Source organism: Ruegeria sp. CH11, from assembly GCF_056537105.1.
Genome location: NZ_JBQFQX010000002.1, coordinates 338,379 through 395,855 on the forward strand (window position 1 = coordinate 338,379; position 57,477 = coordinate 395,855).

The 57,477-nt window shown below is 56.2% G+C and carries 52 protein-coding genes and 1 pseudogene (2 of these 53 running past the window's edge); 27 read left to right on the plus strand and 26 right to left on the minus strand.

Features of this window, described 5'->3' with window-relative positions:
- From ACR0LX_RS05500 to ACR0LX_RS05515, 4 genes are all read right to left on the minus strand, one after another.
- A protein-coding gene (locus tag ACR0LX_RS05500; RefSeq protein ID WP_480782848.1) for an ABC transporter substrate-binding protein crosses the window boundary here: on the minus strand, positions 1–321 show its 5' end (the start). Its footprint begins 1,239 nt before the window's first position; the window shows 321 of its 1,560 coding nt (coding positions 1–321); its start codon is at positions 319–321; its stop codon lies beyond the left edge, outside the window.
- A 91-nt stretch (positions 322–412) separates the two neighbouring features.
- Positions 413–1,105, minus strand: a complete 693-nt coding sequence (locus ACR0LX_RS05505) for a helix-turn-helix domain-containing protein (protein ID WP_480782849.1) — start codon at positions 1,103–1,105, stop codon at positions 413–415.
- Positions 1,106–1,233: 128 nt separating this feature from the next.
- A complete protein-coding gene (locus tag ACR0LX_RS05510; protein WP_480782850.1) occupies positions 1,234–3,273 on the minus strand; it encodes an oxidoreductase in 2,040 nt (679 codons plus the stop codon).
- Positions 3,270–3,932, minus strand: a complete 663-nt coding sequence (locus ACR0LX_RS05515; RefSeq protein ID WP_480782851.1) for a helix-turn-helix domain-containing protein — start codon at positions 3,930–3,932, stop codon at positions 3,270–3,272. The genes ACR0LX_RS05510 and ACR0LX_RS05515 overlap by 4 nt, the downstream gene beginning before the upstream one ends.
- 164 nt (positions 3,933–4,096) lie before the next feature.
- Here ACR0LX_RS05515 and ACR0LX_RS05520 point away from each other — a divergent pair, with 164 nt between their 5' ends.
- Entirely contained in the window at positions 4,097–6,061 is a 1,965-nt protein-coding gene (locus ACR0LX_RS05520) for a CocE/NonD family hydrolase (RefSeq protein WP_480782852.1), read from the plus strand.
- A 57-nt stretch (positions 6,062–6,118) separates the two neighbouring features.
- On the opposite strand, the gene ACR0LX_RS05525 is transcribed toward ACR0LX_RS05520, so the two are convergent.
- The 4 genes from ACR0LX_RS05525 to ACR0LX_RS05540 all read right to left on the minus strand — a co-directional run bounded on the left by ACR0LX_RS05525 (position 6,119) and on the right by ACR0LX_RS05540 (position 10,463).
- A complete protein-coding gene (locus ACR0LX_RS05525; RefSeq protein ID WP_480782853.1) occupies positions 6,119–6,841 on the minus strand; it encodes an alpha/beta fold hydrolase in 723 nt (240 codons plus the stop codon).
- Positions 6,838–8,379, minus strand: a complete 1,542-nt coding sequence (locus ACR0LX_RS05530) for an ABC transporter permease (protein WP_480782854.1) — start codon at positions 8,377–8,379, stop codon at positions 6,838–6,840. Before ACR0LX_RS05530 ends, ACR0LX_RS05525 begins: the two co-directional genes overlap by 4 nt.
- Positions 8,376–9,431 carry a quaternary amine ABC transporter ATP-binding protein gene (locus ACR0LX_RS05535; RefSeq protein ID WP_480577756.1) on the minus strand — a complete coding sequence of 352 codons (1,056 nt, stop codon included), beginning with the start codon at positions 9,429–9,431 and terminating at the stop codon, positions 8,376–8,378. The genes ACR0LX_RS05530 and ACR0LX_RS05535 overlap by 4 nt, the downstream gene beginning before the upstream one ends.
- Positions 9,432–9,497: 66 nt before the next feature.
- Positions 9,498–10,463 (minus strand): ABC transporter substrate-binding protein, encoded by a 966-nt coding sequence (locus ACR0LX_RS05540; protein WP_480782855.1) that lies wholly within the window; start codon positions 10,461–10,463, stop codon positions 9,498–9,500.
- A 269-nt stretch (positions 10,464–10,732) separates the two neighbouring features.
- Between ACR0LX_RS05540 and ACR0LX_RS05545 the strand changes: the two genes are divergently transcribed.
- On the plus strand, positions 10,733–11,617 hold the full coding sequence (locus tag ACR0LX_RS05545; RefSeq protein ID WP_480782856.1) for a LysR family transcriptional regulator: 885 nt from the start codon (positions 10,733–10,735) through the stop codon (positions 11,615–11,617).
- Positions 11,618–11,668: 51 nt separating this feature from the next.
- Here the strand turns inward: ACR0LX_RS05545 and cuyB are convergent, their stop codons facing one another.
- Positions 11,669–12,364: a cysteate racemase gene (gene cuyB / locus ACR0LX_RS05550; protein ID WP_480782857.1), complete on the minus strand. Its 696-nt coding sequence runs from the start codon at positions 12,362–12,364 to the stop codon at positions 11,669–11,671.
- A gap of 3 nt (positions 12,365–12,367) precedes the next feature.
- Positions 12,368–13,381, minus strand: coding sequence for a D-cysteate sulfo-lyase (cuyA, locus tag ACR0LX_RS05555; protein WP_480782858.1), 1,014 nt, complete (start codon positions 13,379–13,381; stop codon positions 12,368–12,370).
- A 122-nt stretch (positions 13,382–13,503) separates the two neighbouring features.
- On the opposite strand from cuyA, the gene ACR0LX_RS05560 reads away from it, so the two are divergent.
- The gene (locus ACR0LX_RS05560) at positions 13,504–14,379 is read left to right on the plus strand and encodes a LysR family transcriptional regulator (protein ID WP_480782859.1); all 876 of its coding nucleotides are present in this window, start codon (positions 13,504–13,506) and stop codon (positions 14,377–14,379) included.
- A gap of 169 nt (positions 14,380–14,548) precedes the next feature.
- Here the strand turns inward: ACR0LX_RS05560 and ACR0LX_RS05565 are convergent, their stop codons facing one another.
- Entirely contained in the window at positions 14,549–16,087 is a 1,539-nt protein-coding gene (locus ACR0LX_RS05565) for a sulfatase-like hydrolase/transferase (RefSeq protein WP_480782860.1), read from the minus strand.
- A gap of 304 nt (positions 16,088–16,391) precedes the next feature.
- On the opposite strand from ACR0LX_RS05565, the gene ACR0LX_RS05570 reads away from it, so the two are divergent.
- The 11 genes from ACR0LX_RS05570 to ACR0LX_RS05620 all read left to right on the plus strand — a co-directional run bounded on the left by ACR0LX_RS05570 (position 16,392) and on the right by ACR0LX_RS05620 (position 29,997).
- On the plus strand, positions 16,392–17,189 hold the full coding sequence (locus tag ACR0LX_RS05570; protein ID WP_480782861.1) for an inositol monophosphatase family protein: 798 nt from the start codon (positions 16,392–16,394) through the stop codon (positions 17,187–17,189).
- Between the two features lie 4 nt (positions 17,190–17,193).
- Positions 17,194–18,894, plus strand: a complete 1,701-nt coding sequence (locus ACR0LX_RS05575; RefSeq protein ID WP_480782862.1) for a Na/Pi cotransporter family protein — start codon at positions 17,194–17,196, stop codon at positions 18,892–18,894.
- A gap of 94 nt (positions 18,895–18,988) precedes the next feature.
- The gene (locus ACR0LX_RS05580) at positions 18,989–20,350 is read left to right on the plus strand and encodes a glutamine synthetase family protein (RefSeq protein WP_480782863.1); all 1,362 of its coding nucleotides are present in this window, start codon (positions 18,989–18,991) and stop codon (positions 20,348–20,350) included.
- Between the two features lie 340 nt (positions 20,351–20,690).
- Complete coding sequence (locus tag ACR0LX_RS05585) at positions 20,691–21,836, plus strand: iron-containing alcohol dehydrogenase (protein WP_480782864.1); 1,146 nt, start codon at positions 20,691–20,693, stop codon at positions 21,834–21,836.
- Positions 21,837–21,838: 2 nt separating this feature from the next.
- A complete protein-coding gene (locus ACR0LX_RS05590; RefSeq protein WP_480782865.1) occupies positions 21,839–22,678 on the plus strand; it encodes an EamA family transporter in 840 nt (279 codons plus the stop codon).
- Positions 22,679–22,854: 176 nt separating this feature from the next.
- The gene (locus ACR0LX_RS05595) at positions 22,855–23,682 is read left to right on the plus strand and encodes a DeoR/GlpR family DNA-binding transcription regulator (protein WP_480577722.1); all 828 of its coding nucleotides are present in this window, start codon (positions 22,855–22,857) and stop codon (positions 23,680–23,682) included.
- A 54-nt stretch (positions 23,683–23,736) separates the two neighbouring features.
- Entirely contained in the window at positions 23,737–25,776 is a 2,040-nt protein-coding gene (locus tag ACR0LX_RS05600) for an ABC transporter substrate-binding protein (protein WP_480782866.1), read from the plus strand.
- A gap of 72 nt (positions 25,777–25,848) precedes the next feature.
- On the plus strand, positions 25,849–26,853 hold the full coding sequence (locus ACR0LX_RS05605) for an ABC transporter permease (RefSeq protein WP_480577716.1): 1,005 nt from the start codon (positions 25,849–25,851) through the stop codon (positions 26,851–26,853).
- Positions 26,854–26,858: 5 nt separating this feature from the next.
- On the plus strand, positions 26,859–28,001 hold the full coding sequence (locus ACR0LX_RS05610; protein ID WP_480782867.1) for an ABC transporter permease: 1,143 nt from the start codon (positions 26,859–26,861) through the stop codon (positions 27,999–28,001).
- Complete coding sequence (locus ACR0LX_RS05615) at positions 27,998–28,993, plus strand: ABC transporter ATP-binding protein (RefSeq protein WP_480782868.1); 996 nt, start codon at positions 27,998–28,000, stop codon at positions 28,991–28,993. Before ACR0LX_RS05610 ends, ACR0LX_RS05615 begins: the two co-directional genes overlap by 4 nt.
- Positions 28,990–29,997, plus strand: a complete 1,008-nt coding sequence (locus tag ACR0LX_RS05620) for an ABC transporter ATP-binding protein (protein WP_480782869.1) — start codon at positions 28,990–28,992, stop codon at positions 29,995–29,997. Before ACR0LX_RS05615 ends, ACR0LX_RS05620 begins: the two co-directional genes overlap by 4 nt.
- 673 nt (positions 29,998–30,670) lie before the next feature.
- Here the strand turns inward: ACR0LX_RS05620 and ACR0LX_RS05625 are convergent.
- Positions 30,671–31,867, minus strand: a complete 1,197-nt coding sequence (locus tag ACR0LX_RS05625) for an adenylate/guanylate cyclase domain-containing protein (protein ID WP_480782870.1) — start codon at positions 31,865–31,867, stop codon at positions 30,671–30,673.
- Positions 31,868–32,277: 410 nt separating this feature from the next.
- Between ACR0LX_RS05625 and ACR0LX_RS05630 the strand changes: the two genes are divergently transcribed.
- Positions 32,278–33,594: a phospholipase D family protein gene (locus ACR0LX_RS05630; protein WP_480782871.1), complete on the plus strand. Its 1,317-nt coding sequence runs from the start codon at positions 32,278–32,280 to the stop codon at positions 33,592–33,594.
- A 614-nt stretch (positions 33,595–34,208) separates the two neighbouring features.
- Positions 34,209–34,577, plus strand: a complete 369-nt coding sequence (locus ACR0LX_RS05635; RefSeq protein WP_480782872.1) for a VOC family protein — start codon at positions 34,209–34,211, stop codon at positions 34,575–34,577.
- 24 nt (positions 34,578–34,601) lie between these two features.
- Here the strand turns inward: ACR0LX_RS05635 and ACR0LX_RS05640 are convergent, their stop codons facing one another.
- The 8 genes and pseudogenes from ACR0LX_RS05640 to ACR0LX_RS05675 all read right to left on the minus strand — a co-directional run bounded on the left by ACR0LX_RS05640 (position 34,602) and on the right by ACR0LX_RS05675 (position 40,502).
- Entirely contained in the window at positions 34,602–34,817 is a 216-nt protein-coding gene (locus ACR0LX_RS05640; protein ID WP_480782873.1) for a hypothetical protein, read from the minus strand.
- Between the two features lie 573 nt (positions 34,818–35,390).
- Positions 35,391–35,603, minus strand: coding sequence for a hypothetical protein (locus ACR0LX_RS05645; protein ID WP_480782874.1), 213 nt, complete (start codon positions 35,601–35,603; stop codon positions 35,391–35,393).
- Positions 35,590–35,856 (minus strand): hypothetical protein, encoded by a 267-nt coding sequence (locus ACR0LX_RS05650; RefSeq protein ID WP_480782875.1) that lies wholly within the window; start codon positions 35,854–35,856, stop codon positions 35,590–35,592. Before ACR0LX_RS05650 ends, ACR0LX_RS05645 begins: the two co-directional genes overlap by 14 nt.
- A 348-nt stretch (positions 35,857–36,204) precedes the next feature.
- On the minus strand, positions 36,205–36,735 hold the full coding sequence (locus ACR0LX_RS05655) for a hypothetical protein (RefSeq protein ID WP_480782876.1): 531 nt from the start codon (positions 36,733–36,735) through the stop codon (positions 36,205–36,207).
- Positions 36,720–37,187, minus strand: a complete 468-nt coding sequence (locus tag ACR0LX_RS05660) for a type VI secretion system amidase effector protein Tae4 (protein ID WP_480577293.1) — start codon at positions 37,185–37,187, stop codon at positions 36,720–36,722. The genes ACR0LX_RS05655 and ACR0LX_RS05660 overlap by 16 nt, the downstream gene beginning before the upstream one ends.
- A 937-nt stretch (positions 37,188–38,124) precedes the next feature.
- A pseudogene (locus ACR0LX_RS05665) lies at positions 38,125–38,271 on the minus strand (IS6 family transposase); the annotation flags it as partial.
- 72 nt (positions 38,272–38,343) lie between these two features.
- Positions 38,344–39,657, minus strand: a complete 1,314-nt coding sequence (locus ACR0LX_RS05670; RefSeq protein WP_480782877.1) for a type I glutamate--ammonia ligase — start codon at positions 39,655–39,657, stop codon at positions 38,344–38,346.
- Positions 39,651–40,502, minus strand: a complete 852-nt coding sequence (locus tag ACR0LX_RS05675) for a MurR/RpiR family transcriptional regulator (protein ID WP_480782878.1) — start codon at positions 40,500–40,502, stop codon at positions 39,651–39,653. The genes ACR0LX_RS05670 and ACR0LX_RS05675 overlap by 7 nt, the downstream gene beginning before the upstream one ends.
- Before the next feature lie 98 nt (positions 40,503–40,600).
- Here ACR0LX_RS05675 and ACR0LX_RS05680 point away from each other — a divergent pair, with 98 nt between their 5' ends.
- Genes ACR0LX_RS05680 through ACR0LX_RS05715 form a run of 8 tightly spaced genes read left to right on the plus strand, consistent with a single transcriptional unit; the run spans position 40,601 to position 47,510 of the window.
- A complete protein-coding gene (locus ACR0LX_RS05680; RefSeq protein ID WP_480782879.1) occupies positions 40,601–41,374 on the plus strand; it encodes an N-formylglutamate amidohydrolase in 774 nt (257 codons plus the stop codon).
- Entirely contained in the window at positions 41,371–42,012 is a 642-nt protein-coding gene (locus tag ACR0LX_RS05685) for a cysteine hydrolase family protein (RefSeq protein WP_480782880.1), read from the plus strand. The genes ACR0LX_RS05680 and ACR0LX_RS05685 overlap by 4 nt, the downstream gene beginning before the upstream one ends.
- Positions 42,005–42,715 carry an ABC transporter ATP-binding protein gene (locus tag ACR0LX_RS05690; RefSeq protein WP_480782881.1) on the plus strand — a complete coding sequence of 237 codons (711 nt, stop codon included), beginning with the start codon at positions 42,005–42,007 and terminating at the stop codon, positions 42,713–42,715. The genes ACR0LX_RS05685 and ACR0LX_RS05690 overlap by 8 nt, the downstream gene beginning before the upstream one ends.
- Positions 42,716–42,744: 29 nt before the next feature.
- On the plus strand, positions 42,745–43,899 hold the full coding sequence (locus ACR0LX_RS05695; protein WP_480782882.1) for an ABC transporter substrate-binding protein: 1,155 nt from the start codon (positions 42,745–42,747) through the stop codon (positions 43,897–43,899).
- Positions 43,900–43,940: 41 nt separating this feature from the next.
- On the plus strand, positions 43,941–44,645 hold the full coding sequence (locus ACR0LX_RS05700) for an ABC transporter ATP-binding protein (RefSeq protein ID WP_480782906.1): 705 nt from the start codon (positions 43,941–43,943) through the stop codon (positions 44,643–44,645).
- Position 44,646: 1 nt separating this feature from the next.
- Positions 44,647–45,543: a branched-chain amino acid ABC transporter permease gene (locus ACR0LX_RS05705; protein ID WP_480782883.1), complete on the plus strand. Its 897-nt coding sequence runs from the start codon at positions 44,647–44,649 to the stop codon at positions 45,541–45,543.
- Complete coding sequence (locus tag ACR0LX_RS05710; RefSeq protein ID WP_480782884.1) at positions 45,540–46,568, plus strand: branched-chain amino acid ABC transporter permease; 1,029 nt, start codon at positions 45,540–45,542, stop codon at positions 46,566–46,568. The genes ACR0LX_RS05705 and ACR0LX_RS05710 overlap by 4 nt, the downstream gene beginning before the upstream one ends.
- 3 nt (positions 46,569–46,571) lie before the next feature.
- Entirely contained in the window at positions 46,572–47,510 is a 939-nt protein-coding gene (locus tag ACR0LX_RS05715; protein WP_480782885.1) for an acetamidase/formamidase family protein, read from the plus strand.
- 475 nt (positions 47,511–47,985) lie between these two features.
- Here ACR0LX_RS05715 and ACR0LX_RS05720 read toward each other — a convergent pair whose 3' ends face one another.
- Both ACR0LX_RS05720 and ACR0LX_RS05725 read right to left on the minus strand, forming a co-directional pair.
- Entirely contained in the window at positions 47,986–48,819 is an 834-nt protein-coding gene (locus ACR0LX_RS05720) for an arginase family protein (protein WP_480782886.1), read from the minus strand.
- Between the two features lie 149 nt (positions 48,820–48,968).
- Complete coding sequence (locus ACR0LX_RS05725; protein WP_480782887.1) at positions 48,969–49,661, minus strand: helix-turn-helix transcriptional regulator; 693 nt, start codon at positions 49,659–49,661, stop codon at positions 48,969–48,971.
- 108 nt (positions 49,662–49,769) lie between these two features.
- On the opposite strand from ACR0LX_RS05725, the gene ACR0LX_RS05730 reads away from it, so the two are divergent.
- Positions 49,770–50,207: a VOC family protein gene (locus ACR0LX_RS05730; RefSeq protein WP_480782888.1), complete on the plus strand. Its 438-nt coding sequence runs from the start codon at positions 49,770–49,772 to the stop codon at positions 50,205–50,207.
- Positions 50,208–50,879: 672 nt separating this feature from the next.
- Entirely contained in the window at positions 50,880–51,287 is a 408-nt protein-coding gene (locus ACR0LX_RS05735; protein WP_480782889.1) for an NAD(P)H-binding protein, read from the plus strand.
- Positions 51,288–51,404: 117 nt separating this feature from the next.
- Here ACR0LX_RS05735 and ACR0LX_RS05740 read toward each other — a convergent pair whose 3' ends face one another.
- Genes ACR0LX_RS05740 through ACR0LX_RS05755 form a run of 4 tightly spaced genes read right to left on the minus strand, consistent with a single transcriptional unit; the run spans position 51,405 to position 56,469 of the window.
- Positions 51,405–53,207, minus strand: a complete 1,803-nt coding sequence (locus tag ACR0LX_RS05740) for a metallophosphoesterase family protein (protein WP_480782890.1) — start codon at positions 53,205–53,207, stop codon at positions 51,405–51,407.
- A gap of 22 nt (positions 53,208–53,229) precedes the next feature.
- Complete coding sequence (locus ACR0LX_RS05745) at positions 53,230–54,738, minus strand: tripartite tricarboxylate transporter permease (RefSeq protein WP_480577544.1); 1,509 nt, start codon at positions 54,736–54,738, stop codon at positions 53,230–53,232.
- A gap of 13 nt (positions 54,739–54,751) precedes the next feature.
- Positions 54,752–55,267, minus strand: coding sequence for a tripartite tricarboxylate transporter TctB family protein (locus ACR0LX_RS05750; protein WP_480782891.1), 516 nt, complete (start codon positions 55,265–55,267; stop codon positions 54,752–54,754).
- Positions 55,267–56,469, minus strand: coding sequence for an ROK family transcriptional regulator (locus tag ACR0LX_RS05755; RefSeq protein WP_480782892.1), 1,203 nt, complete (start codon positions 56,467–56,469; stop codon positions 55,267–55,269). Before ACR0LX_RS05755 ends, ACR0LX_RS05750 begins: the two co-directional genes overlap by 1 nt.
- Before the next feature lie 93 nt (positions 56,470–56,562).
- Here ACR0LX_RS05755 and ACR0LX_RS05760 point away from each other — a divergent pair, with 93 nt between their 5' ends.
- Positions 56,563–57,477 carry the 5' portion of a Bug family tripartite tricarboxylate transporter substrate binding protein gene (locus tag ACR0LX_RS05760; protein ID WP_480782893.1) on the plus strand. Its footprint extends 69 nt past the window's final position, so only the first 915 of its 984 coding nucleotides appear in the window; it begins with the start codon at positions 56,563–56,565; its stop codon lies beyond the right edge, outside the window.

A 57,477-nucleotide genomic window follows, 5' to 3' on the forward strand; every position in this document is an offset into this window, starting at 1 on the left:
GATCTTGTCACGCAGTTTGAAGGCGATGGTCAGATCGTCCAGCTGTTCGATGCTTTCAACAGCAACGGGGCGCCAGTTCCACTCGTCACCCTGCTGGTTTGAGACCAGAGGGGCAAAGATCGATCGCATAATGTCAGATTCTGGCAGAGACAACCAAAAGGCCGGGTCCAGAATTTGCAGGTCACTGTAAGACCGGACGGTCAGGACCGAGCCATCGGCGCTGACCGCCATGTGCGGAAACGCAAGGCTTGCCGCGCCCAATGCACCCGCACCCGCCAGCACGGACCGCCGAGAAACATCGCCTTTGAAAATTGAACTCATTTGCTTACTCCCTGTTTGTCTTCATGTCCGGGCGTCTGTCCGGTTGGGTTGCTTGCGGGCATGTACCCGCGACTTCAGGTGCCAGCAGGCGTTATCCGTTCTTTTTCTTTTTTGACTGTGGCAGTGCCTCGGCAGCGCCGAGGGCTGAGAACTTTGGAATGATCACGGGTGAATTGACCCAAATCATGCGGGTGGTCTGGTCGGTCACGTTGCGAAGAAGGTGCAGGATTTCGCCGGGAAAGCTAAAGCTGTCACCAGTGCGCAGAGTGATCGTCTCGTCCTCAAGCACCAATTCGAGTTCACCCTCGACGATGACCCCGTGCATTTCGCCGTCTCGCGAAAAGTACTGGTCGACGACCTGTTCCGAATAAGGGCGATAGTCCGAGATGCCCAAACAGAACCCGCTGCCGATGGAACTGGACAGCAAGTGATCGGTGTATCCCGATTGTTCGATCGACTCGTCGTACAACAAATTCAGGTTTCGACGGTTCGACTCGCGCACAACATAGGCGCGTTCCAGCGGGCCCGAGCCAGGGCGGTGGTTGAAGAACCATTCCCCGGGCACCCCAAGGGCACCGGCGATGCGCGAAACTTTGTTGAGCGAGGCGCTGACCGTTCCACGCTCGATGGCGCTGAGGTGACTGATCGAAACACCGCTGCTGGTCGCAAGTTCAGCCAGAGTCATCTGACGTGCTTTGCGCAGCTCACGCACTTCGGCACCGAAGGTTGCAAGGCCCTCTTCGCTGGCAGTGCGGGTTTGCTTTTTTGATCCCCCCTGGCTCACGAATCCTCCCTTCGGTCGCTGGGTATTTTGGGAATGCTACGATAGTTTTTCTTTTTCGCAAGAAATTTTGTTATTTTTTCCCGTATTGACGAAATCTTTCCTTATCCAAACTCAGTTTTTTATGCCTGTTACCAACGAATGCCGAACCGAAGCGCGTCATAGACAGCGGCATGAATGTTGCGCGAGGACACGGCGTCTCCGATGCGATAAAGGTCAAACACACCCTCGGGATTTGCCTGCGGAAACAGGGTTCCCGAGCCTGTAACAAGTGCATTGTGATCCACCGCGCCCTGGTTGCGCGACAAAGGCTTGAGATCAAAGTAAAGATCGTCCAGCGGCACGGTCCCTTGATTGACAACCACCTGATCATAAATCTGTTTTTCAACCAGATCCGAGTAGTCGGTGCCGATTTGTACCTGCAGTTGATTGCCGGATTTCTCGATTGCTTGCAGGGTTCTGGTTACGGTGAACTGGGCCCCTGTCTTTTGCAGAGAACGCATGTAAGGCACCAGGTTCATTGCCATCACCTCGGGTGCGAAGCTGCGATCTCGGGTCATGATTTCAACGCGCGCGCCAGTGGCGGCGATGACTTCGGCGGCCATGAGCGCAGGGTGATCGCCGGCATCGTCGTAGATCAGCACGTTTTCACCCGGCTGCACGTCGCCGGACAGGATATCCCAGGCAGAAACGGCCAGTTCATTGCCCGAATCGAGGATTGTCGTCTCGGGCAAGCCCCCCGTAGCGATCACCACCATGTCCGGCGACAATGCCGCTACGTCCCCGGCATCCGCGAAGGTGTTGAAGTGAAACTGCACGTCGCGCGCTGCGCATTGCGCCATGCGCCAATCGATGATCCCGATCATCTCGGCGCGGCGCTTTGACTGCGCTGTTAGACGCACTTGTCCACCGGGTTCTGAGGCGGCCTCAAGAACGGTGACATCGTGCCCGCGCTCTGCAGCAACCCGCGCGGCCTCCAACCCGCCGGGACCGGCACCCACGATGACGGCGCGACGGCGCGTGTCCGCAGCGGGTATGACATGCGGCATGGACAGTTCACGCCCGGTGGCCGGGTTATGGATGCACAGCGCTTCGCCCGCCTGATAAATCCGATCCAGACAGTAGGTCGCGCCAACACAGGGCCTGATGTCATCTTCCCGCCCGGCCTGTATCTTGGACACGATCAGCGGGTCGGCCATATGTGCGCGGGTCATTCCGACCATATCCAGCAGACCGGACGACACCGCGTGTCGAGCCGTAGCAACATCGGGAATGCGCGAGGCATGGAATGTCGGCATACCGATTTCGGCCCGTACTCGTCCGGCGAAATCTAGGTGCGGTGCGCTTTTCATGCCTTGGACCGGGATCACGTCGGTCATTGCCGGGTCGGTATGAATGCGCCCGCGAATGACATTGAGGAAATCCACCTGACCGCCGTCTCGCAGCCTGCGCGCGATCTCAAGCCCTTCTTCTTCGGTTATCCCACCCCGCTCAACTTCGTCAGCGGTATAGCGAACCCCAACGATAAAGTCGGGTCCCACGCGGCCTCGGATAGCATCCAGCACCATGAAACCAAAGCGAAGGCGATTATCGAGGTCACCGCCAAATGGCGCGTCCATCGTATTGGTCAGCGGCGACCAGAACTGATCGAGCAGGTGACCATAAGCCTGCAATTCGATGCCATCGAGCCCTGCAGCCTGCATCCTTTCTGCGGCATCTGCGTAATCGTTGACGATCCGCTCGATATCAAAATCTTCGATCTTCTTGGGGAAGGCCCTGTGCGCCGGTTCCCGGTAGTGCGATGGTGAAACTGACGGCAGCCAGTCGCCTTTGTTCCAGCCTGTGCGTCGCCCCAGATGGGTCAACTGGATCATCACCGCGCACCCGTGGGCGTGGCAGGCATCCGCCAGCTCTCCCATCCAGCGCACGACCTCATCTTTGTAAGCAAGGATGTTATTGAAAACCGGTGGACTGTCGCGGCTGACAGTGGCGGAACCTGCCGTCATGGTCATCGCCACCCCCGCTTTGGCGCGCATTTCGTGATAGGCGCGATAGCGTTCCTTTGGCATCCCGTCCTCGGGATAGGCAGGTTCATGACTGGTGGTCATGATCCTGTTCTTCAGTGTCAGGTGCTTCAGTTGATAGGGCTGCAACAGAGCATCGCGGCTCATGACGACGTTTCCCGGTCTGCGGATTCAGGCTCCGCAACATCCTTTGGAATGACCACGGGTGATACGGCCCAAATCAACCGACATGCCCGATCTGTCCTATTGCGTGCGTGATGCGGAATACGCGCATCGAAGCTATAGCTGTCACCGGCGCGCAGAGTGATGAACTCGTCACCGATTTGCATTTCCAGCTCGCCCTCCAAGACCAGCCCGTGTTCTTCGCCTTCGTGCTTTTGCAGGTGGTCTTCAGGGCGTTCCGAATGGGGCGCATAAACCGCCAGACCCATATAGAATTGCCCCCCGATCGAGCTGGACAGAAGTTGGTCGGTATAGCCCAATTCTGCCGCGTCCTGACCATACAGGGTGTTGAGCGCGCGGCGGTTCTGGGCGCGCACGACAAAGGATTGCTCCATCGGTCCTGTCCCGGCGCGACGCGCGAAGAACCAATCGGGCGTTACGCTCAGCGCACTCGCGATGGCTTGCAAGACATCAACTGAAGGCTTCGATACCCCCCGCTCGATCGCTGATACGTGGCTCAGTGAGATCCCCGCATCTTCGCTGAGTTGTTTGAGCGTCAGCTGACGCGCTTTGCGCAATTGCCGAACCTCGCTGCCAAGCGAGGATATTGCAGAGGGTAAGGCGACGACGTTGTCAGTTGGCATGCGAAACTCTGATGCTCGGGTAGCAGATGTTTTCTAGTTAAATTGAAAACAGACTAGAATTTTAATGTCAAATTCTATTTGCACCCGAAATCACAAGACATCTTGCATGTTCGCGAGAGATTTGCAGAAGTTGGGGCACATGAAAATGCAAGCAGCGGATCACTATGACCGATCAAACCGACGCTCCCTTTGAGGTGTCAGAAACTGATCATCTGTGGATCGAAATGCCGGATGGTGTGCGGCTGGCTGCCCGGCTATGGCGCCCTGCGACGCAAACGCCGGTTCCAGCCATACTGGAATACATACCCTATCGAAAAACCGACATGGTGCGCGCGCGGGACGAACGGAACCATCCCTACTTTGCGGCCCATGGCTACGCTTGTATCCGCGTCGATATGCGCGGTTCCGGCGACAGCGAGGGGCACATGCCGGATATGTATGCCCCGGCCGAGCTTGATGATGCGCGACATGTCATCGAATGGCTGGCCGCGCAAATCTGGTGCAATGGCCGTGTCGGGATGTTCGGCACGTCATGGGGCGGCACCGCCTCGCTTCAAGCCAGTGTCGATGCGCCGGAGCCACTGAAGGCGACCATCGCAGTGTGCGCCACCCATGACCGGTTTGAGGACGACATTCACTATATGGGTGGATGCGTCTTGTCGGACACTTTCGAATGGGGCGCGACGCTTCCGTCAATCCTTGCCTCACCTCCCTCGCCGCATGTTGGGCCGGATTGGCAAGCCCTGTGGAAAGAGAGAATTGAGAACCTCACCTTCCCGCTTGAAAACTGGTTGCGCGAGGATGGTAGAGGCGCGTACTGGCGGTACGGATCTGTCATTCACAAGGCAGATGCCCTTTCTGTACCAATCCTAGCCATAGGCGGTTGGAGCGATCGCTATTCGAATTCCGTGATGTCTCTGGTCGATAGGCGACCAGATCTGGTTTGGGGGGTCGTCGGGCCATGGGGTCATCACTACCCGGATCACGCAAGCCCCGGCCCCGCTATCGGATTTCAGCAATTGGCGCTGGAGTGGTGGGACCATTGGCTCAAATCGGAAATTACTGAAACGCCTGATTGGCCGCGCCTGCGCATCTGGATGCGCGAGTTTGATACTCCGGGCGACACTTTGGCGACAAGGTCCGGGACATGGACGCAGGGTGGCCCGGCATCCGAGGAAACGATGGTGCGGGCGCTACCCTTGTCCGATCTGAGAAAACACAAAGAATGCGCGCCTTGGAGCGTACCAGCGGACCCGACTGTGGGACAAACTGCCGGAGACACCGGGTATTTCGGCCGCGTAGGTGGCCTGCCGCTGGATCAGAACTCGGATGATTTCCGGTCTTTGACCTTCGAAACGGCACCATTGAACGAAGATTTGGTCATTTACGGCCCGGTAACGCTTCGGTTGAGCGGAGATATCGGCGACCAACCCGGTCAGATTGTAGCCCGTCTTGTCGATGTAAATAGAAACGGTGCCGCAGCACGCATAAGCTATGGCGTCCGCAACCTGTTGCTTGACGAAAACTTGGACCACGCGCCGGCGACAGTCGGGTCAGGTGGTTTCGCCGCAGATGTCAAACTCCACTCGACAGCCTATCGTGTGCGCAAAGGGCATCGGCTCCGCCTCGCCTTGTCATCGTCTTACTGGCCTCTGATTTTCTCGCAGGCGCAAGCAGAGGACATCCGACTCGATACCGGAACGCTGTTTATCCCGGTCTTGGACCATAAGCCCCTCGCACTGGAACAGCGCTTACCGCCTGCGCAAGATTTGCCCGCGCGGAAAACCCACTCGACCAATACGACCGGCGAATTGCGGCGTTGGCGAGAAACCCGCGAAGATGTGGTCGAAATAGGCTGGCATCAACCGCTGTCGAAAACAGTCTACCCCCAGACAGATACAGCCTTTAGCTACGAAACCCGAATTGTGCATACTTTGCATGACTCGAACACCGTAACGCAAGAGACTGAAGTAAAACACAAAATGATATTTCAAAGACCCGGCGGAACCGCTGATGTCACAATCGCATTGACAGCGCGTTCCTCCGAGGGGCGTATCACGGTCGATGCCGAATTGAACGCGACTTGGAATAACCTTCCCTTCGCGAACCGGCGATGGTGTATTTCCTGACCGCCTTCAGTCCAGTCGATACCAATGTCCAAAACCGAACGCTTCTATACGCACAACTCAACTGGCTTCAATGAAATCTGACAGAATCGAGTTAAAGAGAGCGGGCTTTTCCAGATGTGTCGCGTGCGCGCATTGAGGGATTACAGCCAGATTGGCATCGGGAATTGACTGCCACAGCTTTTCAGTTTGGCCCCAGGGATAGGTGCGATCCTTATCTCCCCATACGACCAGTGTTTTGGCGTCGATCTTTGACAGGTGGTCGGCTCCGCTCCAGCATTGCATCGCATCAAGCCCTGCGAGGATAGCGCGCAGGCCGCACTGTTCGGCAATTGTGGCGCATTCCTCGTATGCCTCGGCCTTTTCCCTCGCCAGAAACCAAGTCGCCGAGATGCGACGCGCTGTCGATTTTGCGCCGTCTGCGCAAGCACGCTGTTTCGACGTGCCGATCGTTTCGAACCGCCCGGGCAGAACGCCAACTGTCCCGGTACCATATAGAACCAACCGGTCAACAAGCTCTGGTGCGCGGGCAATCATCTCTTGCACAACCATTCCGCCCATCGAATGACCGACTAGGTGACATCTGCGGATGCCGCGCGATTTCAACTCGCCCAACGCCCAGTCGGCAAAACCAGCGATACTGCTGATGACCTCGAGCTGGGCGTTGTCGCCGAATCCCGGCAAATCGAGTGCAACGACATTATAATCTGTCAGGGCTTCGACCTGTTCATCCCATTGCCGACTGCCGCCCATAAACCCATGGACAAAAACAATCGGTGTCATTTGCGCCCGCCCTGCACAATTCGGTCAAGGATCATGGCGCAAAACAGGATAGAGAACCCGGCAAGGATACCCTGCCCCACGTTTGCATATTGCAACGCCTCAAGCACGTCTTCGCCCAGCCCCTTTGCGCCGATCAGCGAAGCCACAACAACCATCGCCAGAGACAGCATGATTGTTTGATTGATCCCGGCGCGAATGGATGGGCTTGCCAGTGGTAGATCAACCTTGGTGAGCAGGTACCACTTGTTGGCCCCAAAACTGATCGCCGCTTCGCGCACGCTTTCGGGCACACCGCGCAAACCAAGCACGGTCAGACGCACCACGGGTGTTCCGCCGAAGATCATCGTCACAACAACAGCGGCTGGCTTGCCGACGCCGAAAAACGCGATCACCGGGACCATAAAGACAAAAGCGGGCATGGTTTGCATGAAATCCATGATCGGCTGGATAAAGGCGTAAAACCTGGGACGTCGCGCAGCAAACATGCCAAGCGGAATACCGATGACAATCGAAAGGCAGGCCGCTGTCCCCAGCAAAGCCAGCGTCGTCATTGCGCCTTCCCAGAACCCCAGTAGGCCCATATAGGCCAGAAACGCCCCGGAATAGATTGCGGTACTTATGCCCGCAGTCAGCCAGGTCAGCAGAATGATCAGGCTGGCAATCACGACCCAGGGCGTCTGCACCAGAATAACTTCGAGCGCATCAAGCAGGGCACGGATTCCAAAGGTCAGACCGTCAAAGAATGCAACGCTGTTACGCACGCACCAGGCGATAAATTCCTCGACCCATGTGATACTGGTCAGGCGGATGTTCGGGTCAGTGGGAAAATGGCTTAGAAGCGAAAACCGGCCAGGGAAGCTGTAGTGCATCATCGCCGCCGAAACGATCAGCAGCATGAAAATCGCGCTGAACACGATCTGGGAAACCGGCATCGCCGAACGGATCGACCGATCCGAAAGCCAATCAGAAAACCGCGCCTCAAGCGCCCAGTTGGCGACCTGAGACTGTACGGCCTTGACGATGACAAGAAGGACAAGACCAGTCAGGACAATGTATGGTCCTTCGGCAGCAAGCGCTTCGGCCTCGGCGCGGATCCCGTCGATATTTGCCTCCAGCGAATCCACCGTGCGTTGATAGACATCAACCTTGTCGGTGTTGTTCTCGATAGCAGCCGCAAGCTGTTGGCGACGCAGTTCCAGCGTGCCTTCAATCGAAGCGATACGCGCCATGGCATCGGCGGCAAGGTCACCAAACATTCCGCGCGCGATCTGCACATAAGCAATTGTTTCGATGATCAGAAACGGCAGCGCCCATGACCACAATCCGCGCGCGCCGAACCAGACCGGACCAAACAGCCCCGCCATAAAGTTGAAGGTCGGCGTAAAGCGTGACGAGGCACCGATCTTGTCAAAATTTCGAATGTAATAGTCCGGGCTGGTTCGAACAAAGGTGCGAATGTTCTCGCGCCGCTCTTCGGCATAGGCCAGCGCCGCTTCGCTTTCGGTATCTTCCAGAGGGTTCACGTCTGAGGTGCTCATGACACTTCGGTCCCTTCAATCACGGTGCGCAGAAGGTCCGCGCGAGTAATGACGCCAACGTCGACGCCGCCATCTTCGACAAGAATGGCGTTGCTGTTGTCGATCGCCAGATTGATCAGCGTGCTCAGGTTTTCGCCTTCATTCACGCGTGGCGCGTCAGCTGACAAAGGCCCATGGGCGGCAACATGCTCGGGTATCGGGCGCATAACCGCATGGGCGCGCACCACTTTCAGCCTTGAAATACCGGCGACAAAATCCGCGACATAGTCGTCGGCAGGGTTCATGACGATGTCTTCAGCGGTTCCGATCTGCACCACCTTGCCGTCTCGCATGATGGCGATCCGGTTACCGATGCGAACGGCCTCATCCAAATCGTGGGTGATGAATATCGTGGTCTTTTTGAGAATCTTGCTGAGCCGGATGAATTCATCCTGCAATTGCCGCCGGATCAAAGGATCTAGGGCCGAGAACGGCTCGTCCATCAAAAGCACATCCGGGTTTGCTGCCAGCGCCCGCGCCAGTCCCACGCGCTGCTGCATCCCGCCGGACAGCTCGTGCGCAAATTTCGACCCCCATGCGCCAAGCTCGACAATATCAAGAATGGCAGCGGCCTGACGCATACGCTCGTTCTTGCTGACCTGTCGGATTTCCAAAGGCATCGCCACATTGTCGAGAACCGATCTATGCGGCATCAGCGCGAAGTTCTGAAACACCATTCCGATCTTATTGTTGCGAAACTGCTGAAGCTCTTTCGGCCCCAGAGCCATCACATCTGTGCCTTCGATTTCGATCTTGCCCGCCGTGGGTTCCAGGAGGCGGTTGAAATGCCGGACCAGAGTGGATTTCCCGCTGCCAGACAGGCCCATGATGCAGAAGATTTCACCACGATTGACCGACAGGCTGACATCCGCAACACCGACAACACAGTTATATTCCGCAAGCACCTGCGCCTTGTTCAGCCCGCGTTCGCGAATGGCTTCAAGCGCCACCTCAGGTTTGGCGCCGAAGATCTTCCAAACATTCGAAATTTCGATAACGGTATCGTCGCTCATGGGTCCCCCAAAGGTCTTTTTTTGGGTGGCGCCAGGCATTGCCGCCACCCTGTTTCGGGCGTGAGATTAAAGACCCAACCACGCATCGACGCGATCAGGGTTCGCTTCGACCCATTCCCGAGCGACCTCTGCCGGATCGCGACCTTTGCCGCTGATTTCGTAGGCGAACCCGCTGACATCGTCCGCAGTCAGAGCGAAATTCGCAAAGAACTCAGCAATCACCGGAGAGCGATCACCCAGAGTATTGGACCAGGCGATCTGCACGTTCTTGAGCGCATCCTTGGTGGCCACATTGGATTTGCTGTACCAATCCGGATCGTCCGAGGGCTGTATCATCACGTATTTTGCCGGGTCGAATGTCGGTTCGGTCAGCATCTGGACGTCGAACATGTACCAGACTGCGTGTGGCTTATAGCAATAGAACGCATAACCTTCGCCCTTGGCGATGCTGTCCTTGATCCGCGCTGTCTTGACACTTTCTTCGGCGCGGATCGGCTCGATGAAGTCGAGCAATCCGTAGTCACGCGTCTTCACCTCGTTCACATTCGCCGAGGCCCAGCCCGGTGCACCAATCCACATCTCGCCTTTGCCATTGCCGTCGCTGTCCATGAGCGCGGCTACGTCTGGGCGTCCCAAGTCAGCAATGTCGGTAATGTTGTTGGCCTCACCAAAATCCTTGCTGACGCAGAAACCCTGATTGCCCTCATAAGGGTTCGACGACAAGGTCACTGTGCCAGCCTCATCGACGTATTTCTTGGTAAAGCTTTCCTGGTTGGGCAGCCACACGTCGGGATGCACGTCGATATCGCCCTTACCCTGGTCCATCGCCTGAAAGATCGTGGCATTGTTGCCGGGCACAAACTCCACCTTGCCCCCGATGCGCATTTCAACAACCGCGCCCAACACGTGGGCGATCGCCTGGGCACCTGTCCAGGATGGCACACCGATCTTGACCTCTTCAGCCGCGAAAGCAGGCAAGGCATAGATGCCGACCGCAGCCGCCATGCCGAGCGTTTTTAAGTTGGTTCTCATGGTCTTCTCCTCTGTTGAATTGCGCCGTGTTTCGGCGTCGTTTTTTCCGTGGTTGGACTTTCCTATCGCGCAATAGGGTCGTGCCAGCACGTCATCGGCCGCAACTCTGGACGGAAGTCTGAAAGGAAGACCAACCGCCTGACCCTGCTTGGAAGTCTAGATCAAGAGCAATTCTCAGAGCCAATTCGAACATTTCATTAAACTATTCTGATTTTGCATAGATTGACGTATGTTCAGAGAATGCACTTACCGGCAGGTGGAAACATCCAATGGATCTGAATTGGTTACGCGACTTCGAATGCCTTGCCCGAACCTTGAACTTCACCCGCGCGTCTGATGAACGCAATATCACGCAATCCGCATTCAGCCGCAGAATCAAAGCATTAGAAAGCTGGGTGGGGTTGCCTTTGGTCAATCGCGCCACCTATCCTGTGCAACTAACCGAGGCCGGAAAACAGTTCTTGCCCGTTGCGCTGACGGCAATTTCACAGCTGTCGGAGTCTCGTCAATCATTGCGGGACGCTGATCGGGGCGACAGTCGGTTCATCCGATTTTCTGTGCTACACACCATAGCGGTGAATTTTTTGGCATCTCGCGTAGAAGAATTGCAGAAACAAATCCCTGATTTGCGCACGCGCGTTCTTTCCGATTCTTTGAGCACCTGCTGTGATCTTCTTGTTGAAGGCGCGGTGGATTTCCTGCTGTGCTATTATCACCACTCGGTCTCGCCCATGATCGATGAAGCCGCGTTCGAGCGTAAGGATTTGCTGAAGGATCGTTTGGTGCCGGTGGCGGCGGTCGAACCGGTCGGTCGACTGGGGTGGGATCTGGGCAGGCAGGACGGCCCGCCTATCCCTTATTTGGCCTACGATCGGTCTTCGTTTTTGGGCATGGTCGTCGAAAACACCGTCGATCGGAAACCCCAGAACACCGAGACAATTTATGTCGACAGTCTGGTTGAAACCATCAAGCGCCGACTGATGACCGGCAGCGGGTTCGCCTGGATGCCCGAAACGGCGATTTCGTCGGAACTCGATCAGGGATTGCTGGTGCCAATCGGTGATGATGCGTGGTGTGCGACCATGACCATTTCGGCGTTTTCCAATCCAGCAAACTTCGATCAGACAGCGCAGCAGATTTGGGAACGTTTGTGAACCAATACGACCATCCAAGCGTCGCATGGTCCTGTGCGCTGCCCCGATAGGTTAGCCATTCCGTGAAAAATCGATAATCGCTTCGACCAGAAGATCGATGGTGTCCACTGAGTTGTTCTCTTTGGAGATGCTGTCGGCAATGAGAGAGAACTCGGAGCAAGCGACAAATAGCAGATCCGCCCCTAAGCTGATCAACGCTTCGGACGCCGCTTGCAGAGTCGCTCGAGCCTCTTCGCACGGGCCGTCAATCTTGATCCTACGGATCGCCATCAGCATTGCGTTGTCATCTGCCGGCCAGACTGTCGATAACCCGCGCGCTTGCAAGGCCGTTTCGAAAAGACGCGTGCGGCGCACCGCTGGCGAGGCGAGCATGCCGATACAACCCCCTGCCCCAATCGCATTTGCGGCGTGATCTGCCGCCAGCTCAACCATGTTCAAAAGCGGGATGGTCACTGCATCGGTGATCGCCCCGGCATAATGATGTGCGGTGTTGCACGGCATCGCCAAAGCCACAGCCCCGGCACCCTGAAGGCGGCGCGCCATCACCGCAAGCGTTGGCCCGGGATCTTCACCTACGCCGTCAACCAGATGAGCGATCCGCGATGGCACTTGCGGGTTCATGTCGATCAGCAGCGGGATGTGGTCTCGATCATCGGTCACCGGCACCGCCTCCAGCAATCTACGCTGGAGGAGGATGGTGGCTTCGGGGCCCATGCCACCAAGGATGCCGATCGGTCGCTGCGTCATTGCCTAGATATTCACCCAGCGGTTTTTGTGGTCGAACGCAAAGTCATAGCCTCCCAAAGCTGCCGCTCCGCCAGTATGCAGGAAAACGACGCGCTGGTCTTTGAATTCACCCTTGCGTGCCAGGTCGATCAGACCCGCAGCGCCTTTGGCCGAGTAACAAGGGTCCAGCAGAATACCTTCCAACTCGGCAAACATCTGGATCGCCTCGATGCCACTTTCTGTCGGCAGGCCATAGCCTTCGCCCACATAGTCAGTATTGGCCACCACGTCTTGGCGCCTTACGACGCCTGCGCAACCCAGCTTTTCGGCGGTCTTACAGGCAAGGTCATAAACCATCTGCTCCTGCTTTGGTTGCGGCGCCCGCGTCCCGATTCCCAATACCGGCACCTGCGCATTCATCGCGCACATCCCGGTCACCAACCCAGCCTGCGTTCCCGATGATCCGGTGGCATGCACCAGCCGATCTATCCGCAACCCGCTGTCATTGGCCTGCCCCAGCAGCTCAAAGGCAGCATTTACATAGCCAAGCGCGCCAGTCGGGTTCGAGCCGCCGCCGGGAATGACATAGACATTGCGACCCTCTGCGCGTTTCTTCTCGGCAGCCTTTTCCATTTCTCCCGGCATATCGTGACCACCGGGAAACTTCTCGGTCGTTGCACCGTGCAGATGGTCCAGCAGAACGTTGCCGTTAGTGTTGTAATTCCCATCCTGATAGCCGGTGCGATCTTCTAAAAGGATATGGCAATCAAGTCCCAGTTTGGCCGCAAAAGCGGCGGTCTGGCGGCCATGGTTGGTTTGGGTGGCCCCTTGCGTCATTACCATATCCGCGCCCTGCGCTTCGGCCTCGGCCATCAGGAATTCCAGCTTGCGGGTCTTGTTTCCTCCGGTGGACATGCCGGTGCAATCGTCGCGCTTGATCCAGATTTCGGCACCCAGCTCTTTGGACAGCCGTTTCATCGGCTCAAGCGGTGTCGGAAGATGGGCGAGGTGAAGACGAGGAAGGCGGGCGAGATGCATTTGGCGACTCCTAATATCGATTTCTGTCATTTTATCGTCTGACCCGCTGCACAGCTAATTCGAAATCTTGCGGCTATATTGCATGAATTGCATATTGTGCGCCCTCACAGTATCTAGAATGCATGCGACTTGAGTGGATTGACGACATTTTGGCGGTGCTGGACAGCGGGTCTTTGACGCGGGCCGCAGAAAAGCGGTTGTTGACACAATCTGCCTTCACGCGTCGGGTTCGGCTCATTGAGCAAAGCGTTGGCGCAACCCTGTTCGACCGCCGGCGCAAACCGGTGTCCCTAATGCCCGGCATTCAGGAATTGGAACCCGAACTTCGCGAGCTCAGCACGCGGCTGCACAAGTTGCGGCACACGCTGAAGATAGCGAACGACAAGGCTGGAATGTCCTTATCGTTTGTGTGCCAACATGCGCTTACCGCAACGATTTCGCCAATGATCGTTCGCGATCTGACGGAAGAGGACGATATCTCGGTTCATGTACGGTCAGGCAATCAGGACGAATGCCTGCTGAATCTGATTTCTAAGGACGTCGATTTTGCGATCATGTACGCCATTCCAGGGGATGACACGCGCGACCTTGGAAACGCGTTTGAAGCTAAGACGCTGGGAACGGATATTCTGGTGCCGGTCTGCGCACCAGAGATGCGCGACGACGTGGCTGGTACGACGCCGCCAATAATCGGCTACCCGACTGAGGTTTTTCTTGGTCAGGTCTTCGCCCGAAAAATTGTGCCTCAATTGCCAAAAGATACCGCGCCCGTGATCCGCGCCGAGACGGCGCTGACGCTGGCCATGCTGCAATACGCCAGGGAAAGTATCGGCGTGGCCTGGCTGCCAAACATTTTGGTCTCTGAGCCTTTGGCAGAGGGTCAGCTTGTGCGTGTCGACGACGTGTTGCCCTCACAAGCGCTGACGATCGAGGTGGTGCGCTTGGCATCGGCCCAGTCCGCGTATTGCGACCAAGTCTGGCAACGCTTTGGTCAGTGAACCCCGGGCCTTTCTACGCGACCGAGCGGGCTGGTAAACGAATAGACCCGCTGCTTGAGGCCGGTCGGATCTACTTTCTTAGATGAAGCACCGTCCGGTGTTCGTTCGGCCCACAATCGAGCACAGTGCTATCGGCCCTGTTTGGGCAACGCCCAGCAGCTGACAGTGTTTAAGCCTTTGAAGCACGTGGATGGCGTGGGCCCTCGGATGTGATCATCCAATTGGACAGCGTCTTGTCCATGTGCCTCATTCGATGGCGCAGCATTTCCAGTGTCATTCGTGCCAGCGCTTCCGCGTACTCTGCGCGATCCGCGACATTCTGCAATTCGCCTTGGCCGGACCCGTCGAACAACAGCGGCGGCAGAACCGCTGCGAACATGACCAGTGTGAAACGATCATCCCGCAATATGCTAAGACAAGAGTCGGCCAATTCGGTTCCCAAGTCGCGCTGCCAGCGTGTTGGCTCCAGCGGATCCGCAAAATCGAGCTCGGAGAACGAGTACTTGCGCCAGTTCGAAGGCCCCTCGCCTCGAAGAAACGGCAGCAGAGACCGCCCGTTCATCGCATCCGGTACAGGTTGCCCGACCCATTCCAGGATCGTGGGTGTGACGTCGATGGATTCCGTAGGCTCGGAAACGCGCACCCCTTTGCCACCTTCGGGCATTCGTATGATCAGGGGCGTGTGATAGGCTGCGTCATAGACCGACATCTTGCCCCAACTGTGACGATCACCCAGCATCTCTCCGTGGTCTGCGGTCACAACCAGCAGAGTGTTGTCGTACTGCCCACTGTCTTTCAAAAACTGCACGACCCGTCCGATATGGTGGTCAACTTCGGTGGCGAGCCCCAGATAGATCGAGCGCAGGATGCCCACCGTTTCATCTGTCGGTTCGAGTTCATTGAAACCTTCGACAAAACCAGAAACCGTGCTGTTGGCGCGGGTGGCTGCAAGAAAGCCATGTATGGCGTCTTCGGCCTCGGGTGCGTCCAGCCGCGTGGGCATCGGCAATGTGTCCGGGTCATACATCCGGTTGTAGGGCGCGGGCGCTACCAGCGGTGGATGCGGGCGCAGGTAAGTCAGATGCGCAAACCAGCCCTGCTCCCCGTCCGCGTAAGCTGGCATTGTTTCCAGAAAGCGATCTGTCAGAAACGCCGTATCGCTGTCCTCGGCCGTGTAGAGCGCCGGGTCGTTCAGCGCTGGCGTTGTGCCATCCGCCGAGACCGGTTTGTAGACCTCAGAATAGGTGTCGAACTTGTAGCCACGGTTTTTCAGGTGCGAACGCCAGGGAAATGACATCTCCATGCGCATCTCGAGCATTTCCTGAAACCCGGGCATGTGAAATTCGTAGGATCTGAGTGCCGGGTCATTGGCGTCAAAAGTACGGGGGTCTTGCGAGGTATCGGTATAACCGAACAGCATCGGCAGATATCCTGCTTTGCGCATCTCGCTGGCGATGGTCGGGATGTCGTGGCGCAGTGGCGTCCCATTGCGTACCGAACGGTGGTTCATAGCATATTGGCCAGTCAAAATTGACGCGCGCGACGGTCCGCAGGGATTGGTGACCGAGAAGTGTCTGGAGAACGTTACGCTTTCGTCCATCAGCGCCCGCAGATTGGGCAGATCAACATGTTCGGCCAAACCTCCGAACAGACAATCTGCGCGCATTTGATCGATTATCACAAATAGAACGTTCTGCTTGTCGCTCATCGAGTCCCGTTCCTGTTCCCCAAGGTTTTGGTTGGCAGCCCGACCAGACTCTTGTCAAAATCGTGCCACCGCTATCTGCGTCGTGAGGGAACGGTATGATCCCTCAAAAATCCACACAAAAATGAAGTAAACAAATAAAAACAGATTTTGCCAGTTGTGTTGGAGAGATTTTGTGGGATTATTGCGGGTATTGGAGCCGAGATGTGGGATTCTGATGCCGCAAGAAATCGAAAGTCCGGATTTTCGGGGATGGCGCGCTGGCCAACTGGGGCGCGCAATCCAGATTTAGACAGGACGGAACCGGATGCAGACTCCTAAGAATTCACAAACAGCCGAGACGGCGGATCTGGTGTCTCATGCGATGAAGATCGCTGATTTGGCCAACACCGCGGCCCGCGCTTATTTTCGTGGCAGGCTGGGGGTCGAGTTCAAACTGGATGAAAGCCCGGTTACGCAGGCTGACAAAGGTGTTGAGGCGCAGGTTCGCGCCTATCTTGGGCGTCATTTCCCCGATCACGGCATCTTTGGAGAAGAGCACGGCTTTGAAGGGCTGAACAACCGCGAAGTCTGGATCATCGATCCGATCGATGGCACCCGGTCTTTTCTTTCGGGTCATCCGCTTTTTGGCTTTCTGCTTGGGCACCTGCTCGATGGAAAACCGGATATCGGAGTAATCGGTATGCCGGCGATAAACGAAGTCTTCATCGGCGTATCTGGTCAGGGCGCGACGCTGAATGGCGAAGCGATCACTGCGTCAAACCAGACAAGGCTGGATCAGTCCATTCTGTTCGTGAACGAAGGGGACAAGATTTACCGCGATCATCCAGATTTATTCGCAAAGCTCATGCAATCGGGACAGACCAGACGTTTCGCTTATGATTGCTACCCACACGCTCTGCTAGCGGCGGGGCATGTGGATGCGGTGATTGACTATGACCTGCAACCCTATGATTTTCTTCCGGTTCTTCCCGTTGTCGAAGCCGCAGGCGGAGTGATGACCGACTGGGATGGCAAGCCGCTCGACCTAAAGTCGGACGGTCGGGTAATCTCTGCCGCGACAGCCGAATTGCACGCCGAGATGCTGGATATGGTAAACGGGTAGGATCATGGCGATCGTCAGTTTCCTCATAAGCCTGGCCGGAGCGACAATGTTGCTGCTTTATGCGGTGCGCATGGTGCGCACGGGCATTGAACGCAGCTACGGGGCGTCTTTCCAGCGGGTGATGACAGGCCAGCGCAGCCATGTACAGGCGTCGATGGCAGGTGTTGCGATGGCGATCGTGCTGCAAAGCTCGGCGGCGGTTGCATTGCTGACCTCGGGGTTTGCGGCGGGTGGTTTGCTGAGTTTTCCGGCCGGTCTTGCCATGGTTCTGGGCGGCGATCTGGGTTCGGCGCTGATTGTTCAGATCCTGTCGTTCAAGCTGGACTGGCTGGTGCCGCTTTTGCTGGCAGTCGGCGGATACCTTTTCGTAAAGACCGACGCCAAAAAGCCCAGGCAACTTGGGCGCATCCTGCTGGGGGTGGCGTTCATTCTGATCTCGCTGCGGTTCCTGCGCGAGGCGATGGATCCGATCCGCGACAGCGCCTTCCTTCCTGCCATCGCCGACTATCTGGCCCGCGACTACATCACCGCGTTTCTGGTCGGAGGTGCGCTGGCCTTTGTCATGCATTCCTCAGTCGCGGCGATTCTGATGTGCGTTACGCTGGTTCAGATCGGCGCACTTCCGTTTGCGGCTGGTTTGTCGCTGGTTTTGGGGGCCAACTTCGGCTCGGCCTTCATTCCGGTCTGGTTGACACGCGGAATGGCGCTGCCTGCCAGACGTATTCCATTCGCCAATCTCGCGCTGCGCGGCAGTTGGGCCGTGATCACGCTTTTCGCCGCCACGGCGGCGCTGCGCGCGGGTATTTTGGGGGATCTTCAGGGCGGGCAGATGCTGGTCCTTGCACATCTGGCATTCAACGCCTCGTTGCTGGTGTTGGCGCTGCCCTTCTGCGGACGCCTGAGCGCCCCGTTCGAACGGCTATTGCCCGAACCCAGGACCGAGCAGGCCAAGGTGCCGCTCGGGCGCCCGGAAAGTACGCTGGACTTGCGCGATATCGGCAGCCCCAATCAGGCACTTTCAAGCCTAAAGCGCGAGCTGCTGCGGATGAGCGATCTGATCGGAGCAATGTTCCGGCCGACGCTCGAGCTGTATCGCAGCGGCGACAAAGAGCAGATACGCGCCGTCCGGGACATGGACGATGATGTGAACGAATGCCTGTCAGGCATCCGCCAATACGTGGCCGCCATACCGGCCGAGGAGTTCGGAAAACAAAACGCCAAAGTGGCTCGGGATTTGATGGAATACGCGATCCGTCTTGAAACCGCCGGCGACGTTGTTGCCAAGCGCCTGACCGTCCTGGCCGGTGACATGCGCAAGAAAGGTGCCTCGTTCTCGAAAGAAGGATGGTCGGAACTGGTTCAAATGCACGAGGGCATACTGGCCAACCTGAAACTAGCTTCCAACGTCCTGATCTCGGACGATCTGGAAAGCGCTCGGTTGCTGAGCCTTGAGAAGACCGAGATCAAGCGGGCCGAGCGCGACAGCCGCAAACGCCACCTCAGACGGTTGCAACATGGCAGTACGGAAAGCTTTGAGACCAGCGATATCCACCTGGAAACACTGCGCGCGTTCCGCGAATTCAACAGCCACATCGCGGCGGTGGCCTACCCGATCCTGTATCGCAATGGGCAGTTACTGGAAACGCGCCTGATTGAAGAAATGCCGCAAATGGAAAAAGACGCAGATACCGAGGTCAAAGGATGACGACACCGGGATAGACTGACTTCCCCAAGGGAAAAGAACTATTGGCGTCGCTGCGACAGACGCTCAACGACATCGCGATCAAGGAGGAAGCATCGTGAGCGGGACTCTCAACTTCGACGACCTGAAAGCTAAGGTGAGCGCTGGTGAAGTGGACACCGTGCTGGTCTGTATGGTCGATATGCAGGGCCGTCTGATGGGCAAACGCTTCCACGCAGGCCATTTTGTGGCGGGCGCCTGGGAAGAAACCCATTGCTGCAACTATCTTCTGGCCACCGACCTTGAGATGGCGACACCAGACGGCTACGCCGCATCCAGCTGGGAGCGGGGGTATGGCGACTATGTGATGAAGCCGGATCTGGACACTTTGCGCCTCGTGCCGTGGCTGGAGGGCACGGTGATGGTAATGTGCGATGTGCTGGACCACCACACGCACCAAGAGGTCCTGCATGCACCCCGGTCCATTCTAAAAGCACAGGTAAATCGCCTTAAGGCGATGGGCTATGACGCGATGTGCGCAACCGAGCTGGAGTTCTTTTTGTTCGAGAAGAGCTTTGATGCGATCCGCAAGGACGGGTTCCGCGATCTGCAGCCAATCTCGGGTTACAACGAAGATTACCACATTCTCCAGACCACCAAAGAAGAGCATGTGATGCGGCCGATCCGCAATCACCTGTGGAACGCGGGGATTCCGGTCGAGAACTCGAAGGGCGAGGCCGAGACCGGGCAAGAAGAGTTGAACATCAAATACGCACCTGCGATGGACACGGCCGAATATCACTCGATCGCCAAGAACGCGGTGAAAGAGATCGCTTGGCAGCATGGCCATGCAGCGACATTCCTGCCGAAATGGCGCCACGACAAGGTTGGCAGTTCCAGCCATGTGCATCAGTCGCTTTGGGCCGACGGGAAGCCGGTGTTTTATGACGCGGACGATGAGCTGGGCATGTCGGCGCTGATGAAAAGCTATATGGCGGGGCTGTTGAAATACGCCGCCGACTACACTTACTTCATGGCCCCCTACATCAACAGCTACAAGCGGTTCATGAAGGGGACCTTTGCGCCGACGCGGATCATCTGGTCGGTAGACAACCGCACCGCAGGTTTCCGTCTATGTGGCGATGGCACCAAAGCCGTTCGTGTCGAGTGCCGGATTCCGGGCTCGGACATGAACCCCTATCTGGCGATGGCAGGAATGCTGGCTGCGGGCATTGCGGGTATCGAGGAAGGCTTGGAACTGCAGCCTCCGACCCAAGGCGATGTTTATCAGGGTAACACGGGGATGATCCCCGGCAATCTGCACGCAGCGCGGGATGCGCTGCATGGGTCGGCGATGTTGCGCGCCGCAATGGGAGACGCCGTTGTCGATCACTATGCCCGCGCTGCCGAAGTCGAAATTGAAGAATTCGAGCGTGTGGTAACCGATTGGGAGATTGCCCGTGGGTTCGAGCGTGCCTAGGGCGCCAGGGCGAGCGGCCAGCCCCGCGCGTTCTCAGGGGTTTTCCTGGCCAGATGAAGCGGGGGATTTCGTTGATGTTGAGAACGTGGCGAACGTTGATTCACTCCCCAGAGGTCACGGAACAACGGGAGTTGCGTTAGGGACCCGCCCGTATTTTTGAAATACGCCGCCCGCTGGGATCGCAGTCTGCACCAGCCCAGTCGTGGTAGAAGAATCGAACGCAGAAACCAGACACGTCCCCAATCCTATCCCCTCGCGAAGGGTGCGGGCCAAGGACGAAACGCCTGCCCCGGACAGACCCCCTCGCCGGGGCAGGCCCAAAGAACAAAGGGAAATTGACATGTCACTTGTTGGAAACTGGTCGTATCCGACCGCGATCAAATTCGGTGCCGGGCGCATCAGGGAACTGCCCGAGGCCTGTGCGGTTGCCGGGATGAAGAACCCCTTGCTGGTAACCGATAAGGGACTCGCCGATTTGCCGATTACGGCAGCGACACTGGATATTCTAGACGCCGCCGGGTTGGGCCGTGGCTTGTTTGCCGAGGTGGACCCGAACCCGAACGAGAAAAACCTGACCGAAGGGGTCGCCGCCTACAAGGCAGGCGGTCACGACGGTGTCATTGCGTTTGGCGGTGGTTCGGGGCTGGATCTGGGCAAGATGGTCGCCTTCATGGCTGGCCAGACTCGTCCGGTTTGGGATTTTGAGGATGTGGGCGATTGGTGGACGCGCGCAAATGCCGACGCCATCGCGCCGATTATCGCTGTGCCAACTACGGCTGGGACAGGCTCGGAAGTTGGGCGTGCCAGTATCATCACGAACTCGGAAACCCATGCCAAAAAGATCATCTTTCACCCCAAGGTCTTGCCGACAGTGGTGATCTGTGACCCAGAATTGACCGTGGGCATGCCGAAAGCCATCACCGCGGGTACCGGACTGGATGCCTTTGCCCATTGCGTTGAGGCTTTTTCCAGCCCGCATTATCACCCGATGAGCCAAGGCATCGCGCTGGAGGGCATGCGTCTGGTCAAGGAGTATCTGCCGCGCGCCTACGCAGATGGCACCGATATCGAGGCCCGCGCCCAGATGATGAGTGCCGCTGCCATGGGCGCCACCGCGTTCCAGAAGGGTTTGGGTGCGATCCATGCGATGAGTCACCCGGTCGGCGCGGTGTTCAACACGCATCACGGCACGACCAACGCGGTCTGCATGCCTGCAGTACTGGACTTCAACGCAGCAGCCATTGTCGACCGGTTCCAGTCGGCGGCCGCATTTTTGGGGATCGAAGGCGGTTTTGACGGTTTCTGCGCATTCGTGCAGGACTTCAACGACAGCCTGGGCATCCCCCGGGGTCTGTCTGATCTGGGCGTCACCGAAGCATCAATCCCGGATCTGGTACAAGGTGCGCTGATTGACCCGTCTTGCGGTGGTAACCCAATTGCGCTGACGGAACAAAACCTTACCGAGTTGTTTTCCAAGGCGCTCTGATCGTGAGCTTCGGCATCGTTCTGATAATCCTTGCAGCCGCTTTGCTGCATGCGATGTGGAACACGGTTGTCAAAACGGCAACGGACCGGACTGTCACGCTGGGGCTGGTCGCCTTGGGTCACGTCATCCCGGGTGCGTTGATGGTGGCGGTGCTGCCATTGCCGGATTTCGCAAGCCTGCCTTATCTGGCCGGCAGCACCGTGGTGCATTTTGGGTATTTCTACATGCTGAACCAGGCCTATCGGCACGGTGATCTCAGCGTGGTTTACCCTATTGCCCGCGGCATCGTCCCAGCACTGGTTGCGCTTTGGGCGGTGATTTTCGCGGGCGAGCATCTTCCGATGCAGGCCTGGCTTGGGATTGCCGTGATTGCCACCGGGATTCAGGTCTCAAGCTGGTCGGTTCTGAGACAAGGGGTTGGTCGGGCATCGCTTGTATTCGCCGTTGGGACAGGGTGCTGTATTTCCGTCTACTCGCTTGTGGACGGCTTGGGCGTGAGGGTATCGGGGAACATCCTGAGCTATTGGGCATGGCATTCGGTGCTGCACATATTCCTTGTCGGCTTTGTAGCCCTGCGCAGAGGATCCCGCATCCTGACGCTGCCGCTTCGGACCTGGGCCATAGGTCTGATAGGGGGCGTGGTGTCGATGACCGCATACGGGTTGGTGCTTTACGCCAAGAACTTTGCGCCGCTCGGCGTTGTCTCGGCGCTGCGAGAAACTTCAGTGATATTCGCAGCCCTGATCGGGTACCTGTTTTTGTCCGAAGGCAACCCGGTGCGGCGGATTTTGGCGGCCGTATTGATGGCGGCAGGTGTCACCATGATTGCGCTGTCGTCCTGAAAACCTGCAGGACCGGATCGGCCGGTGTGTAACCAGACCCAAGTCGCGGCGCCGCATTGTGCGCAAAAGCGTGCCCGGCATGTAAAATTGACCGGAAAAGGCAAAAAAACAAAAATTGTCACAAAAGTTAAACATTTTTTGTGGAGTTTTAAGCGAGACTGTGGTGGAGTTCGGAAATGGATCACGATAGCGATCACATCCCTCATCGGGGCCGTGAACTTCTTGATGTATTGGCAAGGCTCGGGGGCTCGGCGCGCAATACCCAGATCGCGCAGGTCATGGACGTGTCCGAAGAAACCGTTCGCAGGCTGGTCAAGGGACTGGCAAAAAAGAACATGGTCGAACGGGTGCACGGCGGTACGTTCCTGTCGCGCGCGCAAGACACACCGATGTTTTCCGGGGCGTTGGAGCACAATGCCGAGGAAAAGACGCTTATCGCCAAACAGGTCCGACATATTGTCGAAGACGGCATGGTGCTGTTCGTCACCGTAGGGTCGACAATGACACATGTTGCCGAACAATTGCGCGACCGAAAGAACTTGACTGTGGTCAGCAACTCGCTGTCGGTTGTTGCTTCACTGGCCGATCACAATGGAACACGCGCAATATTGGCTGGCGGCGAGGTCATTCGATCCGAACGTGGCAGTTTCGGTCGAGCTGCCGAACAACTTGCCTGCCAATACAGCTATGACGCCGTCATCTGCGGTGCGGATGCGGTCTCGCTTAAGGGCGGTGTTTTGGCTTCAAATCCGCTGGAGGCTGAACTGACGCGCGCGTTGCATGGCAACACCCGGCGCATGATCGTCGCAGCGGATCACACAAAATTTGCAGAGCGTGCCGCCAATGTCGCTTGCCGGTTCGATCAGGTTACCGATCTGGTGACCGACAAGGTGCCACCCAAACCCTTTGCCGCTGCATTGAAGGATGCAGGGGTTAAAATTCACGTCGCCTCTCGCCGAGGTGGCAAAAAGAACAAGAAAACCGACGTTGCCGCAGTCAGCTAATCGGTTTCACAAACACACAAAAAACGAAACTGGCCTTATCCTTAGGGAGGAAACATGAAAAAGCTTCTGATGTCAGGCGTGGCGCTGGCCACTCTTGGGGGCGCTGCATGGGCGAATTGTCCAGCGGCGACAGTTGCAGATATGCAGGGAGTATCCGATGGAGCGTTCCCGCAGCAATTTGACCTGTCCGAATTTCAATCGGCGGCCGGCTGCACGCTGAGTTTCGCTGAGAACCCGGCCATTGGTGACCTGAACGGTATGATCCGCGGCAACGGCGACCTGCCAGGGCTGGCGGACCGTCTTCCGTCCGAGCCGCTGGTCATCGTGCCATATGACTCGATCGGTCAGTACGGCGGTGTTCTAGATGCGCTGTCCAACGCCACAGAAAGCGGCACTTCGGACTTTTTGTCCGTGCGCCATGTCAACCTGTTCCGCTATTCCGACGATCTTCAGACTTTGGTGCCCAACGTCGCCAAATCGTGGGAGTGGAACGATGACTTCACTCAACTGACCGTCCATCTGCGTGCTGGTCACAAATGGTCGGATGGCGCGCCCTTTACCGCAGCGGATGTGGTGTTCTGGTACGACAACTTGATGATGGATACCAATGTCATCGCCGAAGCCAAGGATTACGCACTGGCAGGCGGTGAGCCGATGAAGGTCGAGGCTGTGGATGATACCACGGTTCGCTTTACGCTGGCCGCACCCAAGCCCGGGCTGACCGAAACCTTCTCGTTCACCTATGTACAGCCATACCAGCCAAAGCACTTCTTTGAAAAATACCACCCGGCGCTGGATGAGAATGCCGACGCAAACGCGCAGGCGCTGGGCTATGAAAATGGCTATGAGCTGATCAAGGCCTACTATGGCAACTCGGACTGGATGGACACTCCGTCGCCGATGTTGACTGCGGGCGACAAACTGGCCGGACTGCCCAGGGACACCATGCCGACGCTGGAAAGCCATATCCTGGTGAAGGAAAGCACCGAAGGTCGTCACTATGTGGCCAACCCCTATTTCTTCCAGGTCGATACGCAGGGCAATCAGCTGCCTTATATCTCGGAAATGGACGAAACCTACGTCCCGGATGAAGAGGTGCGCAACCTCAAGCTGCTGAACGGCGAGGTGGATTACAAGTCGCAGGGCGTGAACATTACGTCTGCCCCGGTTCTGCTGGAAGGACAGGAAAGCGGAAACTATACCTTAGAGGTGAAGCCCGCGATCGGATATCCGGTGCTGACCTTCAACGTGACCGCCGAGGATGAGGCAAAAAGAGCCATCTTCAACGACATCCGGTTCAGAACCGCCATGTCGGTTGCGATGGACCGCGATCAGCTGAACGAGGTTACCGCATTCGGACTGGGGGAACCGACGCAGTATATCGGCTTTTCACCGCGCCCGGATTTCATCGACGAGAAGTGGTCGAACCACGAGATTACCTTTGATCAGGACCGGGCGAATGCCCTGCTGGATGAGGCCGGGCTGACGGATCAGAACGGCGACGGTTTCCGCGACCTGCCAAACGGTGACCCGCTTGTGCTGGACTGGCAGTTTTCGACTCAATCCGCATCGGCACAACTGGTGGAACTGATTGCCCAGAACTGGAAGGACGTAGGCATCAACACCGCCATCAAGGAAGTCACCTCGGATGAATTCCGCGCCGCACAATCGGCAAATACTCTGGACATGGGGATGTGGCTCAAGAGCCAGCCTGCCGGTTCGGTGCTTGGTGATGGCGAGATTTGGGTGCCGCCCTTTGACGGGTACTTTGATGTCCGCACCGGGATGCTCTGGGCGGAATATATCAGTTCGAACGGTGAAAACGGTGTCGAGCCGCCCGCTTGGGTTGCCGATCTGAAAGCCGCCCTGGACACCTATCAATCCAGTGCGCCCGGATCGGACGCCTCGATCGCTGCCGCGCAGAAGATGGTCGAAATCATAACCTCGGAACTGCTGTTCATCGGAACGGTCAATTCCCCGGCACCGATCTACCATTCGAACAATCTGCAGAACTTTACCGAGTTCAAGACGCAGTCCTACGAGTTCTATCGGACCTATCCCTACCGCCCCGCACAGTGGTGGTTGTCGGAGTAATCTGACGCTCGATCTTTGACAGTGGAACGGGGCGTCAGCGCCCCGTTCCAAGTGCTAGCCGGGAACATAGAAATGCTCCAATTCGCTCGCTTTGCCGCCACCCGCGCGGTAATGGCCGTGGTAACACTCGTATTGGTATCCCTCATCGTTTTCACGTTGATGGAACTTGTGCCGGGCGATTGTGCCGAACGCTATCTTGCCTACAAGAACACCCAAGGTTCGGCCATCACCCTGGCCGATATCGAGGCAGAGCGCGCGCGCTTGGGGCTTGATCGCCCGTTCCTGACCCGTTGGGCCAGTTGGTTGAGCGGCGCGTTTCGGGGCGACTTTGGCGAAAGCTGTATCCTGCGTGTGAACATCGCACAGCTGCTGGGTGACAAGTTCTGGATCTCGCTGTGGATTTGCCTTGGTTCGCTTACGCTCGCCTACATGATCGCAATTCCCGTGGGTATTGTTTCGGCAGCATCGCACAACGCATTCCTCAACAATTCGCTGCGCCTGATCAGCTATCTGGGTCTGGCGATGCCCAACTTTCTGCTGGCGCTGATGGTGATGCTGTTTTCCACAATCTATTTCGGTGAAACACTGACCGGACTATTCAGCCCTGAATACCGCGAGGCGCCGTGGTCCTGGGCCAAATTCGTGGATCTGCTGAAACATGCCTGGCTGCCCATATTCATTCTGGGTTGGTCCGCGACCGCCTTTGCGCTGCAGACCGTGCGCGCCCTGATGTCGGACGAAATCGGCAAGCTATACGTCACCGCTGCAGCTGCGCGCGGCATCTATGGCCGCCGCCTGTTGTGGCGCTATCCTGCGCGTCATGCACTTGGTCCGATTGTCAATTCACTGGGATTTGACCTGAACCGCATCTTCAACGAGTTGCCCATCGTCGCCCTGATCCTGACCTTAACCGAAGCGGGATCGCTGCTGCTTGAAGCACTGGCCCGATCGAACGACCAGCAATTGGCGGGGGCCATCATCTTCCTGCTGACAGCCGCAATCGTCACACTGAATTTTGCCACGGACATCCTGCTGGCCGTGATTGATCCACGTGTACGCAAGAGCATTCTGAGGTAAGGTCCATGTCTGCAAAAGCCTCCACCAAAGCCGACGATCAGAAGGCCAAAGAAGCTTATTTCACGGCCTCTCAAAGACAGCTGATCTGGGCCAGATTCAAAAAACAACGCGCTGCGATGATTGCAGCCACGGTCTTGGTTGTCCTGATCCTGTCGGGCCTATTTGCGCCATTCCTGTCACCCTATGACCCCACGGTCGCAGGTCGGGACAAGGATTACCTGAACGGTGCCCCTCAAATCCCGAAATTCTGTGACAAGAACGGCTGCTCAATCCGGCCGTTCCTGCACACCGTGACACGCGAAAGGTCTCTGGCGACCAATTTCCGCTGGGTCGAGAAGATCAACGAGGACGAGCGCCGCTACGTTGAGTTCTTCGTGCGCGGTGACAGTTACAAGCTGTTCGGCTTCATTCCGGGCAATGTCCACCTGTTCGGCATGGATCAGGGATATGTTCATCTGTTTGGAACCGACAGCGCGGGCAAGGATATATTTTCGCGTACATTGCACGCCGTCTGGACATCGCTTCAGGTCGGAACGCTGGGCGTTGTGATTTCGTTTGTTCTGGCCCTCATGATCGGCGGGATTGCGGGCTATTACGGTGGGGCAATCGATAGCGTGATCCAGATGATCACAGACGCGGTCAGGACGGTGCCGTCTATCCCCCTCTTTATGGCCATTGCTGCGTTTATCCCGCCTGAATGGTCCGCCGAGACGCGATTTTTCGTCATTACGCTGATCCTGGGGCTGGTTGGGTGGCCAACGTTGGCACGAAGGGTGCGCACCCATTTGTTGACCGAGCGCAATCAAGAATACGTGCTGGCTGCGCAGCTCTGCGGCGCGCCCGCAGGCCACATCATCAGACGGCATCTTCTTCCCAGCTTTACCAGCTATATCATCGTCGATCTGGTCATTTCGTTTCCCTACGTCGTGCTGTCAGAAACCGCGCTCAGCTTCATCGGGCTGGGGCTCAAGGATCCGGTGAATTCTCTGGGCGTTATGTTGCAGAACGTGACCAAGGCGGATGTTTTGTTGAACTATCACTGGTATTTCATTCCGGTCCTGTTCTTTATCGCGTTGGTCATGGCCTTTGTCTTCGTCGGCGACGGGTTGCGCGATGCCGCCGATCCCTATTCGGAGACCCGGAAATGAGCCTGATCGACGTCGAAAACCTGACGCTGCAATTCAAGACCGATGAGGGCTTGATAACCGCAGTCGATAACGTGTCGTTTTCGCTGGCGCCGGGGGAAGTCATGGGTCTTGTGGGCGAAAGCGGATCAGGCAAGTCCGTGACGGCGAAATCCCTGATGAAGCTTAATCCCGGCAATGCGGTCTACGCGCCCGATAGCAGAATAACACTTCATCTCGACAGCGGTCCGGTGGATGTAATGAGCCTGAAACGCCCGCGCGACATGGAGATCGTGCGCGGCGGTGCCATTTCGATGATTTTTCAGGAACCGATGGCCAGTTTCGCACCTGCGATGACGATCGGTAGCCAGATGGTCGAACAGCTTTTGATCCATACAGACATGTCGAAAAAACAGGCGCGCGAACTGTCGGTCGAAATGCTGGATCGCGTCGGAATATCCGATGCGTCCACCCGGTTCGGCCAATATGCTTTTGAGATGTCGGGCGGCATGCGTCAGCGGGCTATGATCGCCATGGCCCTGTCGACCAAACCGAAGCTGTTGATCGCGGACGAACCCACCACCGCACTTGATGTGACCATCCAGGCGCAGGTCATCGATCTGATGAAGGATCTGGTGAGCGAGTTCGGGATGGGGATCATCTTTATCACCCACGATCTTGGCGTGGTTGCCCAAACGGCGGACAAGGTGGCGGTGATGTATCTGGGGAAGATGATCGAACAAGGCCCGGTGCGCGAGGTGATCCGAAACCCCTATCACCCGTATACTCAAGGTTTGATTGATGCCTTGCCCCAGCTTGACGATCTGGACAGGCCTCTGATGCCGGTGCCGGGCGATATCCCCTCGCCGCTGGAACGGCCCGAGGGTTGCGTTTTTCATACCCGCTGCGGAAAGATAAACGGCGACGTTTGTCGCACGGTTGTCCCAGGCTGGGCCGATACCGGCGAAAACCACCGCACGGCCTGCCATCTCTGCCATGAGGGACAACCGGCATGAATAGTGACAATCTGATCGAAACCAAGAACCTGTCGGTTGGGTTCCCGGTCGGCGGGAAGATCTTCAACAAGCGCGTCCTCATGGCCGTTAACGAAGTTTCGCTCTCGATACCCCGAGGGTCGTTCTTTGGGGTTGTCGGCGAAAGCGGTTCGGGCAAAACAACGTTCGGACGCGCCCTTTTGAATGCAGCGCCGATCAGCTATGGCACCGCCCATTATGATGACGGAGAAGTCAGCTACGATCTGGGCAATCTTGCCGGTGCCGAGCTGAAGGAATACCGCCGCCGCGCGCAATTGATCTTTCAGGATCCCTATGCCGCCCTGTCACCCCGCATGACCGTGCGCGACATCATCGCTGAACCGCTTGAGGTCATGGGGCTGTGCAACTCGCGCGAAGAGGTCGACGAACGCGTTCGCAAAATCGCCGAGTTGTGCCGCTTGAACTTGGAACATTTGCGTCGCTTTCCGCACGCTTTTTCGGGGGGGCAAAGACAGCGTATCTCGATCGCCCGGGCGCTGGTTTCGAAACCACGGTTCGTGGTGGCTGACGAGAGCGTTGCCGCGCTGGATGTGTCAATTCAGGCCGATATTCTGAACCTGTTGAAGTCACTTCAGGACGAAATGGGTTTGACCTATTTGTTCATCAGCCACGACCTGTCTGTTGTGGCGCATACCTGTGACCATGTGGCTGTGATGTATCTGGGACAGATCGTCGAAAGCGCGCCAACACGCCAGTTGTTTAAGTCACCGCGTCACCCCTATACCAAAGCCTTGTTTTCAGCCATCCCGTCCTTGGACCCCGATGATCGCGGCAGAGCTCAGAAACTTGAAGGCGAAATCCCATCACCGACGAACCGTCCCAGCGGTTGCCCGTTTCATACACGATGCCCCTCTGCCATCGATCTTTGCAAACGCGAAGAGCCGCCTATGGAAACCTGCGAGGCCGATCACGCCGTGACTTGCCACCGATGGCGCGAATTGCAACCAGAAGCATTGTCTGGGTAACAGGCGAGCAGTCGGACGAATTCGAGGCAGTCTCAGCTAGGCCAGTAAAGCTGCACTTAAGGCCGCACCAAGTACGCGCCGCTAGGCGAGAGCGGCGGTCCGCGTTAGCTTGGCTGTATCTCTGCTGGCTAGACCCTACGGGAAAAATGCGACAAGCCTCGAACCGCTCCAGGGAACGCGGTCGCTCTAGTCCGCACGAACACTCCGCTGGCCCGGGGCCTGGCTCACCGGTTTGCTGCAGGACTAAACAGGAATCGATTGACGCCGACTCAGACCACGCGCAAAGGCCGACGGTAGCGATTAACGTCTCCAACAGAGTGATCTTGAGTCGAAAGGATACCTCCGGTTGGCAACTGCCCGGTCTGGCCCGGGGAACCGCAGACATTGATGTCATCGTCAGACATCTGCAAGACGCTGCCGCTGCACACCGGTTGATTCCTCTGTCCCTTCGTTCGTGGTCCACAACTCGCAAAACGTTGAATCGCAGTCAAGACTTGCGGGTCGTTTGAACTCATAGCGCTTGGTTTCGCGGAACTGCAATGCCGCGACCGGGGTGGACACTATGCAGATCGATAGGACCTACAGTTCTCGCAATCGCTCAGGATGTTCCTAAAATTTGCGTAATAAGGGGGACCGATGTTGCGACGCGCCAATACGAAAAACGATTGGACTCCTATCGAGAGAGAGCATCACTTTGCCTGATGGGGGAAGCTGATAACGCGAAAATCTGCACTGGGTTGCTGATGCCCTTCAGTTCCCGTTCTCCCAGTTCTTCGGTCTCCACATGTTCTTCTATGTCTAGAAGCGCCCGTTGGTTTAATAGGATCTGCCCGTCGCTGGCAAAATCGCAAAGCCTGGATGCTGTATTCACAGCGCTACCGATTGCGGTGTAGTCGGCGCGACCATGAAAACCGATCAGCCCAAGCGTCGCGTAACCACTACTGATCCCGATACCTAAGCCCATCGCGTGTCCGAGTTTCTGCCAGGGTGCTCGTATTCCTTCGAAGGCTTCGCTTATTGCCTTAGCCAGCCGCACGGCTTGCAGGACGGGTTGATCGCAGGGAACCGGATCATTGAAGAAGACCATCAATCCATCTCCGGCTCGGTATCCAATTGTTCCTTTGTGCCAGGCAACGAGTTGGCCAACCTCATCGTGGAATTGCTGGAGAAGTGTAATGACGTCCTCCGGCTCAATCGCCTCGGAAATGGCGGTGAAATTCCGGATGTCGCAGAATAGGCAAGAGATATATTGACGATGCGTTTTGAGAAGCTCGTCAGAGTTTTCTTCGACAACAAGCTCCGCAACCTGAGGCGCAAGGAATTGTTTGAGGCGCCCCAGCCTGTCAATCTCGCCTTCCTGGCGTTTTACTTTCTTGGTTAGTCTTTCGTTCAACGCCTCTATTTCATGTGTCTGATTGCGAACCGTGTGGTTCAAAGTATCGAGTATGAAGTTCTGGTTTAGCAAAGCTGCGATTACCAAAAGCACATAGGCAAGCGCTTCGACGCGTTCATCATAACCGAAATAAAGTGTGACAATCAGGATGACGGCAGCAATCCCACCAAGGACGAGTGGAAGCTCCTTGGCATGCCGTTTACGGTCTCTCCATAAGAAGCTAACCGCCAACAATGCAAACACCCACATGAGCACCGCTTGCACATGTGGGTTTAGGGAAAGTGCTTCGTAGCCAACCAAATAGGTTAGCAAAATCCCGGAATAGCACGTGGCCAAAGAAGCCAGAGCAGCCAAGACAGCTCCGATCCCGATTGGCATCGAAATTTTGAACTCCTCTGTTGCCACGCCGATACCATCGGCCAAAGCACGCGGCGTAGGGTCCTCGGCGGAGTTATTTCTGTGTTTGGGATCAGGCATGGTCCTCGTTTGCGCTTGGTTGCTGGTAGAGTACGTTTGAATTGAGATTGCGTCAAAATCACATACCTGCATGGGGAAGTTGAGGGTTTCTCCAAATCAACAACGACCAGCGAAACAATCTCATGCTTCACAGAACAGACTTGCAATCACCCGTCTCGGCGTAGTCACCTAGGATATGGGGATGGAGGAAGCTGATGACACGATGGAAGTTGGTGGTCTGTATCTTGTGCACCCTGACCCTTGTTGCTTGCGCCCCTAAAACTCGCACATATGAAAAGACGGTATCGGCTTCGCTGCCGGCGGACCCGCGCACAGCTCTCAGTCGGGCGGCCAACCGGCTTGGCAATCCCAAAGACGGTCGGTCAGGGGTCAAGCTGATCAGTGACGGCGAAGAAGCTCTTGTCTCACGGTTGTTGCTGGCTGCGGCGGCCGAGAGAACGATAGACGCACAATACTACCTTCTGCACGACGGCCCAACAGGCCACCTTTTTGCAGCCAGTCTTTTGCAGGCAGCAGATCGGGGTGTTCGTGTCCGGTTGTTGCTGGATGATATGGATACGTCCAGCTATGACGCTATGACGGCCGCATTGGACAATCACAAGAATATTGAGATCAGGCTGTTCAATCCATTCTGGCGAGATCAAAGCCTGTTGATCGCGGGGCTGACGGACTTCAAACGAATCAATCGCAGAATGCACAACAAATCAATGACGGCAGACAACGTGTTCACGATTGTGGGTGGGAGAAACATCGGTGCCGAGTACTTTCTCGCGCGGGAAGAGATGAACTACGCTGATCTGGATGTGCTGGCCGCAGGCCCCGTTGTCCGCGAGGTGTCGCGAAGCTTTGACTCTTACTGGAACAGCGAATTCGCCGTTCCGGCTCGTGTAGTCGTTGGAGAACCTCAGGAATTTGACCTTACTGATGCACGAGTCAGGTTGAACGAACTGGTCGAGGAAGCGAAGCAGACGCAGTATGGCGCGGCCCTTAGAAAGTCAGCACAAGAGAACTTCGCAGATGGAACCCTGCCCTTGAATTGGCTACCTGCGAAGCTTTACGCTGATCCGCCCTCAAAAGCCGCCGGTCTCGAGAACTCAGGTCCCGTTCTGGCATCTCAATTGCTTCCGTATTTCGAGAATGCCAGCAGTGAGGTGAACATCGTCTCCGCCTATTTCGTGCCGCGCAACAACGGTGTGAAATGGCTGACCGAACTGGAAAGCCGCGGCGTCGACGTAAAGGTTGTAACCAATTCACTTGCGTCTAACGACGTCGCACCCGTCTACGCGCACTACGCCAAGAAACGCCGTGCACTTCTACGCGGTGGAATAGAACTCTATGAACTGCGACCGGACGCCTATCAGGTCCAGCGCCGCGGCATTAACTGGGCTCAATCTCAATCAGGCCTGCACTCAAAGGCATTTGCGGTTGATGACAGATACTTGTTCGTAGGGTCGTTCAATTGGGACCCGCGATCTGTCAACATCAACACCGAGATGGGAATTCTGATTGACTCGCCAGCATTGGCTACACAGACCATGGATGCCTTGGACGACGCGCTGCCCGCATACACATATAAGGTGACGCTCGAGCAGGCTGGTCAGCTTAAATGGACAACAAGAGACGATGATGGCAACGTTCTTGAGTATCAATCCGAGCCGACAGGATCGGCCTGGGATCACGTAGTTGCTGGTTTTCTAGGTATTTTGCCAATTGGTTCACAGCTTTAGGTTTCTGGGTAGATAGCTGACGCTACCAGAGAACTCCGGCCTTGATAACGTCACTCTTGGGTCGAAATTGTCTGTTGATCGTTTCCAGCCTGTCATTTGGTTTGCACGCTAACCAGAATTTGCAAAGTCCACTTTCTGCGCATCTTTGTCGTTCAAGGTTTTTGTGTACTTCAACGAATTGGGAAGAGGAGACAGCGTCGGTTTCGTCGCGTGATTTCACCCCCAAAAGGGTTAATGGCTAGATTCGAAGATACTCCGCCGTACATCATGCTATGGCGCAGGAACACCCACGCCGTTCAAAAGCTTTTTGAAGCAGGTGCCGACATAAATGCCTTTGGAGATTTGTCAGAGACACCGCTGCACAGTGCAGTCAGATAGAAGAACCCTGCAGCGATTGAGGCATTGCCTGAGGTCGGCTCTGACGCCGCGCTCGCTTCCGCGTCTGGGCAGTCTCCGCCCGATACGGTCGGCAAGTTGGGCAAGGACATCAAGTGAATGCTCGCGCAACGATGAGATGTGTGCTTCCAACAGCAGGCTATACTCAGATGACTGCGCCATCACTCAAGACCCACATTCTAAGTGTATTCCAATTGAGGAACTGGTATGCATCCACCATGGCACTGCTAGCTTTTGACCATGTAAACGTGCGTACCACCAATCTCGAAAAGATGGTTGAGTGGTACGGGGAAGTACTAGGCCTTTACCCGGGCAATCGACCTGATTTCGATTTCCCAGGTGCGTGGCTTTATCTGAATGACAGGGCAGTGGTGCATCTGGTCGGAGTGATTGAGGAGCCGACAATTGGCGCCAACCCGTCATTAGAGCACTTTGCCTTTCAGTCCGAGGGTTTCGACGAATTTGTCGGTAAACTGAGAGAGATGGGTATCGCACACACGGTCGATCCAGTGCCGGGAATGCCGATTGTGCAGGTCAATCTTCGGGATTTTGACGGCAACCACATTCACGTCGACTTTGAAGTCTAAGTTTTCCTCGGTTTGCATTGAAGCCTATGAGCCACGTTTGCGACTAAGCAAGCCGTATTTCACCGCCCAGGACCGAAAGGAACGTCGCTTACGATCCACCTTGATAAGCTGCTTTTTCGATTTCGAACCACCCCTTCGGTTGAACTCGAAGACATCTATGATCCGCTCGGCGCATCCGCAGGCTTCACCCATACCAACTTTGGCGAAGTAGAACTTTTCGAAGCTTTCTGGGTTCTTCATTGCGATCCTCCAGTCATATTCGACCCCGTATTCGGCATGATGCCAATTCAAATCTTGCTGCGTGAATTGGGTCACTGACGGCCCAAGCGGAATCAGCCATACTGAGGGCATTAACGAGTATGCGTTGGTGTATTTGAGAACGCAAAATTTACAATATCCTCCCAGTGAAAGGGCGCGCTTGTGGTGGGTGCGCCCTTTTTCTTATCACGATTTGACCGAGCCTAGCGACACGTCGTGCGTGGCAGACACGGATCCGGAAACCGACACTGGGCATAAGTGGCCTGGATTATCCGCTATTTCATTGGCCGAGACCATGTGGCTTCCGAGATCAAACGCCGCAATCGTCGTGCAGGAGAATTACCGAGCGAACACCATTTATTGAAGACACCACGAACCCAGAAAACGCATAAAATAGCACCTACGCTATGACGACAGATTACGTTTTTCCACTCCCCAAAACCTCGTTACGCAGGTCTGTGAGCGCGATTTGGGGAAGTGACCGGGTCAAGCGTCGGAACCGCCTAGTTGTGCCTGACGGGCGTATTTCTGGCTCCGCAGAGAATTGCCGAAAAATCAACCGGCAAGACCTTCTTTCTTGGCATCAGCCTCGAGTTCTTTCCAAAATTTCAGCGCGGACTTGAAGGTTGAATCCAGTTCTTTTTCGACGGCCTGTGCTGGTTTCGGTGGAAGCTTCGCTAGCGCTTTCTTGACACGCTGTTTGGCCTTCTGAATTTGACCTACCCTTTGTTTAATCCTTGCCTTCACCTCTTTTTTAGCCTTTTCCACTTTTTGGGTCGGACATTGCCTTCTGCACTTCCTCCAACCCTTCTTCAGCGCACATTTCCACCAGCACTTTCTCTACTTCGGCATAAGCTTTTTTCTCGGGCGCTGGCGCCTGTTTTACGGACCACTTCGCTTTTGTAAGGGCTGTTTCGGCACGTTTTTTCGCCTTCTGTGCGCTATGTTTTACGGCAGCAGGTTTTTTCTTTTTGCAGAATGTGGTGACCTTCTTTTGGGTCTGAGGATCGAGTTTAGGCATGGGTAGCTCCATTGAATACGCTGTGAAAAGTGCGGTGGACGCCAGAGCCGGAAATTTCTGGATGCCGCTCAGGCGCCCATATTTCGAGACAAGCTTAAGTCCATTCCGAATTCTGACAAAGGAAACAATTCACACAGGAAATTCGCGCGCGTTAGAGAGGTCGAGCAAACCATTACATCGGCCTTGCTGTTGGTTTGGCTCGAAAGTCAGGTTCTGACCGTACCGGAAGGGTGCGAAAATTATTCACCCTGGCTTTCCCATATTGCAGGACGGACTTGACCAACCCGGTCTAAAGAAAGCCATCAAACCGCGCAGGACGATGAGGCGCATGTTAGCTGTAGCCGAGGTCTATTGTGGGGCTGCTAGCAACCACGCCTCCTTTGCGCTGACACCCAATTCTTCGCAAAACAGACCCACGCGCTCGCGCTTTGGGGTAAGGCTAATTCCTTGTGCATCAACCAAAACGCCTTGCAGACTTGCGCCACATGTCAATCCTTGGCTTTTTCGCAGCTGATACAAATCTTGGCTATACCATTCGGTGGGGATCGGGTCGCCGATAACCGGAATGACCAGGTCACCATTCCTAAATCGCCAAGCCGCCGCTTTTCTGGCACCACTGGGCGCGCCGCTTTCGTTTGCGTTTGGCGACGGGACAGACGTTGGCCGGGCAAATGTACATGGGGGTTCAAGCTCAAGCTCTAAAGCCTGCTGCTTTGAGCCATCGGTACGATACTTAAAGATGCACTTTGTGCCCGCGTCATTCGACTCTACCGTTGCCAATTCGACCACAAGCTCCTGCGAGAACGCCGGCGTTGCCAAAAAATATGCTGCCAGTGCCAAAGTCAGCGCTTGGGAAAACCGCTTCACGTCATTTTCCAATACCAGATCTGCTCTGAACGCTCGAAGTAATCCCGGCTGCCATGAGCAACACTTTCGCCATTCCAAAGGTCAATGTGATCCCCTTGATTTCCTTCGCCCCAAAAGTTGATGAACGCGACGATACCTCGTTTACCTAGGTAGTCGGCGAACGTCTTTTGCAGTACGCCCGGGCTGGCTCTGGATATCTTAGCTTTGCCGACAAATTTTGCGTGGTCCGAATTGAGCCAGAGTTTCATCTCTTCGACGCGCAAAGGGTGTTTTTTGCCGTGGCCATGCCAACAAAACACGCCTTGGTAACGTGAAATCTTTATTCCCGATTTCGTAAGGGCCACCCCCAATCGGATACAACACTGGTTCGTAAAATTCGGAGAACCATCAGTCGTGCAGGGTTCTATCAACGGGGGTGTCTGATTGGCGGGATGGTTTTCCCATAATGTATCAAATTTCGACATTCTGAACCCTCATTGGCTACAGCACCGTCGATCAGGTCTGATCCGGCGCAAAACTACCTAGAATTGAATGACGAGCATGATAGCACAAAAAACCATCGCGTTGGACTGCGTAATAGATAACGGGCATTTCGCATCTGGCCGAAGTTTTGTCGTCGCTTTCTCACGGCCACCTTCCAAGAACATTCCTGGCCGCACTTGGCTTCGACGAGGTGAATTCAACTTCACCTTAAGCTGGTAATAGCTAAATCCGGTGTTGCTAGTCCTCGAGTCAGAGATAGTTGGGCGAATTATACTTCACGCATCGCCAGACTGCTTTCGAATTGCGAACCGGGGAGGACGCTGGGTATGGGTAAACTCGGACTACAGCAATCGCTTTGACGGCGTCCACGCCGCTAGCATCTATGGGCAGCGCTGACGATGCCCGCATGGGTTGTGGGACAACCGAACTGCATCACTCCAATACGTCCTTCAACTTCGTCGGATCCAATTCCGCCGAAGCGGAAATTGGAGACAGACGAATTCTGCACTGGTACCTTGAAGACCACAGTGGTCTGTATGTTGGTGCTTTCGACGCAATAACGACCGTACTGGGTGGAAATTCAGATAACGGCCACTACGTTCGGGCAGATGGATCTGTAAATTTGCCAAACGGAACTATATTAGTTGCGACCAGAACTTTGCTGAGCAACGCTACCAACACCCTAGATTCAGGTAAATCTCAAGAGTGTCTGACGTCAGCACCAATAGAACAATTTAGGTCAATTTGATAAGATAGTGTTTCTGGCTCATCGCAACCGCCAAGGAGTGGAGATAAGAAAGAAACCCGGAACCAAGCAGAGTTTCCGTCGTCAGGAGTTTAGGGCCAGTTGGCAGTCCGAGCTAAGAGAGTATCTGGCGCCTCTGGTTGTTGTGATTATGCGGCGGATTCGGGATGTCCAGATTCGTGGCTCGCGTCGATGCCTCGCTCGCGCAGCAGATCTTCGACTTTCCGAAGCGAGAGCGGGAAACGGAAGTACAGCATCACCGCAAGACGGATGATCTCGGGACTGGTTTTGAAGTACTTGAAACAGGCAGATCTGGTCATGGGCAAAAACTACGAAAGCCCCCTGCCCGCCTCAAGGCAAGTTCTTCTGACAAGACCCTTAAGTTACTAACCTTAATACGTACCCTCGTACAAACGGCAACGTGCGTCTGTGTCCAAGTTTGCAATCACCGCAATCTCAGACTGTTTATGCGCTTGATAGACCTCAGCAAACCCGTTCGGGAACCAGCCTGTTACGACCGGGTTCGTCACGAACCGGTCCAACGCTTCTTCCAACGTTTGGGGTAAACGTACCAGGCCTCTCTTATTCAACTCTGCAACGTCCAGAAGCGAAAGATCCTCTTGGGTTGGAGACGGTGCGTTCAGCCGTTCCTCAATACCTTGAGTGCCTGCCATGACAATCGCAGCAAGCGCAAGATGCGGCGAGGCTGCCGCATCTGCCGCACGGTATTCGATGTTGAACTGTCGTGCGATCGAGGCCGGGTCTTTTGCCGTCACCGGGCATATCCGCAACGATGCCTCGCGATCGCGGAAGCCGAGGTTGTTAAAGGCCGCCGACCAGCGGTGAGGAGTCAAGCGTTCGTATGAAATCACCGAAGGCGCGGTAAGTGCCAATATCGCATCCAGATATTTCAAAACCCCAGCGGCGAACGCGCCCGTCAATTCTGACATCCCGGACGGCCCGTCCGCGCTGTATGTCAGTGGTGTGCCCTGATCATCCACAAAACTCATGTGGATATGCACTCCATTGCCGACACCCGCGACATCGCGGATAGGAGTGTAAGTGGCCCGTTCGTCATAGGCGCGCGCGGTGGCATAAGTTAGTTCACGAACCATGATGGCAGCGTCGGCGGCGCGTACACCCAGTTCGGGGCCGACCACGACTTCATATTGGTTTGGGCCGTATTCCTTCATGATCGAATCCGGCTTCAAGCCAACCTGTGAAATTGCGGCGATCAGAGTCTCGCACAGGTTGCGCTGCTGGCAGAAACCCCGGTGGCCGTAAGCCTCATTGGACTGTTCGGGCGGGTCGATCAGCTGAAACTCGTGCTCAAACGCGGCGAGCACCTGGGCACCGGCTACCTTGTGCAACCTGTCCAGCGCCGCCTTCAGCAAGCTGCGCGTGCAGAAATCCCACGGGTCGCCTTCCAAAGTGACAATATCGCCCATAATGAAATGAAGCCCAGGATAGTCGCCAAACTCGACCTTCGCCTCGGTGGCGGCGTCCGGGATCAGAAGCAGATCACCTAACGCCCCAAACGGACTTTCGGCGATCGCGTCAAAGCAGTTGATCTGAACATTCGTTGGCGTCCACCCGACGCCCCGTTGCAAACGGGCGTTCAGTTGATCAGCCGGAAACGCCTTGCCTCGCAGTTTTCCTGCTAGGTCGGAAGTAGCGACGAAAATCAAGGGGGCCTTGTTCAACATGGGTTGGGATCCTGGTTTTGGGATCGCATGGCATCCCAGGCTTCAATGCGGGATTTCGTCTGCTCCCAGTTGTCTTCGGCGATGCGGGTCACCAGTGCCTCGGTCACCGCAAGGGCCGCTGTGTAGGTGTCCCAGAGTGTGCCGCTTTCGATGGGCACCGGCAAGATTTCTGCCGCATGACGGGAAATGGGAGACAACCATTTGTCCGTCATGAGCAAGACTCGCACCCCCCTGTCCCGCGCTGCAGTGGTAGCCAGCCGCGCCAAGGCAGGCTGATAGCGGCGAAAATCGACCAGAAACAGGATGTCCGCTGGCTTCATTCGCAGTAGATATTCCGGCCAAACCTCGTTGTTGGCCGGAAGATGGTAAACACCGCTGCGGGTCTGGCGCAGGTGAAAAGACAGATGTTGCGCGATGGTATCACTGATCCGCCCGCCCAAAACGTAAACATTGCTTTTGGGCTGGCTAAGCACCGAGCAGATACGCTGAAACTGTGCTTCGGTAATGCCTTCTGCCGACAGCGCCATCTGAGACGAGGCACGCGCAATAAAATCTCGTAAAAACCCGCCGTCAACGCTGCGCCCCTCGCCATGTAGATCGGTCGGCGAGCGTTCCCCTTCCTTTAGTTCGGACAGCAACGCGCGTTGGAACTCCTGATAGCCGCTCAGTCCGATTTTAGTGACAAACCGAGAGATTGAGGGGGCGGAGACTTCGGCCCGCCGGGCTAGTTCCTGGATTGTGACTAGGCCCGCATATGGGTAGTCGCTCAGCAACGCGGCGGCCAGCTTACGCTCGCTCGTGGTCATATACTCTGCCTTTGCTTCAATTCGTTGCCGGACAAGCACTCGGATACCTCCTATTCTGAATGGATTGCATGGAAGAAAAATTTCAGTCAATCTATTTCTTATTGACTCTGAAAAAATTTGTTCTCTAACTTGGTCGCATGAATGCTTCAGTTGCAACCCAAAACCTTCTGGTCGCCGGGGACCCTGCCCCGGTGGAATGGGTCAACCGCGACAGTGACGCTCCGGTCGTGCTGCTGTGCGAACATGCCGGGCGGGCGATCCCTCAACAACTTGGTGATTTGGGCGTCTCGGAAGCAGTGCAGACAAGCCATCGCGGCTGGGACATCGGGGCCGAGGCGGTGGCGCGGCACCTGGCAACTCGGTTGCGAGCTCCGTTGATTCTGCAGCGTTATTCCCGGCTGGTGATAGACTGCAACCGGCCAATTGAGGCCCCGGATTCGATCCCGTCAAACAGTTTTGGAGAACAAATTCCGGCCAATCTGAACCTAAGCGCCGCTGAACGTACTGCGCGCCAGCGTGAGATTCTGTCGCCTTTGAACGCCGCCGTCGAAGACATGCTGGACCGCACACCGCGGACGTTGGCAGTGTCTATACATTCCTTCACCGCGCAAGTCGGCGGTCAAGCGCGACCCTGGCACGCTGGGTTTCTGACCCGCGTCGACTTGGCCACCGGCCAGGAGGCAATCAATCATATCTCGGCCCGACGCCCTGACCTACACATGGCATTGAACCAGCCCTACCAGATCGACTCCGATAGCGACTGGTTCATCCCTCACTTCGTCGAACCGCGTGGCCTAGCACATTCTCTGGTCGAAATCCGCAACGATTTGATCCGAGATGCCAAAGGCGTAGCGGACTGGGCGCAGCTATTGGCCGATGCCTTCACCCGGATACTGGAGACCAAGCCGTGACCTTGACCCGCGAAGTTCCGCTGATTCCGTCGCAATCCGCACTGATATTCATCGATGTGCAAAATTTCTCAGCTCATCGGGACGGAGCTGAGTTCAAGGACCTGCCAGAAGCCGAATTTGAGGAAAAATGCGGCTGGTATTTTGATCAGTTGGAGACCCGCGTGATACCCAACATGCAGACCGTTCAAGCCGCCTGTCGCACCGCAGGCGTCGAGGTCATGTATACCAATATCGAAAGCCTGACACTGGACGGGCGCGACCGGTCGCTGGACTACAAGATCACAGGTTTTCATGTTCCCAAGGGCAGTTGGGACGGGAAGGTAATCGATCAAATCGCACCGGTTGGGGATGAGATCGTTTTACCGAAATCCTCTTCCTCTGTCTTTGTATCCACACATATCGATTACATTCTGCGAAATCTCGGAGTCCGGCAGATCGTTCTGGCCGGTCTTGTTACAGATCAATGTGTCGAAAGCGCCATCCGGGATGCGTGCGATCTTGGTTACCTGGTTACGCAAGTAACCGATGCCTGCCTGACCTACACACAGGAACGGCACGAGAGCTCACTTCGCGCGATCAAAGGCTATTGCCGACAGGTGACCACAGCACAGCTGGTTGAGGAATTGGCGCGTGCTTGAACTGAAGGGTATCACTAAAACCTTTGGCGGAGTCCATGCAGTCGAGAATGTGACCATGTCCGTCGCGTCGGGTGAGGTGCGCGGTCTGATCGGCCCCAACGGCGCAGGCAAGACGACGCTGGTGAACCTGATCTCAGGTCTGCTGACCCATTCGGCCGGCGACCTGTCGCTGGATGGCGAGCCGTTGGATCACCTACGCGCCCATGAACGCGCGGCGCGCGGTGTGACGCGGACCTTTCAGAACCTGCGGGTCTTTCCAAGCCTCAGCGTCGCTCAAAATATCGACGTAGCTCGCTATTCTGGACGCGGCGCGGAAATCGTCGACGCCGCAATCCTCGAATTTGACCTATCGGGTAAACTCAATCAAAGCGCCGGCTCGTTGGCCTATGGCCAGCTTCGGCGGCTGGAAATTGTGCGGGCATTGGCTCTGAACCCTCGGGTTCTGATGTTGGACGAACCTGCGGCAGGAATGAACGAGCAGGAAACGGACGCACTGGGCCGGTCGCTAGCCTGGGTCCGGGCGAACTCGGATTGCGCGATTTTGGTAATCGACCACGATCTGAAATTCATCATGTCGCTGTGCGACAGGATCACTGTCTTGAATATGGGTGCTGTCATCGCCGAAGGCGCACCTGAAGAAATAACCAAGAACCAAGAGGTTATCGACGCTTATCTTGGCGAAACCGATGAACGGGCCGCGTGACGCAGGCGGCATTCAACAGGAGAAAGAGTATGAAAAAGCTGACCCTTACCACTCTGACCGCCATGAGTTTGGCTCTGCCGGCCGTTGCCGATGACACGATTAAGATCGGCTTGGGCGTTCCCATGACCGGCGACTTGGCAATCTATTCCGAATATCTTGGAGCGCGTTGTATGGCCGATATGATCAACGCAGAAGGCGGTGCAGGTGGCAAGCAAATCGAAGTTCTGGTGCAGGATTCCGCGGGCGACACGCAGGCGGCGATCTCACTGGCGCAAAAGTTTCTGGACGAGGGGGTCGTGATGCTCGGCACCACACCTTTTTCGGACACGATGATCCCGGTAGCCCAGATCGCCCAACCCTACGGCGTTTCGATCTTCCAGCCGCAATCCACACAGGTCGAGATGCACGCGGGCATCGTGGACAATTTCTTTACTGGCGTCTCGCCTGATCCGTTCACTGCTACGGCTGCTGCAAACCACGCGCTGAGCGAAGGCGTCAAGAACGTGGTTCTGCTGACCTCGGATGAAGGCGGATCATGGTCTGCGCGGACTCCGCTGTGGTTCGGGCAGGTAATCGAAGAGGGCGGCGGTAAGGTCCTGGCCAAGATGAATTTCAGCTTTGGCACCTCTGACTGGTCGCCGCAGATCGCCGATATGAAGGCGTTGGGCGAGGAAGTCGACGCAGTTTATATTTCGTCAATCATGCCCGATATCGGCGTTTTGGTCCGGCAGTTGCGCAGCGCGGGTATCGACGCCTGGGTGGTCGGGTCCGATGGTTTTGACGACCCGTCGCTGGACGCGGTCGCAGCCGATGATTCCTCGATCCTTGACAAGGTGTTCTTCGCTACTCTGGCCCCAAGTCATGATGAAAGCGCCGTGGTCAAGTTCATGGCGGATTGCAAAGAGCTTGGCCACGACGTGCCCGGCCTTTTCCCTGCAACCGGCGCTGATACGGTGAAAGCAGTCGCCTGGGCAGTCGAAACCTCGGGCAGCACCGACCCGGCGGTCATCGCCGAAACGATACGTACTGCCGATACAATCCCGGTCCTGACAGTTGACAACATTTCATTCAAGGACACAAAAACATACGCCCAACGCACGATCCCGGTAATTGGTTACAAGGACGGAAAACGGGTACTGATTTCAAACGAAATCCCTGAAAACACACCGAAAGACTGGAACTGAGCCAAAAGACGGGGGTGAGCGCAGCCCCCGTTCCCCAACCCATGCTGAGTGTAGAAAACCTGACAGTCTCTCATGGCCCGATTGAGGCCGTGCACGGCATCTCTTTCGCCGTGGATGAGGGCAACTGCGTGTCTTTGCTTGGCCCGAACGGGGCGGGCAAAACCTCGACGATCTCCGCGCTGATGGGCGTGGCCCGATCATCGGGGCAAATCACCTTTGACGGGGTCGAGATTTCGACCCTGCCAGTCGAAGCGCGAGTGCAGGCGGGCGTGTCCGTGGCCCCCGAAGGGCGTCGGATCTTCTCTAACCTGAGTGTCGAGGAAAACCTGGTTCTGGGCGGAGCCACTCGCTCTGATCGCGCGGCGAAAGACGCTGACATTGTTCACTGGCTTGAGACATTTCCAATTCTGAAAGAACGTCGGGATCAGTTGGCAGGTACACTGTCGGGTGGCGAGCAGCAAATGCTCGCCATTTCCCGCGCCTTGATGACCCGCCCCAAGATCCTGCTGCTGGACGAACCCAGCCTTGGTCTCGCCCCCAAGATCGTGAGCCAGATTTTCCAGATGATCGATCACCTGAAGGCCGAAGGCATGACGATTCTGCTTGTCGAACAGAACGCGACGCACGCTCTGCGCCTATCGGATTACGCCTATCTTCTGAATAATGGGCGGATCGTGGCGGAAGGCACCAAGGAAACGCTGGGTCAGAGCAGCGCGCTGATGGCAGAACTCACGGGGATCGCCTGACATGGAATATATGGCCCAGCAGATTATGAATGCCCTTGCGTTCGGTGCAGAATACGCGCTGATCGCACTGGGGCTGGCGATCGTTTTTTCGATCATGGGGCTGGTAAATTTTGCCCATGGCGAAGTGATTGCGGTTGGAGGCTATACTATGGTGGCTTTCGCGGCGTTGGCGTTGAAAAACCCTTTCATCGTCATCGGCGGAGCTATTGCCGCTGCGATCCTGATGTCCTTGTTGCTGGAACGTGTGGCGTTCCGACCCGTCCGCTATGCGGATCCGACGACAGGTCTACTTACCGCCTTCGGTGTTTCGATCATTCTGCAAAACGTCTTTCTTCTGGCGGTTTCGCCGCGCCCAGTGGCGGTCACTTCACTGTATTTTCTGGACTGGCCCGTCGAGCTTCTGGGCGTACGCGTGTCCTCACTTCAGGTGTTTGAGGCGACAACAACGGGGCTGGTGATTATTGGGTTAATGCTGTTTCTCAAACGCACAACGCTGGGTTTGGCCATGCGCGCGGCTTCATTGGATTTCGAGATGGTCCGTATGGTCGGCGTTAAGTCCAACAGGGTATTTGCCGTCGCTTTCATGGTGTCAGGTTTGCTGGCCGGTTTGGCCTGCATCTTCATCATGGCGCGACGCGGATCAGTTGATCCGCATCTGGGATTCAACCCGGTGCTCAAAGCCTTTGTGGCGTGCGTGGTCGGCGGGTTCGGCAGCCTAACTGGCGCGGTACTGGGCGGCTTTCTTCTGGGCGCTGTCGAGGTCGCCATGCTGGTGTTGTTGCCGCAGGAATATGGCGGCATGAAAGACGCCTTTGTCTTTGGCATCATCGCCCTTGTTCTTGTCTGGAGACCAGATGGCATCCTGTCCCCGCCCACTGAAAAAGGGGACAAGATATGACCCTGAACCCCAGTCAGAGACGCGGACTTGTCGGGGCAGCGATCCTGGCCGCTTTGCTGATCGTCATTGGCTTGGTCGTAACCTTTTTCGGTTCGCGTTATCAGTTACGATTGGTCTACAGCGCCTATGTGAACCTATTGGTCGTCTTGGCCATGCAGGTATTCATGGGCAATGCCCGCCTGACCAATCTCAGCCACAGCGCGTTTATGGGGATCGGGGCGTATGTCGCTGCAATCTGCGTGACACCGGTAACGGTCAAATCCATCTCGCTGCCAGATGCGCCTTGGGGGCTGAATGCCTTTTCGCTGGACCCGATAACCTCTGCAATGTTGGCCATCGCGATCACGGCAGCATTGGCCCTGATCGTCGGGCTCTTCGTAGTGCGCTTGACCGGCTCTGGTGTGACTATCTTTTCCCTTGCTGTTTTGGTCATCGTGCATTCGGTCTTTCTGTACCGCACAGACATATTCAAAGGAAATCAGGCGTTTTTCGGCATCCCGCAGGTGTTTTCGCTAACCTCGATCGTGACCCTGTCGGTAATTGCCGTGTTTGTCGTGCGTGTATTCCGGGAAAGCCGCTGGGGTATCCAACTGCGTGCGTGCGCCGACGATGAGGTCGGAGCCGCTGCGATGGGTGTAAACATCCGCAGGCTCCGCCTGATCGCCTGGGTCCTTTCGGCGATATTGCTAGCATTGGCTGGGATCGCCTATGCTTATTTCCTCGGTACGATCAGCGCGCGGCCCTTTTATTTCAACCACGTCTTTCTGACACTCGCCATGCTGATCCTTGGGGGAATGCGGACAGTCTCGGGGGCGGTCCTAGGCACGTTGCTTATCTCATTCGGACTGGAATGCGTACGTTGGCTGGAAACTGGTCCGGTCCTACTCGGCGTTGACCTACCCGAAGTGCTCGGTCTGTCGGGCATCGCACTCGGAACGGTGATCGTGCTCACGATGGCACTGAGGCCCGCCGGCATTATGGGCGACCGCGAAATTGAGGACCTGATACTGAAAACACAGGAGTGAGCCATGGGTTGCAACCACACCATCCACAAACACAACCACCATTTCGGCTGGGACAACTCCATCGAACCCGTCCTGAGTGTCGATCCCGGCGGAACCGTCGAGGTCGAGACCATTGACAGTTCAGGGGGTCAGTTGAACGCAACCTCAACGCTGGCTGATCTGGGCACCCTGTCCTTTGACGGGGTCAATCCGGTCACCGGGCCGATCTACATCAAAGGGGCCGAGCCTGGTGATACGGTTGCTGTCACGTTTCTTGACTTCAAGCCCTCGGGTTGGGGTTGGACCGCCAACATCCCAGGCTTTGGTCTCTTGACTGATCAGTTTCCTGACGCGGCACTGCATATCTGGAAATATGATGTTGCCGCAATGACACCAGCCCTGTTCGGCCCCGGTGGCAAGGTGCCACTTAAGCCGTTTGTGGGGACAATCGGGCTAGCGCTAGCAAAGCCTGGTCTGCATTCCGTCGTCCCCCCACGCCGAGTTGGCGGCAATCTGGACATAAGGGACAATTGCGTTGGAACAACGCTCTACCTGCCAGTCGAGGTGGCCGGTGGGATGTTGTCGCTGGGTGACACCCACGCCGCACAAGGTGATGGTGAAATTTGTGGCACCGCTATCGAAAGCCCAATGGATGTGGCCATTAAGGTCGATCTGATAAAAGGTGAAAACCTGCCCTATCCCCGGTTCGAAACCAGCGGGCCCGTAACACGCCATTTCGACGTTGCTGGATACAAGGCCACAACAGGCATCGGCGAGGATCTGATGCAGGCTGCCCGCGATGCGGTTTCGGGCATGATTGACTGGATATCCGCCGTGACGGGCATGTCCCCACTCGAGGCCTATATGCTCTGCTCGGTCTGCGGAGACCTTCGGATCAGTGAGATTGTGGATATCCCGAACTGGACCGTGTCGTTCTACTTTCCGAAATCCGTGCTGGGCTAGATAAATCGGCGACCAACATCTGCCCCATAAGTTTGATACCTGCACCATTGCTATGTACGTACGAAACCAACGATATCGATAGAAGCCTGATTATGCGCGTGTTGCTCGATGATCGTGACAATTGTGCGGAGTACATGGATGATAATGCGGGAGAAATCTAAAGAACATACCAACAAAGGTATCTAGCCGGTCGCGGAGTAACCGCAGCGTTCTTTCTCACGATTCACCTCGCATGTATAAGACGGCCCAAAGGCGCACTTTTATTGATGGACCATGATGCTGCGCACGCAGCCCGCATTGCCGACATTCAGCGAAGTTTTTATTTTCATATTCAGTCCAAGTGGTTTCGCAGGCACTAGCGTTTCTGCCGCGCGACGATCCCCATGGTAGCGGCCACCAATCTGGACACGGTCAATCCACCAATTCCGTCTACATCGACCTCTGGCATGATCTCAACAAAATCAACGGCAGCGATTTAGCTTCTATCTGCGACTGCAATGATCAAGTTAAGAACGTCAAAGTAACTCAATCCACCCGGTGATCTTCCAATTGTGTTAGGAGCGATTGACGGATCCAATGCATCAATATCGATGCAAAGAATAACGTTCCCATTCTGCGGCAATTGATCAATCACAGGTGAAAGCCCATGGCGGTGCAGGTCCAGGCCGGTAAAAAACTTGGCACCCAAAGCGACTGCGTCTTCTAAATCCGATGAATGGCCAGAGCCGATGCCACGTGCTCCAACCTGAATGATCCCGTCAATATGCGCCATTTCGGACGCGCGCCGCATTGTTGATGAAAGCCCATGGGTTTCACCCATGTGACTGTCTCGCCAGTCTATTTGCGCGTCGATCTGCAGGATCGTGTAGGACTCACCGGTATCCCCCATTGCATCGATCAACGGGATCGGAACAGAGTCGTCTCCGCCGATCAGGATAGGCACGACGCCTTGGCCAACGATTTTGGAAACAGCTTGACGGATGGTTCGTCTGTTCGCCGCAATGTCGCTTTCACTCCATGGCAGGTCTCCACAATCAACCGCGCGCTTGGTGCCTTGCGGGAAAATGGGGCCGCCAAGGTCGAAATTGTGTCGATCGACATTGGCAGTGAGCGACCCAATGGCCTTCCGCAAAGAGTTAGGGCCGTTCCGGGCATAGGCGCCCACGGAACCGTAAGGAGTCGCGCAAGGCGCACCGATAAAAGCCGAAGAGGCTTCAATTGCGTCAGGATCAATGCAGGCTTCGAGACCCAGAATTGTTTTGGTCTCCTTTGCTCCGAACAAAGCGGCAAGATCTGGCTTCTCCGTCAAAACGTTGGTCCCTTGAAGTCAGCTTCGGTTTTTTTGAGCATACATAGGCTACTTGGGCGGAATCTATCGAACGACAAACAGACTGTCGCGACCCTAAGCTGCAGCTTCCCCAAAGCGGTCCTTCGGCGGCCACCGTTTTATGCCCCCTCTTAATAGCGCTTACGTTCTGCATCTGTTGCATCGCGCCACTCCGCGCGAAGCAGGTCCATACGCCGCGGAATACTGTCTTCAAGGACCTCCGCTCCAATGATCCGTTCCGTCCGAAAGTAGCGAAAGTCTTCTCGCATCTCGCACCATGCGGCGATGATGCGGTTGGTGTCCCGATAGCCCAGAAATATGGGCCAGATCACACGGCGGGTCTCTTGGCCTGAGTTGTCCGAATATTTCAGGGCTATCTTCTTGCGCCGCCCAATGGCCAGACGAATGGCCGCAGCGCCGAGTACTTCATCCGACTGAACAACGGGCGCGACGCTGACGGCCGGTTGAAGAAACGACGTCCGGTACTTTTCAGGTGCGACAGCTTCCAGCTTGGTGATCAGCTTCTCAGCCGCCAGCGCAAGTTCGGGGTCGCCTCGGGTCTGGACCCACAGCACGCCAAGCATAACGGCCTCAATCTCGTCCGGGGTCAGCATCAGCGGTGGCATATGAAAGCCGGGCTCCAACACATAGCCGATCCCGGCCTCGCCATTGATTGGCACGCCCAGCCCCATCAGCGCAGCAACATCCCGATACACCGTACGCTTGGTTACGCCCAGTTCGTTACCAATGGACTGGGCTGAGATCGGGCCCTTGGCACGTCTCAGGATCTCGATGACTTCAAATAGCCTGTCGCCGCGCCTCATGTGACCTCCTTTCGATGAAACAGATCATACTGACACAATGCTGACAACACGCTGTCAGCATAGGCGCGGTAGAAGCCGGAAAGACATCCAAAAACCGGAGACCAGAATATGAGACGTTTCTCTGCTCTAACCCTCGCTGCGGTTCTGCCAACAGCACTCGTTGCGGCGTCGTCTGTGCAGCCGGGAAATGCGCCAATCATGGCCATGGGCGCCTATGTGCCGACCGACAACATGGAGGGGTCTGAGGCCTTCTACCGTGCCCTGTTCGACAGTGAACCGACAATCGGGCTACCTGAATTCGTGGCGTTTAACGTGGCTGGCGGCTGGTTCGCAATCGTGTCACGGGACAAGTACGCACCGGGGTCCAAGGCAGGTTCGGGCGCGGTTCCCTACCTGCAATCCGCCGATCTGGAAGTCTTGCACACCCGCGCCACCGCCGCCGGTGTGACCGCACTTGAAATGATCGAAGAGCCGGGCATCCACTTGCTCAAGATCACCGATCCGAACGGTCAGCTGATCGAGTTCTTCAGACTGACCGATCAGTGACGCTCTCAACACTCCGTGCTTTCTCAACGGCCATCGCACCATGCAAATGAACTACTTCGTCGTCGGCACCAACGACATGGACGCCACAACGCACTTTTATGACCAGCTATTTGGCCAAACAGGCGTGGAGCGCGTCTCGCCCACCGACAGAATGACATACTGACTTGGACCTGATTTTGCTTTCGCAGTTGCCATCCCGTTCGACGAGAAGCCTGCCACCAATGGAAACGGAACCATGGTCGGCTTCAGCTTGGGTCGGCTGAAGAGGTCGAAAGGCTGCACGCATTGGCCATCGAGCTTGGTGGCACAAGCGAAGGCGATCCGAACCTACCTGGGCCACGTTTCTCGGCCTATGTCAGGGATCCGAACAGCAACAAGATTTGCCTCTCCACCTGCGGCAGGTCGCAAACGCAGTTTCCGATTGAAAGGAGAAGGTTTTGGAACTTTTTCTTTTGGGCGCGAAAGGGCGGACAGGTAAGCTTGTACTCGTAACTGTGCTCGCAAAAGATATTGACGTCACAGCGGTCGTTAGTTCTGCAGACAACGCATTCGATCTCCAACATAAAAACTGCGATTAGATGTAGGTGACCCCTGTGACCCTGTGTTCCTCGCATCAGTGTTTCGCAACCAATAGGCCGTTATTTCGACCTTGGGCGGTCGGCTGCCTTCGAAATGCACGACATCAGTATATTACCGATTTGTGGCCGCCCTCGTCGAAGCTGCGTCGGTGAGGGGCCTCAAACGGGTTCGGGCGACCTCGACGGCTTTGCTGTTTCAGACCAAACGCGACTGCGAAAGCTTCTTCGGTTCGCTGTGCCGAACGTTGTACGAAGCGCCGATCGCATGGAGGATATCTTGAAGAGGTCTGGCCTAGACTGGACCTCCGCCCGCGTTGTATTCCTCAATGACGCCAGCATAGCGACATTCCGTGCCCGAAGAGATGCTCTCCCCGAAAACGGAACAGCAGTTTCCAGGTTGGCACTTACGCAATTCCTGATCGATGCCATCTCGGACTCTGAGGCTTATCCTGCCCATTCGGTTGCAGACAACGTATTGCTAGCGCAGAAAGTGGCGGGTTGATCTTGGTGTAAGTGATATTCTGGTCAGGCTTTTGCCATTGCTGCGGTGCAGGTTAGGTTTTCGCAAGTTTGCTGAGGTTCACCGACTATTCTGACGAGCGCCTTTCTTAGGTGAGATTTAAACGTTCCGAGCGTGCCGCGCGCGGACAGCGTCCAGCAGTGGCCGTGGGTTGTTGCAGCGGTCGATGGCTCCGTTGCGCACGAAGTACCCCCGATCAACATCGACCAAGGTATCGCAGTAAACACGCGTGTTCTGAAGTTTTGACCGGATATCCATTGCCTCAACAACCCGAGCGACGGTTGCGTTATCGTCCAGGTGCGGAACAGCGGGGTTATCACCGGCGACCCGCAGGTGCACCGATGCCTTCAGGGCGTGATTGGCGACAGCGCGGTCGACGGCTTTCAAACTCGGGTCGACAGGGTCGCTGTTTCCGAGCCGAAATACGGCCCCGATAACACCACAGGATCCGGGCAGCGCGGCGAGTTTCGCAAGCTGATCGGTGTCGTCGCTGTTAAAGCCATGATTGATGACGTGGAAATAGGTACCCTCGGACCTGATATCGTCTTTGGTCCGCATGCGTGAGATATAGATCGGCAAGCCTGTCGCTGCGTGGGCTTCGGCCAGCGTTTTTGCCGATGTCGCGACATCGCCCCAATTCAAAGTGATTTCCCAATCGGCCAGATTGCCTGCTTGCGACGCGATCAGGTCCAAGTGCTCATCGAGGCAGCCAAATCCGAACAGTGTAATTCTGAACCCGAGATGTTTCAGAACGCCAATCCGTGCGCGGCGCGCGGGGTCCAGCAGATCATGTAGCGGGACGCGAATATCGCGGACGCCCATTTCTTGCAGTGCCAGCAGGTGATAGTCGTTTCGAACGGGTTTTCGGTCGAACTCGTCCAGGCCGCCGCTTGGCGGCACTTCGGAAATTTCGGCCCAGTCCTGTCGCAGATCAAAGCCGATCAGCGGGTTGGTGTTTTCCCGTGGCTCTGGGGCCAGTTCAAGTTTCTCACCCGCTGTTTTTTCCGCCGGCGCAAGCTCGGCCCCGTTTGTCCGAACAAATTTCGTGACATGACCGTTCTCGTAAACGTTCACCACAAAATATCCCAACTTTGCCACGTCGTTGCGACCGAACTCGCTGAATTCGGGCGGGATCGCGCGCAGCATTTCCGAGTAATCCTGCCGAACAAAGCTGGTTGATGGTGCAAGGTAGAAATCCGTCTGACGGTATCGGTCATACCAGAAGTTATGGGCATGACCTGAGAACATCGCCTCGACCCCGTGTTTTTCTAGCAGCCCCAACAGCCACCCCCTGCCCGGCTGATCGGTATTGTCATAGTGGCCCAGTTCGTCGGGATGACACAGATAGGCCGGGTGGTGCAGCATCAGCATGACGCGTTGCCCTCGGGCTGCCGCGAATTCCGCCTCGACCCAGCGCTGCTGATCCGCCTCGGCCTGTAGCCCGGAATTGATCAATTGCGCATTCAGCAGGATGAAACGCACCTCTCCCTTTTCGAAGCTGTGATAATGGGCCCCGAACTCACCTTCCCACACATCGATCATTTTGGGCGTGGTCGGACTTGCAGGCCCGCCCCTGATCGGAGTGTCGCCGATGTCGTGATTGCCCGGCAGCACATGGATCGGAACCGTCAGCTCGGACACAATCGCGCGGTAGGCATCGGCAGCCTGCGCATAAAGGTCTCCGGTCTCGGGGACGGGATGAAGCAGGTCACCGAGGTGGGCGACAAAATCGACCTCTCTGCGGTTTATGTCCGCCACAACATAGCGGAACCGTCGATTGGCGCGGGCGTTCACCGGGAAGGGCGAATTGCACATGTCTTCATCCGGATTGACATGCGTATCTGAAATGACCGCAAAGCTGTACGCAAAGCGCCCCAGGCCAGCGTCGTCTGCATTACCCATGGTTTTTCCTTGCTCTTCGGGTTTATCCACCGGTGGTCAGCACAGAAGCCTGGCCAGTGCGCGAAGCGCGGATGCGGGACCGGATCAGTACGAAAATCGACAGCGCGGTCAGCAGCCAGAACAGCCAGCAAATCGCGTTTCGGACAAAGATCGACAGGCTGCCATCGGACAACAGCAGCGACTGCCGGAAGTTGTCCTCGAGGAGCGGCCCTAATACGAAGGCTATCAGGAACGGCGCGACCGGAATGTCCAACCGCAGCATCGCGAAACCAACAAGACCCATGCACAGCATAACCAGAATGTCGAACAGGTTGTTGTTTACCGCATATGCTCCGTAGACACAGAGCGTGAAGACAATTGGGTAAAGAATGCGGTTCGGGATCAGCGCAACGCGGCTGAAGGTCTTGATGGCGACTTTGCCCACGACAAACAGGTACGCGGAACTGAGTAGTATCCCCATGAACAACGCGTAAATCATCGGCAGGTTCTCCGCAAAGAGAATGGGACCCGGGCGCAGGCCATGAATCATGAAGGCACCTAGGATAACCGCCGTGATCACGTCCCCCGGCACACCCAGCGCCAGCAGCGGGATCATCGTCGCTCCGGCCACGCCGTTGTTTCCGGCTTCAGCTGCGGCGACGCCCTCGGGCTCACCTTTGCCGAAGTTTTCCGGATGTTTCGAATTTCTGCGCGCTTCGCTATAGCTCAGGAAAGCCGCCGGTGCGCCGCCGATGCCGGGGATGGCACCCAGTATCACGCCGATGAAACTGCCACGGATAACCGATTTCAGGGTTTTTCGGAATTCGGCAAAGCTTGCACCGCTACCCAACTCCTGACGCTGGGCGCCAGGTGGACGGGGACGGCGCGTCGCGCGGTCGAGTATCTCAGGGATCGCAAACAAGCCGATGAGTACCGGAATGAAGTTCAGCCCTGACATCAGTTCGTAGTTCCCGAAAATGAACCGGTTCGTGCCGTAGATCAGATCCAACCCAACCGTCGCCAGCATCAGGCCCAGACAGGCCGACAGGATACCTTTGGTCAGGCTGGGGCCAGCAACACCGGCGATGATGGTCAGGGAAAAGACGATCAGAGTGAAGAACTCCGGCGGCCCAAAGCGCAGCGCAAAAGTTGCCAGGAATCCGGCGAACATGATCAGGGCGATGTTCGAGATCAGATCGGCCACACAGGATGCATAAAGTGCGATATCAAGGGCCTTTCGCGCCTGCCCCTTTTGCGCCAGTGGATAGCCATCAAGAATGGTACAAGACGCAGCCGGTGTACCGGGCGTCTTGATCAGGATCGCTGTCAACGACCCTCCATACAAGCCGCCCTTGTAAACACCCAGCAGCAGCAGAATGCCGGTCACGGGCTGCATTGTGAAGGTAAACGGCAAGGCCAGAGCAACGCCCATTGGGGTGGTCATCCCGGGTATCGCGCCGATGATGGTACCGATCAGAACACCGATACCGATGACCAGAATGTTCTCGAAGCTGAGGAATAGCTGAAATGCTGTAGAAATATTCTCGATCATGCTCAGGTTCTCCTCAACCTAGCGTTTCGAAAATGCCAAGAGGCATAGGCACCCCTGCGACGTGCAGGAAGAACAGGTACAAAAGGACAGGAAGAACGATGCTGATCGGAACGATGTAGTACCATTTACGCTCGCCGAAAAAGAGCATCATGGAGAGCATCAGAACGATCGAACTGGCAACGACACCCAAGGTCGTCAACGCAAAGTAAAACGCGAACAAGGCGAAGATTAGAATAATGGTTCGCAGGGTTCCGGGAAGCGTGTCCAGTTTGTAGACTGCATCTGCTTCTGCGTCCTCGTCCGGATCGAGTTGCGGCGTTTTCAAGAAGTAGGATTCGGCCAGCAAACACAGCGCGACTAGAACCACGGCGATCGAAATCACCCGGGGCCAGAACTCTGGAGACAATGCCGAAATCTCCACAGAACCAGGTGAATCGACACCTGCCGGGATAAGGATCATCAAAGTCAGAATGCCAAGGACAAGAAAAAGTGCCCCGGCAAAAAGGTCTCTTTTCTTTGACTGGTCCATTACCTGGCCCCTCCCTTGAGCACATCGAGATCAAGTTCAGCGTTTGCGATGTTTTCATTGAGTGACATCAATCGCGCCGCGCCCATGTGGGTCATCGCACTCGACTTGATCTTGATTGGCTGCTGCAGATCAGCCTTCAGGTTGTCGATCTGCTTTCGAAACGCCTCCAAGTAATAAGGCGACTGCGCCAATGGGCCGGCAAGCAACACCAGTTCGGGCTGCAAGACCGTCAGGCTGAGCGAAAAGCAGTTTGCCGCCCGGGCGCCAAAATCCTCCAAGGCCGTTCTGCATTCACCCTCAGTCTCGTTCGCGGAAGAAACGACATCCCAGACTTTCTGAGCCCTTTCCTGATCGGACAATGCGTCAAACACTTGTGGGGTCAGCAGCTGACGCAGCAACGCCCTACCCCCGCACTGGTCGGACAGGGAAACAGGCGTGTTGGACCCAACTCCTTCAGTGGTCTTGGCTTCGGTCAGAACGCCACCCACCCTGCCGATCCCGCTGTAAGGCTCTCCATTGACCTGCAGGCCAATCCCAAACCCCATCGCGCAATAGATTACGGCGACATTTTCAATGTTTCGCGCTGCACCAAAGGCAACCTCTGACTGACAGATCGCGGCACTGGGTGTTTCAAGCGCAACCGGAACGCCTAGCTCTTCTCTCACGATCCCGCAAACATTGGTTTCCTCGCTCCAACCCAGAGTGGGCGCTGAAATGACGATCCCGCGCGCCTTATCCAGATTGCCAGCGATGGTCAGACCCACTCCAAAAAGCCGATCTTTGTCCGGGACATGCTCTTCAATCAGCGCTTTAGCTTGCTTGCAGCACGCCCTGATGAAACTGGTGCCATCAGTCAGCCCCGCCCCACCTGCATCCCATGACGCGATACGGTTGTTCGACAAATCGGCAAGCGTGACCACTTGCTGGTAGGCATTGATGCCGATCCCGATCACATAACCACCGGATCGGTCCATGGTTAGCTTTTTGGTTCTTGGCCCTCTGCGCCCTTCGGGCTTGGATACACCGACCTCTTGAACCAGACGCGCATCGATCAGTTCGCGCGTGATCCTTGAAACGCTCGCCGCATTCAGCGCGAGGTTATCTGCGATCTGCGTTCGCGAAATGGTTCCTGATCCCAAAATCTCACCAAGAACCCGCTGCCGGTTCCCGCGACCGATCTCCTCTTGTGACCAACCTGCCATTTTGCACCTCCTGAATGTATCTTTACTTAATTATTTACTTACTGCAAGTATTTTATTATGGTGAGTCTCATTCGATTCAGGGAGACGCAACAGATGACACTAAGAACCACAATGACCGCAGCGCTGAGCAGCCTTGCTTTGCTCGCGATCCCGATGGGAGCTTTGGCGCAAGATTACCCAAGCAAACCAGTGACTTTGGTGGTGCCCTACGGCCCGGGCGGCGCTGCCGATCTGGCCGCCCGCACTCTCAGCACTGAGGCGCCGGACTACTTGGGTGAGAACATTTTGGTGGTTAACAAGACCGGTGCGGGTGGAGTCGTTGGCTCGACTCAGGTCGCCAAATCCCGTCCGGACGGCTACACCTTGCTGATGGCGCGCGTTGGATCTCAGGCCACCGTACCCGCAATCAATCGCACGATCCCATACAAGTGGGACGACTTCACGTTTCTTGGCCTGATCGAAAAGAACCCGTTTGTTTTGGGCGTCAGCGCGGACTCGCCCTATCAGAGCTTTGATGAGTTGAAGACAGCGATCGCAAACGGCGAACGCCTTTCCTATGCGTCCGCCGGTGTGGGTACATTGTTGCATATGGCCATGCTCATCATGCTGGATGATCTGGGGGTCGATTCCGAAGCGTTGATCCACGTCCCCTTTAAAGGCGGCGGCAAGGCCACAGCGGCCGTGGTTGGTGGGCATGCCGATCTGATCTTCCACAATCTCTCGGGCTTGTCCGGTGCGATTGAATCAGACCAGATCCGCCCATTGCTGACCACCACACCAGAACGCTTTGGCGCGATCCCGGACACGCCCACCGCACAGGAGCTTGGTCACCCGAACCTGGAAAACGTCGTCGGCTGGACCGGAGTCTGGGGGCCGAAAGACCTGCCCGAAGACGTTGTGGCGAAATGGGTCGAAGTTCTTGGGGCGATATCTGCGGATGAAAGCTGGGTCGAGACCACCGAAAAACTGGGTTCGGTCCCGACAGTGCTTTCGCCTGACGAGACAAAG

What these genes read in the sequence shown, in the direction of transcription:
- ACR0LX_RS05750 (WP_480782891.1), bottom strand. Translation starts at nt 55,267, where the DNA reads ATGGACCAGTCAAAGAAAAGAGACCTTTTTGCCGGGGCACTTTTTCTT.
- ACR0LX_RS05730 (WP_480782888.1), top strand. Translation starts at nt 49,770, where the DNA reads ATGAGACGTTTCTCTGCTCTAACCCTCGCTGCGGTTCTGCCAACAGCA.
- ACR0LX_RS05515 (WP_480782851.1), bottom strand. Translation starts at nt 3,932, where the DNA reads ATGCCAACTGACAACGTCGTCGCCTTACCCTCTGCAATATCCTCGCTT.
- ACR0LX_RS05575 (WP_480782862.1), top strand. Translation starts at nt 17,194, where the DNA reads ATGGCGATCGTCAGTTTCCTCATAAGCCTGGCCGGAGCGACAATGTTG.
- ACR0LX_RS05585 (WP_480782864.1), top strand. Translation starts at nt 20,691, where the DNA reads ATGTCACTTGTTGGAAACTGGTCGTATCCGACCGCGATCAAATTCGGT.
- ACR0LX_RS05520 (WP_480782852.1), top strand. Translation starts at nt 4,097, where the DNA reads ATGACCGATCAAACCGACGCTCCCTTTGAGGTGTCAGAAACTGATCAT.
- ACR0LX_RS05565 (WP_480782860.1), bottom strand. Translation starts at nt 16,087, where the DNA reads ATGAGCGACAAGCAGAACGTTCTATTTGTGATAATCGATCAAATGCGC.
- ACR0LX_RS05615 (WP_480782868.1), top strand. Translation starts at nt 27,998, where the DNA reads ATGAGCCTGATCGACGTCGAAAACCTGACGCTGCAATTCAAGACCGAT.
- ACR0LX_RS05595 (WP_480577722.1), top strand. Translation starts at nt 22,855, where the DNA reads ATGGATCACGATAGCGATCACATCCCTCATCGGGGCCGTGAACTTCTT.
- ACR0LX_RS05710 (WP_480782884.1), top strand. Translation starts at nt 45,540, where the DNA reads ATGACCCTGAACCCCAGTCAGAGACGCGGACTTGTCGGGGCAGCGATC.
- ACR0LX_RS05745 (WP_480577544.1), bottom strand. Translation starts at nt 54,738, where the DNA reads ATGATCGAGAATATTTCTACAGCATTTCAGCTATTCCTCAGCTTCGAG.
- ACR0LX_RS05610 (WP_480782867.1), top strand. Translation starts at nt 26,859, where the DNA reads ATGTCTGCAAAAGCCTCCACCAAAGCCGACGATCAGAAGGCCAAAGAA.
- ACR0LX_RS05530 (WP_480782854.1), bottom strand. Translation starts at nt 8,379, where the DNA reads ATGAGCACCTCAGACGTGAACCCTCTGGAAGATACCGAAAGCGAAGCG.
- ACR0LX_RS05560 (WP_480782859.1), top strand. Translation starts at nt 13,504, where the DNA reads ATGCGACTTGAGTGGATTGACGACATTTTGGCGGTGCTGGACAGCGGG.
- ACR0LX_RS05700 (WP_480782906.1), top strand. Translation starts at nt 43,941, where the DNA reads ATGCTGAGTGTAGAAAACCTGACAGTCTCTCATGGCCCGATTGAGGCC.
- ACR0LX_RS05540 (WP_480782855.1), bottom strand. Translation starts at nt 10,463, where the DNA reads ATGAGAACCAACTTAAAAACGCTCGGCATGGCGGCTGCGGTCGGCATC.
- ACR0LX_RS05715 (WP_480782885.1), top strand. Translation starts at nt 46,572, where the DNA reads ATGGGTTGCAACCACACCATCCACAAACACAACCACCATTTCGGCTGG.
- cuyB (WP_480782857.1), bottom strand. Translation starts at nt 12,364, where the DNA reads ATGACGCAGCGACCGATCGGCATCCTTGGTGGCATGGGCCCCGAAGCC.
- ACR0LX_RS05620 (WP_480782869.1), top strand. Translation starts at nt 28,990, where the DNA reads ATGAATAGTGACAATCTGATCGAAACCAAGAACCTGTCGGTTGGGTTC.
- ACR0LX_RS05625 (WP_480782870.1), bottom strand. Translation starts at nt 31,867, where the DNA reads ATGCCTGATCCCAAACACAGAAATAACTCCGCCGAGGACCCTACGCCG.
- ACR0LX_RS05725 (WP_480782887.1), bottom strand. Translation starts at nt 49,661, where the DNA reads ATGAGGCGCGGCGACAGGCTATTTGAAGTCATCGAGATCCTGAGACGT.
- ACR0LX_RS05705 (WP_480782883.1), top strand. Translation starts at nt 44,647, where the DNA reads ATGGAATATATGGCCCAGCAGATTATGAATGCCCTTGCGTTCGGTGCA.
- ACR0LX_RS05660 (WP_480577293.1), bottom strand. Translation starts at nt 37,187, where the DNA reads ATGTCGAAATTTGATACATTATGGGAAAACCATCCCGCCAATCAGACA.
- ACR0LX_RS05650 (WP_480782875.1), bottom strand. Translation starts at nt 35,856, where the DNA reads ATGCCTAAACTCGATCCTCAGACCCAAAAGAAGGTCACCACATTCTGC.
- ACR0LX_RS05695 (WP_480782882.1), top strand. Translation starts at nt 42,745, where the DNA reads ATGAAAAAGCTGACCCTTACCACTCTGACCGCCATGAGTTTGGCTCTG.
- ACR0LX_RS05545 (WP_480782856.1), top strand. Translation starts at nt 10,733, where the DNA reads ATGGATCTGAATTGGTTACGCGACTTCGAATGCCTTGCCCGAACCTTG.
- ACR0LX_RS05680 (WP_480782879.1), top strand. Translation starts at nt 40,601, where the DNA reads ATGAATGCTTCAGTTGCAACCCAAAACCTTCTGGTCGCCGGGGACCCT.
- ACR0LX_RS05535 (WP_480577756.1), bottom strand. Translation starts at nt 9,431, where the DNA reads ATGAGCGACGATACCGTTATCGAAATTTCGAATGTTTGGAAGATCTTC.
- ACR0LX_RS05525 (WP_480782853.1), bottom strand. Translation starts at nt 6,841, where the DNA reads ATGACACCGATTGTTTTTGTCCATGGGTTTATGGGCGGCAGTCGGCAA.
- ACR0LX_RS05635 (WP_480782872.1), top strand. Translation starts at nt 34,209, where the DNA reads ATGGCACTGCTAGCTTTTGACCATGTAAACGTGCGTACCACCAATCTC.
- ACR0LX_RS05600 (WP_480782866.1), top strand. Translation starts at nt 23,737, where the DNA reads ATGAAAAAGCTTCTGATGTCAGGCGTGGCGCTGGCCACTCTTGGGGGC.
- ACR0LX_RS05735 (WP_480782889.1), top strand. Translation starts at nt 50,880, where the DNA reads ATGCACGACATCAGTATATTACCGATTTGTGGCCGCCCTCGTCGAAGC.
- ACR0LX_RS05740 (WP_480782890.1), bottom strand. Translation starts at nt 53,207, where the DNA reads ATGGGTAATGCAGACGACGCTGGCCTGGGGCGCTTTGCGTACAGCTTT.
- ACR0LX_RS05640 (WP_480782873.1), bottom strand. Translation starts at nt 34,817, where the DNA reads ATGAAGAACCCAGAAAGCTTCGAAAAGTTCTACTTCGCCAAAGTTGGT.
- ACR0LX_RS05570 (WP_480782861.1), top strand. Translation starts at nt 16,392, where the DNA reads ATGCAGACTCCTAAGAATTCACAAACAGCCGAGACGGCGGATCTGGTG.
- ACR0LX_RS05605 (WP_480577716.1), top strand. Translation starts at nt 25,849, where the DNA reads ATGCTCCAATTCGCTCGCTTTGCCGCCACCCGCGCGGTAATGGCCGTG.
- cuyA (WP_480782858.1), bottom strand. Translation starts at nt 13,381, where the DNA reads ATGCATCTCGCCCGCCTTCCTCGTCTTCACCTCGCCCATCTTCCGACA.
- ACR0LX_RS05755 (WP_480782892.1), bottom strand. Translation starts at nt 56,469, where the DNA reads ATGGCAGGTTGGTCACAAGAGGAGATCGGTCGCGGGAACCGGCAGCGG.
- ACR0LX_RS05670 (WP_480782877.1), bottom strand. Translation starts at nt 39,657, where the DNA reads ATGTTGAACAAGGCCCCCTTGATTTTCGTCGCTACTTCCGACCTAGCA.
- ACR0LX_RS05510 (WP_480782850.1), bottom strand. Translation starts at nt 3,273, where the DNA reads ATGAGCCGCGATGCTCTGTTGCAGCCCTATCAACTGAAGCACCTGACA.